Annotated in this window: 55 protein-coding genes and 1 pseudogene (2 of these 56 only partly in view); 33 read left to right on the forward strand and 23 right to left on the reverse strand. The window is 58.1% G+C overall.

Annotated features, from left to right (window positions below):
• The 3 genes from AB4N82_RS03825 to AB4N82_RS03835 all read right to left on the reverse strand — a co-directional run.
• Positions 1-300: the 5' portion of a chemotaxis protein CheW gene (locus tag AB4N82_RS03825; protein ID WP_122755680.1), read on the reverse strand. 213 nt of this gene lie to the left of the window's left edge; the window shows 300 of its 513 coding nt (coding positions 1-300); the start codon lies at positions 298-300; its stop codon lies beyond the left edge, outside the window.
• Positions 300-1922: a methyl-accepting chemotaxis protein gene (locus AB4N82_RS03830; RefSeq protein ID WP_032891725.1), complete on the reverse strand. Its 1623-nt coding sequence runs from the start codon at positions 1920-1922 to the stop codon at positions 300-302. The genes AB4N82_RS03825 and AB4N82_RS03830 overlap by 1 nt, the downstream gene beginning before the upstream one ends.
• 149 nt (positions 1923-2071) lie before the next feature.
• On the reverse strand, positions 2072-2782 hold the full coding sequence (locus AB4N82_RS03835; protein WP_122752562.1) for a tellurite resistance TerB family protein: 711 nt from the start codon (positions 2780-2782) through the stop codon (positions 2072-2074).
• 168 nt (positions 2783-2950) lie between these two features.
• On the opposite strand from AB4N82_RS03835, the gene AB4N82_RS03840 reads away from it, so the two are divergent.
• The 9 genes from AB4N82_RS03840 to AB4N82_RS03880 all read left to right on the forward strand — a co-directional run bounded on the left by AB4N82_RS03840 (position 2951) and on the right by AB4N82_RS03880 (position 15165).
• Positions 2951-3862 (forward strand): LysR family transcriptional regulator, encoded by a 912-nt coding sequence (locus tag AB4N82_RS03840; RefSeq protein WP_032891728.1) that lies wholly within the window; start codon positions 2951-2953, stop codon positions 3860-3862.
• 132 nt (positions 3863-3994) lie between these two features.
• Positions 3995-5452, forward strand: a complete 1458-nt coding sequence (locus AB4N82_RS03845) for a gamma-aminobutyraldehyde dehydrogenase (RefSeq protein ID WP_032891730.1) — start codon at positions 3995-3997, stop codon at positions 5450-5452.
• Between the two features lie 73 nt (positions 5453-5525).
• Entirely contained in the window at positions 5526-6677 is a 1152-nt protein-coding gene (gene ydcS, locus AB4N82_RS03850; protein ID WP_095183982.1) for a putative ABC transporter substrate-binding protein YdcS, read from the forward strand.
• 199 nt (positions 6678-6876) lie between these two features.
• Entirely contained in the window at positions 6877-7911 is a 1035-nt protein-coding gene (locus AB4N82_RS03855) for an ABC transporter ATP-binding protein (RefSeq protein ID WP_095183981.1), read from the forward strand.
• Between the two features lies 1 nt (position 7912).
• On the forward strand, positions 7913-8842 hold the full coding sequence (locus AB4N82_RS03860; protein ID WP_032891733.1) for an ABC transporter permease: 930 nt from the start codon (positions 7913-7915) through the stop codon (positions 8840-8842).
• Entirely contained in the window at positions 8832-9641 is an 810-nt protein-coding gene (locus tag AB4N82_RS03865; protein ID WP_032891735.1) for an ABC transporter permease, read from the forward strand. Before AB4N82_RS03860 ends, AB4N82_RS03865 begins: the two co-directional genes overlap by 11 nt.
• A gap of 169 nt (positions 9642-9810) precedes the next feature.
• On the forward strand, positions 9811-11235 hold the full coding sequence (locus tag AB4N82_RS03870) for a gamma-aminobutyraldehyde dehydrogenase (protein ID WP_122752561.1): 1425 nt from the start codon (positions 9811-9813) through the stop codon (positions 11233-11235).
• A gap of 68 nt (positions 11236-11303) precedes the next feature.
• The gene (locus tag AB4N82_RS03875; protein WP_460104445.1) at positions 11304-13166 is read left to right on the forward strand and encodes a flavin monoamine oxidase family protein; all 1863 of its coding nucleotides are present in this window, start codon (positions 11304-11306) and stop codon (positions 13164-13166) included.
• A gap of 373 nt (positions 13167-13539) precedes the next feature.
• Complete coding sequence (locus AB4N82_RS03880) at positions 13540-15165, forward strand: glucan biosynthesis protein D (protein WP_032891741.1); 1626 nt, start codon at positions 13540-13542, stop codon at positions 15163-15165.
• A gap of 51 nt (positions 15166-15216) precedes the next feature.
• Here the strand turns inward: AB4N82_RS03880 and AB4N82_RS03885 are convergent, their stop codons facing one another.
• From AB4N82_RS03885 to AB4N82_RS03895, 3 genes are all read right to left on the reverse strand, one after another.
• Entirely contained in the window at positions 15217-15402 is a 186-nt protein-coding gene (locus AB4N82_RS03885) for a hypothetical protein (RefSeq protein WP_032891743.1), read from the reverse strand.
• A 271-nt stretch (positions 15403-15673) separates the two neighbouring features.
• Positions 15674-16780 (reverse strand): NADH:flavin oxidoreductase/NADH oxidase, encoded by a 1107-nt coding sequence (locus tag AB4N82_RS03890; RefSeq protein WP_032891746.1) that lies wholly within the window; start codon positions 16778-16780, stop codon positions 15674-15676.
• 125 nt (positions 16781-16905) lie between these two features.
• Positions 16906-18807 carry a potassium transporter Kup gene (locus tag AB4N82_RS03895; protein ID WP_032891749.1) on the reverse strand — a complete coding sequence of 634 codons (1902 nt, stop codon included), beginning with the start codon at positions 18805-18807 and terminating at the stop codon, positions 16906-16908.
• Positions 18808-19163: 356 nt separating this feature from the next.
• On the opposite strand from AB4N82_RS03895, the gene AB4N82_RS03900 reads away from it, so the two are divergent.
• The 6 genes from AB4N82_RS03900 (at position 19164) to tsaA (ending at position 23664) form a co-directional block, all read left to right on the forward strand.
• Complete coding sequence (locus AB4N82_RS03900) at positions 19164-19541, forward strand: c-type cytochrome (RefSeq protein ID WP_095183977.1); 378 nt, start codon at positions 19164-19166, stop codon at positions 19539-19541.
• 195 nt (positions 19542-19736) lie between these two features.
• Complete coding sequence (gene rimO / locus AB4N82_RS03905) at positions 19737-21077, forward strand: 30S ribosomal protein S12 methylthiotransferase RimO (protein WP_122764865.1); 1341 nt, start codon at positions 19737-19739, stop codon at positions 21075-21077.
• A gap of 103 nt (positions 21078-21180) precedes the next feature.
• Complete coding sequence (locus AB4N82_RS03910; RefSeq protein WP_032891753.1) at positions 21181-21654, forward strand: GNAT family N-acetyltransferase; 474 nt, start codon at positions 21181-21183, stop codon at positions 21652-21654.
• A 71-nt stretch (positions 21655-21725) separates the two neighbouring features.
• Positions 21726-22436, forward strand: coding sequence for an rRNA pseudouridine synthase (locus tag AB4N82_RS03915; RefSeq protein WP_032891755.1), 711 nt, complete (start codon positions 21726-21728; stop codon positions 22434-22436).
• Positions 22437-22503: 67 nt separating this feature from the next.
• Positions 22504-22965 (forward strand): YehS family protein, encoded by a 462-nt coding sequence (locus tag AB4N82_RS03920; protein WP_032891756.1) that lies wholly within the window; start codon positions 22504-22506, stop codon positions 22963-22965.
• A 3-nt stretch (positions 22966-22968) separates the two neighbouring features.
• Complete coding sequence (tsaA, locus tag AB4N82_RS03925; RefSeq protein ID WP_032891757.1) at positions 22969-23664, forward strand: tRNA (N6-threonylcarbamoyladenosine(37)-N6)-methyltransferase TrmO; 696 nt, start codon at positions 22969-22971, stop codon at positions 23662-23664.
• Positions 23665-23814: 150 nt separating this feature from the next.
• Here the strand turns inward: tsaA and fpr are convergent, their stop codons facing one another.
• Positions 23815-24594 (reverse strand): ferredoxin-NADP reductase, encoded by a 780-nt coding sequence (fpr, locus tag AB4N82_RS03930; RefSeq protein ID WP_003189055.1) that lies wholly within the window; start codon positions 24592-24594, stop codon positions 23815-23817.
• Between the two features lie 123 nt (positions 24595-24717).
• Here fpr and AB4N82_RS03935 point away from each other — a divergent pair, with 123 nt between their 5' ends.
• A complete protein-coding gene (locus tag AB4N82_RS03935; protein WP_026013711.1) occupies positions 24718-25644 on the forward strand; it encodes a LysR family transcriptional regulator in 927 nt (308 codons plus the stop codon).
• 3 nt (positions 25645-25647) lie between these two features.
• Here the strand turns inward: AB4N82_RS03935 and AB4N82_RS03940 are convergent, their stop codons facing one another.
• From AB4N82_RS03940 to AB4N82_RS03950, 3 genes are all read right to left on the reverse strand, one after another.
• The gene (locus AB4N82_RS03940; protein ID WP_032891758.1) at positions 25648-26010 is read right to left on the reverse strand and encodes a diacylglycerol kinase; all 363 of its coding nucleotides are present in this window, start codon (positions 26008-26010) and stop codon (positions 25648-25650) included.
• A 75-nt stretch (positions 26011-26085) separates the two neighbouring features.
• A complete protein-coding gene (gene erdR / locus AB4N82_RS03945; RefSeq protein WP_032891760.1) occupies positions 26086-26736 on the reverse strand; it encodes a response regulator transcription factor ErdR in 651 nt (216 codons plus the stop codon).
• Between the two features lie 252 nt (positions 26737-26988).
• The gene (locus AB4N82_RS03950) at positions 26989-27708 is read right to left on the reverse strand and encodes a tRNA-uridine aminocarboxypropyltransferase (protein WP_122764864.1); all 720 of its coding nucleotides are present in this window, start codon (positions 27706-27708) and stop codon (positions 26989-26991) included.
• 179 nt (positions 27709-27887) lie between these two features.
• Between AB4N82_RS03950 and AB4N82_RS03955 the strand changes: the two genes are divergently transcribed.
• Both AB4N82_RS03955 and AB4N82_RS03960 read left to right on the forward strand, forming a co-directional pair.
• Entirely contained in the window at positions 27888-28322 is a 435-nt protein-coding gene (locus AB4N82_RS03955; protein WP_122764863.1) for a PA3611 family quorum-sensing-regulated virulence factor, read from the forward strand.
• A gap of 291 nt (positions 28323-28613) precedes the next feature.
• Complete coding sequence (locus tag AB4N82_RS03960) at positions 28614-29726, forward strand: LOG family protein (RefSeq protein ID WP_095183974.1); 1113 nt, start codon at positions 28614-28616, stop codon at positions 29724-29726.
• A 210-nt stretch (positions 29727-29936) separates the two neighbouring features.
• Here AB4N82_RS03960 and recX read toward each other — a convergent pair whose 3' ends face one another.
• From recX to AB4N82_RS03990, 6 genes are all read right to left on the reverse strand, one after another.
• On the reverse strand, positions 29937-30404 hold the full coding sequence (gene recX / locus AB4N82_RS03965; protein WP_032891766.1) for a recombination regulator RecX: 468 nt from the start codon (positions 30402-30404) through the stop codon (positions 29937-29939).
• Between the two features lie 8 nt (positions 30405-30412).
• Positions 30413-31471 (reverse strand): recombinase RecA, encoded by a 1059-nt coding sequence (gene recA / locus AB4N82_RS03970; RefSeq protein WP_032891767.1) that lies wholly within the window; start codon positions 31469-31471, stop codon positions 30413-30415.
• 84 nt (positions 31472-31555) lie between these two features.
• Entirely contained in the window at positions 31556-32056 is a 501-nt protein-coding gene (locus tag AB4N82_RS03975) for a CinA family protein (RefSeq protein ID WP_032891768.1), read from the reverse strand.
• 188 nt (positions 32057-32244) lie between these two features.
• Positions 32245-32691, reverse strand: coding sequence for a hypothetical protein (locus tag AB4N82_RS03980; protein ID WP_241089523.1), 447 nt, complete (start codon positions 32689-32691; stop codon positions 32245-32247).
• Positions 32692-32712: 21 nt separating this feature from the next.
• Entirely contained in the window at positions 32713-33057 is a 345-nt protein-coding gene (locus AB4N82_RS03985) for a phage holin family protein (RefSeq protein WP_032891769.1), read from the reverse strand.
• A gap of 594 nt (positions 33058-33651) precedes the next feature.
• Positions 33652-34386, reverse strand: coding sequence for a LexA family transcriptional regulator (locus tag AB4N82_RS03990; RefSeq protein ID WP_095184318.1), 735 nt, complete (start codon positions 34384-34386; stop codon positions 33652-33654).
• 240 nt (positions 34387-34626) lie between these two features.
• On the opposite strand from AB4N82_RS03990, the gene AB4N82_RS03995 reads away from it, so the two are divergent.
• The 4 genes from AB4N82_RS03995 (at position 34627) to fdxA (ending at position 39598) form a co-directional block, all read left to right on the forward strand.
• On the forward strand, positions 34627-35541 hold the full coding sequence (locus AB4N82_RS03995) for an FkbM family methyltransferase (protein WP_122764862.1): 915 nt from the start codon (positions 34627-34629) through the stop codon (positions 35539-35541).
• 466 nt (positions 35542-36007) lie between these two features.
• On the forward strand, positions 36008-36334 hold the full coding sequence (locus AB4N82_RS04000) for a DUF2388 domain-containing protein (protein WP_032891774.1): 327 nt from the start codon (positions 36008-36010) through the stop codon (positions 36332-36334).
• A gap of 206 nt (positions 36335-36540) precedes the next feature.
• Positions 36541-39132 (forward strand): DNA mismatch repair protein MutS, encoded by a 2592-nt coding sequence (mutS, locus tag AB4N82_RS04005; RefSeq protein ID WP_122752547.1) that lies wholly within the window; start codon positions 36541-36543, stop codon positions 39130-39132.
• A 142-nt stretch (positions 39133-39274) separates the two neighbouring features.
• Complete coding sequence (gene fdxA, locus AB4N82_RS04010) at positions 39275-39598, forward strand: ferredoxin FdxA (protein WP_095183956.1); 324 nt, start codon at positions 39275-39277, stop codon at positions 39596-39598.
• A gap of 497 nt (positions 39599-40095) precedes the next feature.
• On the opposite strand, the gene apbC is transcribed toward fdxA, so the two are convergent.
• Entirely contained in the window at positions 40096-41190 is a 1095-nt protein-coding gene (apbC, locus tag AB4N82_RS04015) for an iron-sulfur cluster carrier protein ApbC (RefSeq protein WP_122764809.1), read from the reverse strand.
• Between the two features lie 172 nt (positions 41191-41362).
• Between apbC and metG the strand changes: the two genes are divergently transcribed.
• The 5 genes from metG to AB4N82_RS04040 all read left to right on the forward strand — a co-directional run bounded on the left by metG (position 41363) and on the right by AB4N82_RS04040 (position 45734).
• On the forward strand, positions 41363-43414 hold the full coding sequence (gene metG, locus AB4N82_RS04020; RefSeq protein ID WP_122680286.1) for a methionine--tRNA ligase: 2052 nt from the start codon (positions 41363-41365) through the stop codon (positions 43412-43414).
• Between the two features lie 117 nt (positions 43415-43531).
• Positions 43532-43702 carry a hypothetical protein gene (locus AB4N82_RS04025; protein WP_206073123.1) on the forward strand — a complete coding sequence of 57 codons (171 nt, stop codon included), beginning with the start codon at positions 43532-43534 and terminating at the stop codon, positions 43700-43702.
• Positions 43699-44655, forward strand: coding sequence for an electron transport complex subunit RsxB (gene rsxB / locus AB4N82_RS04030; RefSeq protein ID WP_122764808.1), 957 nt, complete (start codon positions 43699-43701; stop codon positions 44653-44655). The genes AB4N82_RS04025 and rsxB overlap by 4 nt, the downstream gene beginning before the upstream one ends.
• A gap of 150 nt (positions 44656-44805) precedes the next feature.
• Positions 44806-45444, forward strand: coding sequence for an endonuclease III (gene nth / locus AB4N82_RS04035; RefSeq protein WP_032891781.1), 639 nt, complete (start codon positions 44806-44808; stop codon positions 45442-45444).
• A gap of 107 nt (positions 45445-45551) precedes the next feature.
• Positions 45552-45734, forward strand: coding sequence for a PA3496 family putative envelope integrity protein (locus tag AB4N82_RS04040; protein ID WP_032891782.1), 183 nt, complete (start codon positions 45552-45554; stop codon positions 45732-45734).
• Between the two features lie 83 nt (positions 45735-45817).
• Here AB4N82_RS04040 and AB4N82_RS04045 read toward each other — a convergent pair whose 3' ends face one another.
• The 3 genes and pseudogenes from AB4N82_RS04045 to AB4N82_RS04055 form a co-directional block, all read right to left on the reverse strand.
• Positions 45818-46450, reverse strand: a complete 633-nt coding sequence (locus AB4N82_RS04045) for a response regulator transcription factor (protein WP_032891784.1) — start codon at positions 46448-46450, stop codon at positions 45818-45820.
• Between the two features lie 625 nt (positions 46451-47075).
• Entirely contained in the window at positions 47076-48293 is a 1218-nt protein-coding gene (locus AB4N82_RS04050; protein WP_012722490.1) for an argininosuccinate synthase, read from the reverse strand.
• A gap of 129 nt (positions 48294-48422) precedes the next feature.
• A pseudogene (locus tag AB4N82_RS04055) lies at positions 48423-49330 on the reverse strand (flagellar protein MotY).
• Between the two features lie 156 nt (positions 49331-49486).
• Here AB4N82_RS04055 and pyrC point away from each other — a divergent pair.
• A complete protein-coding gene (pyrC, locus tag AB4N82_RS04060; protein WP_032891786.1) occupies positions 49487-50533 on the forward strand; it encodes a dihydroorotase in 1047 nt (348 codons plus the stop codon).
• Positions 50530-51201 carry a ribonuclease T gene (rnt, locus tag AB4N82_RS04065; RefSeq protein ID WP_032891788.1) on the forward strand — a complete coding sequence of 224 codons (672 nt, stop codon included), beginning with the start codon at positions 50530-50532 and terminating at the stop codon, positions 51199-51201. The genes pyrC and rnt overlap by 4 nt, the downstream gene beginning before the upstream one ends.
• Positions 51202-51267: 66 nt before the next feature.
• On the opposite strand, the gene AB4N82_RS04070 is transcribed toward rnt, so the two are convergent.
• Entirely contained in the window at positions 51268-51870 is a 603-nt protein-coding gene (locus tag AB4N82_RS04070) for a peroxiredoxin (protein WP_003172097.1), read from the reverse strand.
• Positions 51871-52113: 243 nt separating this feature from the next.
• On the opposite strand from AB4N82_RS04070, the gene AB4N82_RS04075 reads away from it, so the two are divergent.
• Positions 52114-52332: a bacterioferritin-associated ferredoxin gene (locus tag AB4N82_RS04075; protein WP_010564137.1), complete on the forward strand. Its 219-nt coding sequence runs from the start codon at positions 52114-52116 to the stop codon at positions 52330-52332.
• Between the two features lie 201 nt (positions 52333-52533).
• Complete coding sequence (bfr, locus tag AB4N82_RS04080; protein WP_017526353.1) at positions 52534-53004, forward strand: bacterioferritin; 471 nt, start codon at positions 52534-52536, stop codon at positions 53002-53004.
• A 79-nt stretch (positions 53005-53083) separates the two neighbouring features.
• On the opposite strand, the gene grxD is transcribed toward bfr, so the two are convergent.
• Both grxD and AB4N82_RS04090 read right to left on the reverse strand, forming a co-directional pair.
• On the reverse strand, positions 53084-53422 hold the full coding sequence (gene grxD / locus AB4N82_RS04085; RefSeq protein WP_032891789.1) for a Grx4 family monothiol glutaredoxin: 339 nt from the start codon (positions 53420-53422) through the stop codon (positions 53084-53086).
• Between the two features lie 77 nt (positions 53423-53499).
• Entirely contained in the window at positions 53500-55608 is a 2109-nt protein-coding gene (locus AB4N82_RS04090; protein WP_122764805.1) for a molybdopterin oxidoreductase family protein, read from the reverse strand.
• Positions 55609-56041: 433 nt separating this feature from the next.
• Between AB4N82_RS04090 and argF the strand changes: the two genes are divergently transcribed.
• Positions 56042-56962, forward strand: coding sequence for an ornithine carbamoyltransferase (gene argF / locus AB4N82_RS04095; RefSeq protein WP_032891794.1), 921 nt, complete (start codon positions 56042-56044; stop codon positions 56960-56962).
• Positions 56959-57080, forward strand: partial view of an ABC transporter ATP-binding protein gene (locus AB4N82_RS04100; protein ID WP_095183949.1) — the 5' end (the start) only. It continues 988 nt past the right edge of the window; 122 of the gene's 1110 nt are visible here — the first part of the coding sequence; it begins with the start codon at positions 56959-56961; its stop codon lies off the right edge, out of view. The genes argF and AB4N82_RS04100 overlap by 4 nt, the downstream gene beginning before the upstream one ends.

Raw genomic sequence — 57080 nt, forward strand, 5'->3', positions numbered from 1 at the left:
CTCAACCCAGGGTTGCGGCTGGTAATTGACCAACACCAACCGCGTGCTGGTACGCGCCTGGGCCGCCGTACCGAAGGTCAGCGCACTCAGGTCGATGACCGGCACCAACGCTCCGCGATGCGCAAAGATACCCGCCACCCAAGAGGGTGCATGGGCGATGGGCTTGAGCGGCAGGCGCGGCAGCACCTCGGCCACTTCGGTGGCCTTAAGGGCATAACGTTCACTGCCGATGTGAAACACCAGGAACAACGCCTTTTTCGGTGCCGGGACGGCGCCGCGTTTAGCCGCGAGGTCGCTCATCAGACTTTGAAACGCGACACGCCGCTGCGCAGACCCACCGCAACCTGGCTCAGTTCATCAATGGCAAAGCTGGCTTGGCGCAGGGATTCGACGGTCTGACTGCTGGCATCACCCAGCTGCACCAGCGCGTGGTTGATCTGCTCGGCGCCGGTGGCCTGGGCCTGCATGCCCTCGTTGACCATCAACACCCGCGGCGCCAGGGCCTGTACCTGATGGATGATCTGAGACAGTTGCTCGCCCACTTGCTGCACTTCGAACATGCCGCGGCGCACTTCTTCGGAGAACTTGTCCATGCCCATCACGCCAGCAGACACCGCCGACTGAATCTCACGCACCATCTGCTCGATGTCGTAAGTGGCCACGGCGGTCTGATCGGCCAGACGACGCACTTCGGTGGCGACCACGGCAAACCCGCGGCCGTATTCACCGGCTTTTTCCGCTTCGATGGCGGCGTTCAGGGACAACAGGTTGGTCTGGTCGGCGACTTTGACGATGGTCACCACCACTTGGTTGATGTTGCCGGCCTTCTCATTGAGGATCGCCAGTTTGGCGTTCACCAGGTCGGCGGCCCCCATCACCGAGTGCATGGTCTCTTCCATACGCGCCAGGCCCTGCTGGCCGGAACCGGCGGCCACCGAAGCCTGGTCGGCAGCGGTGGAGACTTCGGTCATGGTGCGCACCAGATCCTTGGAAGTTGCGGCGATTTCCCGCGAAGTGGCGCCGATCTCGGTGGTGGTCGCGGCAGTTTCGGTAGCGGTGGCCTGCTGCTGCTTGGAGGTCGCCGCAATCTCCGTCACTGAGGTGGTGACCTGAACCGAAGAGCGTTGCGCCTGGGAAACCAGAGCGGTGAGCTCGGTCATCATGTCGTTGAAGCCGGTTTCTACCGCGTTGAATTCGTCCTTGCGCTCCAGGTTCAGGCGCTTGCTCAGGTCGCCAGTGCGCATGGTGTCGAGGATTTCGACGATGCGCTGCATCGGCGCCATGATCGCGCGCATCAGCAGCAGGCCGCACAGGCCGGCGGCGAGGATGGCGATGATCAGCGACACGCCCATGCTGATCTTGGCCGACAGAACGGCGTCGTCAATCGCCGCGGTGGCGCGATCAGAGACGTTTTTGTTCTCCGTAATAATGTCATTGAGCTTCATGCGACCTTCGATCCAGATCGGCGTCAGTTGCTCTTCAAGCAACTCGCGTGCAGCGGGCAGGTCGTTGTTCTGGACGCGGTCCAGCAACTGCTCAAGGACCTTGTTGTAATTGATGTGTGCGGCTTTGAAGTTATCGAACTCCATGCGATCAGCCTGGCTGCGCACGGTTTTTTCGTAATTGGCCATCTGTTGCTCAATACGCGCTTCGAAGGCCTTGTAGTCGGCCTTGTCGGTATTGGTGAAGGTTTTATCCTCACGCAGACCAATGATGTCGATGGTCTGAAGGTAACTGTCGACCCACGCGCTGCGGATCATAGAACTGAGATAAACCCCCGGTACCGCATCGTCCCGGACGGCTTCCTGACTGGTTTCGATCTTCAGCAACCGTGAGTAGGAGACCACAACCATTAACAGCATGATGGCGATAATGACCGCAAAACTTGCCAGGATGCGTTGGCGCAAGGTCCAGTTCTTCACAGTAATTCCTCGAAGGGCCATTCAAATGGAGGGGAGTATAGCTGAGCAGAAGGCCTCATTAATCAATGGGTTTTGATGCAGCGCTCATGGAATGCAAAAACACCCTGGGGCATTCAGCCAGCCAGGGTGCTTTATCTATACAGAGATGCTCAGAGGGTAGCTTGACGCACCTGCTTTTCCAGCTCCAGCTTCAAGCCAGGCTCCAGTTTCAGTTGGCGGGCCAATTCGTCCAGATAGGCCTTTTCCATGAAGTTTTCTTCGTCGACCAGCATCACGCTGGCGATATACATTTCGGCAGCCATTTCCGGGGTGCTTGCCGCGCGGGCGACATCGGCCGGGTCCAGAGGTTTGTTCAGCTCGGCGTGCAGCCAGCTTTGCAGCTCGCGGTCGTTATCCAGCTTGGTGAACTCCCCCTCGATCAGCTCTCGCTCGCGCTCATCCACATGGCCGTCGGCCTTGGCTGCTGCAACCAGCGCCTTGAGAATGCCTTGGCTGTGCTGCTCGACTTGGGCCGGTGGCAGGCGGTCGATGGTCTGCGGCTCGCCCTTGGGCGCATTGGCTTGATTGGCCTGCCAGTTGCCGTAGGCCTTGTACGCAATGACGCCCAATGCGGCCAGCCCACCGTAGGTCAGGGCTTTGCCGCCGAATTTGCGCGCCTTCTTGTTGCCCATCAACAAGCCCATGGCACCGGCTGCCAGGGCGCCGCCACCGGCACCGCCAAGCAGGCTGCCCAACCCTCCGCCGCCAAGCAGTCCACCCAAGGCGCCTTTGTCGTCCTGCTTGCGTTGGCCGCCAGCCTTGTTTTGCAGCATGTCCTGGCCGGACTTGAGCAACTGATCGAGCAATCCACGGGTATTCATTCGTAGCCTCCAGACACTTGGGTTCATAGGACCAATAGGCCCCCAGCGTAAAACTAAGTGCCAAAAAGCCCCGATCTAGAGTGCTTCCAGATGTAACGCCACTGCCGTTCGCTAAAACCGATATACACTCGGATAAATCTATAAAAACACCCCACTGGTAATTCCAGCATGATGACCTTGCGTCAAATCCGGCACTTTATCGCCGTGGCCGAGACCGGCTCGATCTCCGCCGCCGCGCAGACCGCGTTTATTTCCCAGTCGACCCTGACCCTGGCGATCCAGCAATTGGAGCAGGAAATCGGGGTAAACCTGTTCAACCGCCACGCCAAAGGCATGACCCTCACCCACCAGGGCCACCAGTTCCTGCGCCAGGCGCACTTGATCCTCGCCACCGTCGACAACGCCAAGCGCAGCCTGCAACAAAGCACCGACCAAGTGGCCGGGCAATTGATCATCGGCGTGACCAGCCTGGTGGCCGGCTACTACCTCGCCGACCTGCTCACCCGCTTCCAGCGCGCCTACCCCAATGTGGAAATCCGCGTGATGGAGGACGAACGCCCCTATATCGAGCATTTGCTGGTGAGCGGCGAAATCGACGTCGGCGTGCTGATCCTCTCCAACCTCGAAGACCGCCACGCCCTTCAGACAGAAGTCCTGACCCACTCGCCCCATCGCCTGTGGCTGCCGGCGCAGCACCCGCTGCTGGAGCACGACAGCATCAACCTGGCCGATGTCGCGCGCGAGCCGTTGATTCAGCTGAATGTTGATGAAATGGGCCAAAACGCCCAGCGCCTTTGGACCAGCGCAGGCCTGCAACCCCGCGTCACGCTGCGTACAGCATCGACGGAGGCAGTGCGTAGCCTGGTGGCGGCAGGACTGGGCGTGTCGATTCAGCCAGACATGACCTACCGCCCATGGTCCCTGGAGGGCGACATCATCGAGGCACGGCCGATCGCCGACCTCAGCCAGACCCTCGATGTGGGCCTGGCGTGGCGCCGAGGCACCGCGCGTCCCGCGCTGGTAGACCCGTTCCTCACCGTGGCCCGGGAACAGCCGCACCCACGCAAGCCATCTATTTAATCGAATGCTGCATTCAGTATTTAGTATTTGTTGACCTCGCGCCTGACCTCTACTCTCAGTTCATCCATAAGAGAAGGTCCGGCGCCTTGTAAGAGAACGCCCATGACCACACAAGAAAAGAGATCGCGAAAAATGTCCGGCGCGCCCACCCCGCTGCTTACTGCGTTGCTGATCGACGGCGAACTGGTCCAGGGCCAGGGATTCGCCGAGCCGATCCTCAACCCGGCCACCGGTGAAGTGCTTACCCAAATTGCTGAAGCCAGCACCGAGCAGGTCGAATCAGCCATCCTCGCGGCCCACCGCGCATTTGCCAGCTGGTCGCGGACCACGCCGCAACAGCGTTCAAACATTCTTCTGGGCATCGCTGATGCCATCGAAAAACAAGCCGATTACCTGGCCCGCCTGGAATCCCTGAACTGCGGCAAGCCGTTGCACCTGGCGCGTCAGGATGACTTGAGCGCCACCGTCGACGTGTTCCGCTTCTTCGCCGGGGCCGTGCGCTGCCAGACAGGGCAACTGAGCGGCGAATACCTGCCGGGCTACACCAGCATGGTGCGGCGCGATCCAATTGGCGTCGTCGCCTCCATCGCACCGTGGAACTACCCGTTGATGATGGCCGCCTGGAAGATCGCCCCGGCGCTGGCTGCCGGTAATACCTTGGTGTTCAAGCCGTCGGAACATACGCCGCTGTCGATCCTCGCACTCGCCCCTGTGCTGAAGGACTTGTTACCACGCGGGGTCATCAACATTCTCTGTGGCGGCGGTGAAGGTGTGGGCAGTCATCTGGTTAGCCACCCGAAAGTGCGCATGGTTTCCCTGACCGGCGATATCGTCACCGGGCAGAAAATCCTGCAAGCCGCGTCCAAGACGCTCAAACGCACGCACTTGGAACTGGGCGGCAAAGCGCCGGTAATCGTGTGTAACGATGCCGACCTGCAGGCCGTGGTCGAGGGTGTGCGCGCCTACGGTTATTACAACGCCGGTCAGGACTGCACCGCCGCATGCCGCATCTACGCCCAGGCGGGGATTCACGACAAATTGGTCGCCGACCTCGGTGCGGCGGTCAGCAGCCTGCGCTTTGCCGGCAAGCGTGATGCCGACAACGAACTCGGCCCGCTGATCAGTACGCGCCAGCGCGACCGCGTGGCCAGTTTTGTCGAGCGTGCCCTCGGCCAGCCGCATATCGAGCGGGTCACGGGCGCCGCCGTGCATTCCGGCGCGGGCTTCTATTACCAGCCAACCTTGCTCGCCGGCTGTAAACAGAGCGATGAAATTGTGCAGCGCGAAGTGTTTGGTCCAGTGGTCACCGTGACCCGCTTCGATGAGCTGGAACAGGCGGTGGACTGGGCCAATGACTCCGAATACGGCCTGGCCTCCTCTGTGTGGACCCAGAATCTGGACAAGGCCATGCAGGTAGCCGCACGCCTGCAATACGGCTGCACTTGGATCAACAGCCATTTCATGCTGGTCAGCGAAATGCCCCACGGCGGCTTGAAGCGCTCGGGGTATGGGAAAGATCTGTCCAGTGATTCGCTACAGGACTACAGCGTGGTGCGCCACATCATGGCCCGCCACGGCCAACATCTTTAAAACAACAACTAAGCTTTTGCGTCACCGGTTGCACACAACTGCCCCGACCATAATTAAAGAAGAGGGAACCCCCATGTCCGCGCACAAGACCGCACTGCTCAGTGCCTTGACCACCGCGCTGCTGGCCAGCGTCAGCATTCAGGCCGCCGAACCGCTCAAGGCGATTGGCGCTGGCGAAGGCCAGCTGGATATCGTCGCCTGGCCCGGCTATATCGAACGTGGCGAAAGCGACAAGGCCTACGACTGGGTCACTGGTTTCGAGAAGGAAACCGGCTGCAAGGTCAATGTGAAAACCGCCGCCACTTCTGACGAAATGGTCAGCCTGATGGCCAAGGGCGGGTATGACCTGGTCACCGCGTCGGGCGATGCGTCGCTGCGGTTGATCGTCGGCAAGCGTGTGCAGCCGATCAACACCTCGCTGATCCCAAACTGGAAAAACATCGACCCACGCCTTAAAGACGCGCCGTGGTACGTGGTCGGCCAGCAGACCTACGGCACCCCGTACCAATGGGGCCCGAATGTGCTGATGTACAACACCAACGTGTTCAAGACCGCGCCCACCAGCTGGGATGTGCTGTTCAACGCCCAGAACCTGCCGGACGGCAAGCCGAACAAAGGCCGCGTGCAGGCCTATGACGGCCCGATCTACATCGCCGATGCAGCGCTGTATCTCAAATCGACTCAGCCGGAACTGGGCATCCAGAGCCCATACGAACTGACCGAAACCCAGTACAAAGCCGTGCTCGATCTGTTGCGCGCCCAGCAACCGTTGATCCACCGCTACTGGCACGACACCACCGTGCAAATGAGTGACTTCAAGAACGAAGGCGTGGTGGCCTCCAGCGCCTGGCCGTATCAGGTCAACGGGCTGGTCAATGAAAAGCAGCCAATTGCCTCGACCATTCCGAAAGAAGGCGCCACCGGCTGGGCCGACACCACCATGTTGCACAGCGAGGCCAAGCACCCGAACTGCGCCTACAAGTGGATGGACTGGTCGCTGCAGCCGAAGGTCCAGGGCGATGTCGCCGCCTGGTTCGGTTCGCTGCCAGCGGTGCCTGCGGCTTGTAAGGAAAGCGAACTGCTCGGCGCCGAGGGTTGCAAGACCAACGGGTTCGACCAGTTCGACAAGATCGCCTTCTGGAAAACCCCACAGGCTGAGGGCGGCAAGTTCGTACCGTACAGCCGCTGGACCCAGGATTACATCGCGATCATGGGCGGCAGGTAAGGCCTTCCAAACGACCTAGGTCCCCTGTGGGAGGGGGCTTACTCACGATAGCGGTACATCAGACAAACCTGTGTTGCCTGACACACCGTCATCGGGAGCAAGCCTCCTCCCACATTGACCGCACTCATAGATGTTTTGTTTTTTCAGAAGTCCAGGCCGGGCCGCTGCGACGACCCGCGCCTTTTTGGAGCACCGCACCATGACGCTTGCAGTCCAATTCACCCACGTTTCCCGTCAGTTCGGCGAAGTGAAAGCCGTCGACCGGGTTTCCATCGATATCCAGGACGGCGAGTTCTTTTCCATGCTCGGCCCTTCCGGCTCGGGCAAGACCACTTGCCTGCGCCTGATCGCCGGGTTCGAGCAACCGAGCGCTGGCTCGATCCGCATTCATGGCGAGGAAGCCGCTGGCTTGCCGCCGTATCAGCGTGACGTAAACACCGTGTTCCAGGATTACGCACTGTTCCCCCATATGAATGTGCGCGACAACGTGGCCTACGGCCTCAAGGTCAAAGGCGTGGGCAAGGCCGAACGCCTGAACCGCGCCGAAGAAGCCTTGGGCATGGTCGCCCTCGGTGGTTACGGCGACCGTAAGCCGGTGCAACTTTCAGGTGGTCAGCGCCAGCGTGTGGCACTGGCACGCGCACTGGTCAATCGCCCCCGCGTGTTGCTGCTCGATGAACCCTTGGGCGCCCTTGACCTCAAGCTGCGCGAACAGATGCAAAGCGAGCTGAAGAAGCTGCAACGCCAGTTGGGCATCACCTTTATTTTCGTGACCCACGATCAAACCGAGGCGTTGTCGATGTCCGACCGCGTGGCAGTGTTCAACAAAGGCCGCATCGAACAAGTCGACACCCCGCGCAACCTGTACATGAAACCGGCTACCTCATTCGTCGCCGAATTCGTCGGCACCTCCAACGTGATTCGCGGCGAGCTGGCCCAGCGCCTCAGCGGCAGCGCGCAGCCATTTTCGATCCGCCCGGAACACGTGCGGTTTGCCGACGGCCCACTGGGTGCTGGCGAAGTGGAAGTCAGCGGCCTGCTGCATGACATCCAGTACCAGGGCAGCGCCACCCGCTATGAGCTGAAACTGGAAAACGGCCAGGCGTTGAACATCAGCCAGGCTAACAACCAGTGGCTGGATATCAGCAGCGGCCATCAGGTCGGCCAGTCCATTACCGCGCGCTGGGCGCGGGAAGCCATGACACCGCTGACCGACATTGCAGGCGAGGTGTGACATGAGCCTGGCCCTCTCCCAACCACCGATGCGCAGGTTTTCCAACCTGCTGTACCGCAAGCCCAACCTGTATCTGGCGATGCTGTTGATACCGCCGCTGATCTGGTTCGGCGCGATTTACCTCGGCTCGTTGCTGACCTTGCTGTGGCAAGGCTTCTACACCTTCGACGACTTCACCATGGCGGTCACGCCGGACCTGACCCTGGCCAACTTCGCCGCACTGTTCCAGCCGTCGAACTTCGACATCATCCTTCGCACCTTGAGCATGGCGATTGTGGTGTCGATTGCCAGCGCCATCGTGGCCTTCCCGATTGCCTACTACATGGCGCGCTACACCACGGGCAAGACCAAGGCATTCTTTTACATCGCAGTGATGATGCCGATGTGGGCCAGCTACATCGTCAAGGCCTACGCCTGGACCCTGCTGCTGGCCAAGGGCGGCGTAGCGCAGTGGTTCGTGCAGCACCTGGGCCTGGAGCCGGTGTTGCAGTTCGTGCTGGGTATTCCCGGTGTGGGCGGCAGCACCTTGAGCACCTCACACCTGGGGCGGTTCATGGTGTTCGTCTATATCTGGCTGCCGTTCATGATCCTGCCGATCCAGGCATCGCTGGAGCGTTTGCCGCCGTCGTTGCTGCAAGCCTCGGCGGATCTGGGCGCCAAGCCGCGACAGACTTTTATGCAAGTGATTCTGCCACTGTCGATTCCGGGGATTGCCGCCGGGTCGATCTTCACCTTCTCGCTGACCCTGGGCGATTTCATCGTGCCGCAACTGGTGGGCCCGCCGGGCTACTTCGTCGGTGGCATGGTCTACGCGCAGCAAGGCGCCATCGGCAACATGCCCATGGCAGCGGCGTTCACCCTGGTGCCCATCGTGCTGATTGCGGTTTACCTGTCCATCGTCAAACGCCTGGGGGCCTTCGATGCACTCTGAGAAATCTTCGCTGGGACTAAAGATCGCAGCCTGGGGCGGCCTGGTGTTTTTACACTTCCCGATCCTGATCATCTTTCTCTACGCCTTCAATACCGAAGAGGCAGCGTTCAGCTTTCCGCCACAGGGCTTCACGTTGAAGTGGTTCAGCGTGGCGTTCGCCCGGCCGGACGTGCTGGAGTCGATCAAGTTGTCGCTGCAGATCGCAGCCATCGCCACCCTGATCGCCATGGTGCTCGGCACATTGGCCTCGGCGGCGCTGTATCGCCGTGAGTTCTTTGGCAAGCAAGGCGTGTCGCTGATGCTGATCCTGCCGATTGCGCTGCCGGGGATCATCACCGGTATCGCGTTACTGGCGACGTTCAAGACGTTGGGCATTGAGCCCGGGATGTTCACCATCATCGTCGGCCACGCGACCTTCTGCGTGGTGATCGTCTACAACAACGTCATCGCCCGTTTGCGCCGCACGTCCCACAGCCTGATCGAAGCCTCGATGGACCTGGGCGCCGACGGCTGGCAGACCTTCCGCTACATCATCATGCCCAACCTGGGCTCGGCGCTGCTGGCCGGCGGCATGCTCGCCTTTGCGCTGTCGTTCGACGAAATCATCGTCACCACCTTCACCGCCGGCCACGAGCGCACCTTGCCGCTGTGGTTGCTCAACCAATTGAGTCGCCCGCGGGATGTGCCGGTGACCAACGTGGTGGCGATGCTGGTGATGCTGGTGACGATGTTCCCGATTCTCGGTGCCTATTACCTGACCCGCGGTGGTGAAAGCGTGGCCGGGAGTGGCGGTAAATAACTTTTTTATTGAAGGCACCGAGCTCAAATGTGGGAGGGGGCTTGCTCCCGATAGCGGTGGGTCAGTTGTAGATGATGTGACTGAAAGACTGTCATCGGGGGCAAGCCCCCTCCCACATTTAGAGTCGGTTGCTTCAAGGACATAACAATAGTTTGTGGAGAGCTGAACCATGCAAACCAAATTACTGATCAACGGCCAACTGATCGAAGGCGAAGGCCCTGCCCAAGCCGTATTCAACCCAGCCCTCGGCCGCGTACTGGTAGAAATCAAGGAAGCCAGCGAAGCCCAGGTCGACGCCGCTGTGCGCGCAGCCGATGCGGCGTTCGAAAGTTGGTCGCAAACCGCACCGAAGGACCGCTCGCTGCTGCTGCTGAAACTGGCCGACGCGATCGAAGCCCACGGCGAAGAGCTGGCCAAGCTGGAATCGGACAACTGCGGCAAGCCCTACAGCGCCGCGCTGAACGACGAGATCCCGGCGATTGCCGATGTGTTCCGCTTCTTCGCCGGCGCCAGCCGTTGCATGAGCGGCTCGGCCGGCGGTGAATACCTGCCGGGCCACACCTCGATGATCCGCCGCGACCCGGTGGGCGTGATCGCCTCCATCGCGCCGTGGAACTACCCGCTGATGATGGTCGCCTGGAAAATCGCCCCGGCCCTGGCCGCCGGTAATACCGTGGTGCTCAAGCCGTCGGAGCAAACCCCGCTGACCGCGTTGCGCATGGTTGAACTGGCGTCGGAGATTTTCCCGGCCGGCGTACTCAACCTGGTGTTCGGTCGTGGGCCGACCGTGGGCAGCCCACTGGTGAACCACCCGAAAGTGCGCATGGTGTCGCTGACCGGCTCCATCGCCACCGGCGCGAATATCATTTCCAGCACCGCTGACAGCGTGAAACGCATGCACATGGAGTTGGGCGGCAAAGCGCCGGTGATCATCTTCAACGACGCGGACATCGATGCCGCCGTGGAAGGCATTCGCACCTTTGGCTTCTATAACGCCGGCCAGGACTGCACGGCCGCGTGCCGCATTTACGCCCAAGCGGATATCTACGACGCATTTGTCGAGAAGCTCGGCGCGGCGGTCGCCAGCATCAAATACGGCTTGCAGGATGACCCGGCCACCGAACTGGGCCCGCTGATCACCGCACAGCACCGCGACCGCGTCGCGGGGTTTGTCGAGCGTGCGGTGGCGCAGCCGCATATCCGCCTGGTCACCGGTGGCAAGGCGGTGGACGGCAATGGGTTCTTCTTTGAGCCGACGGTATTGGCCGATGCACAGCAGGACGATGAAATCGTGCGCCGCGAGGTGTTCGGGCCAGTGGTGTCGGTGACTAAGTTCACCGACGAAGCACAGGTGTTGGGCTGGGCCAATGATTCGGACTACGGCTTGGCGTCGTCCGTATGGACCGCCGATGTAGGCCGCGCCCACCGTTTGGCCGCGCGGTTGCAGTATGGCTGCACATGGGTGAATACCCACTTCATGCTGGTCAGCGAAATGCCCCATGGCGGTCAGAAACTATCGGGTTATGGCAAGGACATGTCCATGTATGGGCTGGAGGACTACACCACCGTTCGCCATGTGATGTTCAAGCACTGATTAAGCGCCTCCCCGGCACCTACCTTGGGTGCCGGGTCCTACAACAATAAAATCTCAGGTTCCCACCAATGGACATCACCCGCCGCGACTTCCTCAACGGCGTCGCCATTACCGTTGCCGCAGGCATGACCCCACTGCAACTGCTCCAGGCCGCACCCGATGGCCGCTACTACCCCCCTGCCCTTACCGGCCTGCGCGGCAGCCATGTCGGCTCGTTCGAAGTGGCTCACCAGATGGGCTGGGAAAAGAAAGTGTTCGACACCGAGAAATTGCCGATCACCGAGGATTACGACCTGGTGGTGGTCGGGGGTGGCTTGAGCGGTTTGTCGGCGGCATGGTTCTACCGGGAAAAGCACCCCAAGGCGAAGATCCTGATCCTGGAAAACCACGACGACTTCGGCGGCCACGCCAAGCGCAATGAATTCCAGGCCGGTGGCCGCATGATCATCGGTTACGGCGGCAGCGAGGCGTTGCAGTCGCCGAACCATCTGTACAGCAAGGAAGTGAACGGGCTGTTGAAGAAGCTTGGGGTTGATATCAAGCGCTTCGAAACCGCCTTCGACCGCCAGTTCTACCCCAACCTGGGCCTGTCGCGCGGTGTGTTTTTCGACAAGGAAAACTTCGGCGAAGACAAACTGGTGACCGGCGACCCGACGCCCATGGTGGCCGACGATATTGCGCCGGACCAACTGCATGCGCGGTCCATCAGCGACTTCATCAATGACTTCCCCCTGCCTGCAGAGGATCGCCAGGCGCTGATAGACCTGCACATGACGCCAAAGGACTACTTGCCAGGTAAGACTGCCGAAGAAAAGGCCGACCATCTGGCGGCGACCAGCTACCGCAATTTCCTGCTCAAGGACGTAGGGTTATCGGAAGGCGCGGTGAAGTACTTCCAAAGCCGTACCAATGACTTCATGGCGCTGAGCATTGATGCCGTGGCAGCGGCCGATGCCTATAGCGTAGGTTTCCCGGGGTTTGCGGGCATGAACCTGGCACCGATCAGCGAAGAAGCCGCAGCGGAAATGGAAGAGCCCTACATCTACCACTTCCCGGATGGCAACGCCTCGGTGGCGCGGTTGCTGGTGCGCAGTCTGATCCCAGGCGTAGCACCGGGGCACACCATGGACGACATCGTGCTGGCTACCTTTGACTACGCCAGGCTCGACCAACCCAAGGCGGCGGTACGGCTGCGCTTGAACAGCACCGCCGTCAGCGTGCGTAACGTCGATGGCGGTGTGCATATCGGCTACAGCCGCGGCGGCCAGCTCGCACAGGTGCGCGGCAAGCGCTGCATCCTGGCGTGCTACAACATGATGATTCCGTACCTGCTCAAAGACCTGCCAGCGCCCCAGGCCCATGCCTTGAGCCAGAACGTGAAATACCCGCTGTTGTACACCAAGGTGGTGATCCGCAATTGGCAGTCCTTCCAAAAACTGGGGGTGCATGAGATTTACGCGGCGACCCAACCGTACAGTCGCATCAAGCTGGACTACCCGGTGAGCATGGGCGGCTACGATCACCCACGGGACCCGACGCAGCCGATTGGCCTGCACATGGTCTACGTGCCCACCAGCCCCAACAGCGGTATGAACGCCCGCGACCAGGCACGCGCCGGGCGGGGCAAGCTGTATGGGCAGACGTTCGAGCAACTGGAGGCGCAACTGCGTGACCAACTGCAACGCATGCTCGGGCCGGGTGGGTTCAAGCACGAGACGGATATTCTGGCGATCACGGTCAACCGCTGGTCACACGGGTATGCGAGCTTCTCCAACAGCTTGTTTGATGACGCAGATGAGAGCGAAGCGTTGATGAATCTGGCGCGCAAACCTGTAGGCCATGTGAGCATCGCCAACTCGGATGCGGCGTGGAGTGCGTACGCCCATGCGGCGATTGATGAGGCTTTTCGGGCAGTGAGAGAGGTGGGCTAAGTCGAAATAGTCTGGCTAAACGAAGTCTTGTGGTGAGCGGGCTTGCCCCGCGCTGGGCTGCAAAGCGGCCCTGAAGCCAAACGCCGCACGTTTTCAGACGGCCTGTGTGGTTTTCATGGGGGCCGCTTCGCGCCCCGGCGCGGGGCAAGCCCGCTCACTACAACAGTACGCAACTCACCTGACGACACAACTTGTTTCATATGCAACGCCATCACACAGCCATCAATCATTTTTCCTACACCATCGAACCGCTTAAGCTATCCGGCGTCTGTTTAATGTCCGTTGCGTTTGGCCGAAGGCATGTCCGAACCGTTATTTCTGATCCAGCACGTGCCAGGAACGGCGCGGGATTTGCTCACGACAGGTTGTCTCTATGCACCGCAGGAATTTGCTCAAAGCGTCCATGGCCATTGCGGCTTACACCGGTTTGTCGGCCAGCGGCCTACTGGCCGCGCAGGCCTGGGCCGGGAACCGTGCCGCCGACGGCAAGGCCGTGGCGTTCGATTTCGACGCACTGAAAGCCCAGGCCAAGCAACTCGCCGGAACCGCGTATAAAGACACCAAACAGGTGCTGCCGCCGACTCTGGCGACCATGACCCCACAGAATTTCAACGCCATTGGCTACGACGGCAAGCATTCGCTGTGGAAAGAGTTGAACGGCCAGTTGGACGTGCAGTTTTTCCACGTCGGCATGGGTTTCAAGACACCGGTGCGCATGCACAGCGTTGATCCGAAAACCCGTGAAGCCCGTGAAGTGCACTTCCGCCCTTCGCTGTTCAACTATGAAAAAACCACCGTCGACACCAAACAGCTGACCGGCGACCTGGGTTTCTCCGGCTTCAAGCTGTTCAAGGCACCGGAGCTGGACCGCCATGACGTGCTGTCGTTTCTCGGCGCCAGCTACTTCCGCGCGGTGGATTCCACCGGCCAATACGGCCTGTCGGCCCGAGGCCTGGCCATCGACACCTACGCCAAAAAACGCGAAGAATTCCCTGATTTCACCCAGTTCTGGTTCGAAACTCCAGACAAGGACGCCACGCGTTTTGTGGTCTACGCCCTGCTTGACTCGCCAAGCGCCACCGGCGCCTACCGCTTCGATATCGACTGCCAGGCCAACCAAGTGGTGATGGCGATCGACGCCCATATCAATGCGCGGACTGCCATCGAACAACTGGGCATTGCCCCTATGACCAGCATGTTCAGCTGCGGCACCCACGAGCGCCGGATGTGCGACACCATCCACCCGCAAATCCACGACTCGGACCGCCTGGCGATGTGGCGCGGCAACGGCGAGTGGATCTGCCGCCCGCTGAACAACCCCGCCAAGTTGCAATTCAATGCATTCGCCGACAAAGACCCGAAAGGCTTTGGCCTGGTGCAGACCGACCATGAGTTCGCCAGCTATCAGGACACTGTGGACTGGTACAGCAAGCGCCCAAGCCTGTGGGTCGAACCGACCACCGCCTGGGGCGAAGGCTCAATCGACCTGTTGGAGATCCCCACCACCGGCGAGACCCTGGACAACATCGTGGCCTTCTGGACCCCGAAGAAGCCGGTGGCGGCGGGTGAATCGCTGAACTATGGCTACAAACTGTACTGGAGCGCCTTGCCACCGGTGAGCACACCATTGGCCCAGGTCGACGCGACCCGTTCCGGCATGGGCGGTTTTACCGAAGGTTGGGCGCCGGGTGAACATTACCCGGACGTGTGGGCGCGCCGTTTTGCCGTGGACTTCAAGGGCGGTGGCTTGGACCGTTTACCGCCAGGCACAGGGATTGAGCCCGTGGTGACTTGCTCCCATGGTGAAGTGAAAGACTTCAGCGTGCTGGTGCTCGATAACATCAAGGGCTACCGCATCCTGTTCGACTGGTACCCGACCAGCGACAGCGTGGAACCGGTGGAGCTGCGCCTGTTTATCCGAACCCAGGACCGCACCTTGAGTGAAACCTGGCTGTATCAGTACTTCCCGCCGGCACCGGACCAGCGCAAGTACACCTGATTCAACTGTGGGAGGGGGCTTGCTCCCTCCCACATGCGTTCCACGTCGACTCTAAAACCGCGACACGCTCTTCATCGCCCCAATCAGATAACGCATCGCCACCTGATCGCTCTCGTTCAGAGCGCGATACTGCGCCAGCAACTCGACCTCATCCAAACTCAACCGGCGGCTACGCAAGGACACCCTGCGGGTCAAAAAAGACGCCACCAAACCTGCTACTCCATAGGACTTGGCCATGGACTGTTTCTCCTGATATCAATCAAATACTCCCGGCGCCCATCAACCATCTCCCGTGAAGCGCAATGCCTCCGTGGACAAACAGACTGACTCCCTGGGCCAGAAATCGGTCTTACCCTAAGCGTAGAAACAATCTCGTTACGTGTGGGATTTTTTTAGAGTATTCACTTAAAAAATTACTTCGGTAACAAATACCTACAGCGCCATCCCACAGCAACAGGCAAAAAAAACCCACCGGCTCAGGGTGGGTTTAGATGGAGTCAGCGAAGGATCAATCCCTCAAGTCAGACTCATGAATCGGTTGATCCCGATGGGTCGCGCGTTGGTACTGAGCCGGCCAGATTGCTTTGCGTCCGCCCAAGTCATCGTCGGCGTGCAACGGCCAGTACGGATCGCGCAGCAGTTCACGAGCCAGGAAGATGATATCGGCCTGGCAAGTGCGCAGGATGTGCTCGGCCTGAGCCGGTTCGGTGATCATGCCCACGGTCCCCGTGGCGATGCCCGACTCCTTGCGCACGCGCTCGGCGAAGCGCGTCTGGTAGCCCGGCCCGGTGGGGATCTCGGCATTGGCGGCGGTGCCACCGGAGGATACGTCGATCAGGTCCACGCCCAGGTCTTTGAGGCGGCGTGCCAGTTCCACGGTTTCATCAGGGTTCCAGCCGTCCTCCACCCAGTCGGTGGCCGACACCCGTACGAACAGCGGCAACTCCTGGGGCCAGACTTCACGCACGGCCTTGGTCACCTGAAGCACCAGCCGGATACGGTTTTCAAAGGAGCCGCCGTATTGGTCCTGCCGCTGATTGCTGATGGGTGACAGGAATTGGTGCAACAGATAACCGTGAGCCGCGTGAATTTCCACCACCTCGAAACCCGCGGTGAGCGCACGTTTGGCAGCGGCGACGAAGTCAGCGATCACTTGCTGGATCTGCGCTTCGTCCAGTTGCCGCGGTTGGGTGTGTTGAGGGTCAAAGGCAATCGGCGATGGACCTACCGGTACCCAACCACCGTCCTCCGGCTTGACGCTGCCATGCTTGCCGATCCACGGCCGATGGGTGCTGGCCTTGCGCCCAGCGTGGGCCAGTTGGATGCCAGCCACCGCGCCCTGGGCGGCGATAAAACGGGTGATGCGTTGCAGCGGTTCGATCTGTTGGTCGTTCCACAAGCCCAAGTCCTGTGCCGTGATGCGGCCATCGGCAGTCACGGCGGTGGCCTCGGTGAAAATCAGCCCGGCGCCGCCGACGGCACGACTGCCGAGGTGCACCAGATGCCAGTCATTGGCCAGTCCATCGTCACTGGAGTATTGGCACATCGGCGAGACGGCAATGCGGTTCAGGAGGGTCAATTGGCGCAGGGTATAGGGTTCGAGCAGCTGACTCATGGCGCACCTCTTCTGGGTTCTATGGGCACTGTTCAACAGTGCTTAGAGCCTAGTCGACAACGATCGATTGCACAGGGTTCAGACGGAAAGCGGGAGCCGATTGCCGGCTCCCTTGCTGCAGATACTTACATCTCGACCTGGGTGCCCAGCTCGATCACCCGGTTTACCGGAAGTTTGAAGAAGCGCAGGTTGCCGTTGGCATTCTTCAACATGAATGCAAACAAGGCTTCGCGCCAGCGCGCCATGCCTTCGATTTTCGAGGCAATCACCGTCTCGCGACTGAGGAAGTAGGTGGTGCGCATTGGGCTGAAATCCAGATCATCCAAGTGGCACAACTTCAGCGCTTCGGGCACATCCGGCTCGTCGGTGAAGCCGAAGTGCAGGATCACGCGGAAGAACCCTTCCCCGTAGGAATCCACCTCGAAACGACGCGACGCCGGGACGCGCGGGATGTCTTCATAGACCACCGTCAGCAGCACCACTTGCTCGTGCAATACCTGGTTATGCAGCAGGTTGTGCAACAGCGCATGGGGCACGGCATCGGGCCGCGCGGTGAGGAACACCGCCGTGCCCTGAACCCGATGGGGCGGCTGCACGCGAATACTGCTGATAAAGATCGGCAGCGGCAGGCCGCCTTCGTCGAGACGTTCCACCAGTAATTGCTTGCCGCGCTTCCAGGTGGTCATCAACACGAACAGCACGATCCCCGCGATCACCGGGAAGGCGCCGCCCTGGATGATTTTCGGTACGTTGGCCGCGAAATACAGCCCATCCACCAACAGGCAGCAGAGCAGTACCGGCACGGCCAGCACTGGGGGCCATTTCCACAGCAGCAACATCACCGCCGAGACGAGGATGGTGGTCATCAACATGGTGCCCGTCACCGCCACGCCGTAGGCCGAGGCCAGTGCGTTTGAGGACTCGAAGCCCAGCACCAGCAGGATCACGCCGACCATCAGCGACCAGTTCACCGCGCCGATATAGATCTGGCCCTGTTCGGCACTGGAGGTGTGTTGAATGTGCATGCGCGGGATGTAACCCAGTTGGATCGCCTGGCGAGTCAAGGAGAACGCGCCGGAAATCACCGCCTGGGAAGCAATCACCGTCGCCAGGGTCGACAGAACCACCAGCGGGATCAGCGCCCAGCTCGGCGCCAGCAGATAGAACGGGTTGCGCGCGGCTTCAGGATCGCCCAGCAGCATGGCGCCCTGGCCGAAATAGTTGAGCACCAGCGCCGGCAACACCAGGATGAACCAGGCGCGGGCAATGGGCTTGCGGCCGAAATGGCCCATGTCGGCGTACAGCGCTTCGGCGCCAGTCAGTGCCAGCACCACGGCACCCAGGATGGCAACGCCAATGCCTGGATGAGCCTCGAAGAAACGCACGGCCCACATCGGGTTCAATGCCTTGAGCACTTCGGGATGCTGGCTGATGCCATAGATACCCAGCCCGCCCAGCACCAGGAACCAGGTCACCATCACCGGCCCGAACAGCTTACCGATGCGATCAGTACCGTGTTTCTGGATCAGAAACAGCGCCACCAGCACCACCAACGCAATCGGCACAACCCATTTTTCCAGGCCGTCGAACGCCAGCTCCAGGCCTTCTACTGCTGACAACACCGAAATCGCCGGGGTGATCATGCTGTCACCGTAGAACAGCGCCGCCCCGCACAGGCCACACACGACCAGGAAACTGCGCAGCTTTTTTCGTTCCCCCGCTGCCCGACGTGCCAGTGCGGTCAGGGCCATGATGCCGCCTTCGCCCTGGTTGTCGGCGCGCAGCACGAACAGCATGTATTTGATCGAAACGACCCAGATCAGCGACCAGAAGATCAGCGCCAGGATCCCCAAGACACCGTCATGGTTAACCTGAACCCCATACCCTCCGGTGAACACCTCTTTGAGGGTGTAGAGCGGACTGGTCCCGATATCGCCGTAAACCACCCCGACCGCCGCCACCAGCATGCCGATCGGCTTGGTGTTTGAATGCTCGGCACTTGCTGCCTGACTACTCGCGTGACCCATCAACCACTCCTGCCCTTTGACCTGAGGTCTCTTATAAACAACGCGCCTAAGCTGACCCTAGCATGCGCTGTTTTACTTCTCGTAACAGACGTTTTATTGACCCAAGGTTTTTACCCGTGCGCAACGGCGCGAAGCATAGCGCAGCACTCGTCACATTTCCCTGCATAAAGCTGGTCAAGTGAATTGCCCGTGGCTAGCATCGCGCTCTTTTCGATCACAGAGGCCTACAGCACTGGTTCGCTGCCTGGCCGTGCGCGACCGGCCACATACAGAGGTCGGACGTGCCCTGCCCGTCACCAACGCCAGGCCCTGAACTTGCCCTCGATTCAGATCCAGCTGATACAACAAGGACGTCTATGAGAAGAGTATTTATTGCTTCGCTGGCAGTGTTATCGCTGGCTCAAACATCACTGTCCTTCGCGGATAACCTCAACGGAAAAAATATCTACCTACAGCGATGCGCCATGTGCCACGGAGCGGACATCAAAGGCACGGGACCCTTGGCCAGTAAGAGCAACCCTCCGACACCAAACCTCACCACACCCGCGTTCAAGAAACGACTTAAGGATTATCCGGGCGTAATTGTGTCGTCGATAATACTTCGACCCAATGGAGACCTGATTCCAAAAACCTTGCGAGAGAACGGTGTGAAGCTGCCACCGTTCGCTTGGCGGATTAATGATCTGCGCGATTTGAATCAGTACATGACGGGTGTGATTTCAATGAGTCGGTGAGCTTGAGGTAAGCGTTGGGCACTTATAGAACACGCCGGCCAGCAAAAGAGCACTCGTCGCATTTCCCCGCATAAAGCTGGTCAAGTGCGCTGCCCATCGCTAGAATTGCGCACTTTTTGATCAGAGGCACACCAAGTGCCCGTCCACCGCCTTGTCGTGCCCGACTGGCGGCGTCATTCAATACCGAGGTTAGACATGTCCACCACCATCGCAAAAGCCAACCCTAAGGTTGGCTTTGTTTCCCTGGGTTGCCCGAAGGCTCTGGTCGACTCCGAGCGCATCCTCACGCAACTGCGTATGGAAGGCTATGACGTTGTGTCCACTTACCAGGACGCCGACGTGGTGGTGGTCAACACCTGCGGCTTTATCGACTCGGCCAAGGCAGAGTCCCTGGAAGTGATCGGCGAAGCCATCAAGGAAAACGGCAAGGTCATCGTGACCGGCTGCATGGGTGTGGAAGAAGGCAATATCCGCAACGTGCACCCGAGCGTGCTCGCCGTGACCGGTCCGCAGCAGTACGAGCAGGTGGTCAATGCCGTGCACCAAGTAGTGCCGCCGCGCCAGGATCACAACCCGCTGATCGACCTGGTGCCGCCGCAAGGCATCAAGTTGACCCCGCGCCACTATGCGTACCTGAAGATTTCCGAAGGCTGCAACCACAGCTGCAGCTTCTGCATCATCCCGTCGATGCGGGGCAAGCTGGTCAGCCGCCCGGTCGGTGACGTGCTCGACGAAGCCCAACGCCTGGTCAAATCCGGCGTGAAAGAGCTGTTGGTGATCTCTCAGGACACCAGCGCCTACGGCGTCGACGTGAAATACCGTACCGGTTTCTGGAACGGCGCGCCGGTGAAAACCCGTATGACCGAACTCTGCGAAGCCCTCAGCAGCCTGGGCGTGTGGGTGCGCCTGCATTACGTTTACCCGTACCCGCACGTAGACGAACTGATCCCGTTGATGGCTGCCGGCAAGATCCTGCCGTACCTGGACATCCCGTTCCAGCACGCCAGCCCGAAAGTCCTGAAGGCGATGAAACGCCCAGCTTTCGAAGACAAGACCCTGGCGCGCATCAAGAACTGGCGCGAGATCTGCCCGGAGCTGATCATCCGTTCCACCTTCATCGTCGGCTTCCCCGGCGAAACCGAAGAAGACTTCCAGTACCTGTTGAACTGGCTGACCGAAGCCCAACTGGATCGCGTCGGCTGCTTCCAGTACTCCCCGGTGGAAGGTGCTCCAGCCAACCTGCTGGACCTGGCCGTGGTGCCGGACGACGTCAAGCAAGACCGTTGGGAGCGTTTCATGGCGCACCAACAGGCGATCAGCTCGGCGCGCCTGCAATTGCGTATCGGCAAGGAAATCGAAGTGCTGATCGACGAAGTCGACGAGCAAGGCGCGGTTGGCCGCTGCTTCTTCGACGCGCCGGAAATCGACGGTAACGTGTTTATCGACGATGCCAGCGGTTTAAAGCCGGGCGACAAGGTCTGGTGCACCGTGACCGACGCCGACGAATACGACCTGTGGGCCGAAAAGCGCGACTAACGCTGTAAAAATTTAAAAAAGCCCTGCTTCTGGACAAGATGCGGGGCTTTTTTACGTCTATCGTTTTGCCCATCAGCACCGATCACAGCAAGGGGCAGCGGGCATGCGTCAGCATTCGATTATCCATACACCTAAAATCAGCGACTACGCGGAGTTGGCGCGGATCTGGGAGGATTCGGTGCGGGCCACTCATGACTTTTTACCCGAGAGTTACATCGTACTGCTCAAGGGTCTGGTGCTGACCCGCTACCTGGACTCGGTGATGCTGATCTGCACCAAAGACTCACGCCAGCGCATCACCGGGTTTGCCGGGGTTGCGGCGGGCAAGGTGGAGATGCTGTTTATCGACCCGCAGCACCGTGGTCAGGGTCTTGGCCGACAGCTGCTGTGGTATGCGATCGAGCACATGAATGCCCAAGCGCTGGACGTCAACGAACAGAACCCACAGGCCCTGGGGTTTTACTTGAAACTCGGGTTCGAGGTGATCGGACGCACGGAGCATGATGGCTTGGGCCAACCTTATCCGTTGCTCCATATGCGTTTGCACCAGCTACAACAGCAGGAGCGTCAGGGCTAAATGAAATGGGGCCGGGATTAACCGCGCCCACACAGGTACAATAGCCGCCCCCTTTTGTTACGGCCCTTGTCATGACTGACCCCATACGCCTCTCCAAACGCCTTATCGAACTGGTCGGTTGCTCCCGTCGGGAGGCTGAGCTGTTTATCGAAGGCGGCTGGGTCTCGGTGGACGGTGAAGTGATCGACGAGCCGCAGTTCAAGGTCACGACCCAGAAAGTCGAACTCGACCCCGACGCTAAGGCGACAGTGCCTGAACCGGTGACCATCCTGCTGCACGCCCCTGCTGGCGTGGATGCCGAGACAGCCATGGCCTCGATCAGCGCCGAAACGCTCTCCGAAGAACACCGTTTCAGCAAGCGCCCGCTCAAAGGTCACTTCCTGCGCCTGACCGCCAGCGCCGACCTGCAAGCCAAGGCCAGCGGCCTGTTGGTGTTTACCCAGGACTGGAAGATTCTGCGCAAGTTGACCGCCGATGCCACCAAGATCGAGCAGGAATACGTGGTAGAGGTCGAGGGCGACATGGTTGCTCACGGCCTCAACCGCCTCAATCACGGCCTGACCTACAAGGGCAAGGAGCTGCCAGCAGTTAAAGCCAGCTGGCAGAACGAAAACCGCCTGCGTTTCGCGATGAAAAACCCGCAGCCAGGCGTGATCGCGCTGTTCTGTGAAGCCGTTGGCCTGAAGGTCGTGGCGATCCGCCGCATCCGTATCGGCGGCGTGTCCATCGGCAAGGTGCCGGTCGGTCAATGGCGTTACTTGTCCGGCAAAGAGAAGTTCTAAGCCGCTCCCCTTTTCTCGACACCGCCTGATGGGCGGTGTCCTCAGTTGAATACCAGGACTGCCCACCATGATTCACAACGACGTACTGCGCAGCGTGCGCTACATGCTCGACATCAGCGACAACAAGATGGTCGAGATCATCAAGCTCGGCGGCATGGACGTAACCAAGGAAGACCTGCTGACCTACCTCAAGAAAGATGAGGAAGAAGGCTTCGTGTTCTGCCCGGATGAAGTAATGGCGTACTTCCTCGATGGTCTGGTGATCTTCAAGCGTGGCAAGGACGAAAGCCGTCCGCCGCAGCCGATCGAAACCCCGGTGACCAACAACATCATCCTGAAAAAGCTGCGTGTAGCCTTCGAACTGAAGGAAGACGATATGCACGCCATCCTCAAGGCTGCCGAGTTTCCGGTGTCCAAGCCGGAGCTGAGCGCGCTGTTCCGCAAGTTCGGCCACACCAACTACCGTACCTGTGGCGACCAGTTGCTGCGCAACTTCCTCAAGGGCCTGACCCTGCGGGTTCGTGCGTAAGCCATGAGCTATCAGGTCTCACCCGTCGGTTTCGTACGCTCCTGCTTCAAGGAGAAGTTCGCCATTCCGCGCCAACCACAACTGGCGCCAGCGGCCCGAGGCGTGCTGGAACTGGTGGCGCCGTTTGACCAGGGTGAAGCAGTGCAGGGCCTGGAGCAGGTCAGCCACGTGTGGCTGTTGTTCCTGTTTCACCAGGCCCTGGAAGACAAACCACGCCTCAAAGTGCGCCCGCCACGCCTGGGCGGCAACACGTCCATGGGCGTGTTTGCCACCCGTGCGACCCATCGGCCCAACGGCATCGGCCAGTCGGTGGTGAAGCTGGACAAAGTGGAACCGGGCCGACTGTGGATTTCCGGGATTGATTTGCTCGATGGCACGCCGGTGTTGGATATCAAGCCGTATGTGCCATATGCCGATAGTGTCGCGGACGCCACCAATGGCATCGCCAGTGATGCGCCGAACCTGATTGGCGTGCAATGGCTGAAAACCGCCCTGCTGCAAGCACAAGACCACGCTCAACGCCTGGGAGAGCCTCTGGTGGAGTTGATTGATCAGTGCTTGGCGCAGGATCCACGGCCGGCGTACCAAAAGCCTGGGCCTGAGCGTGAATATGGCGCGCAGTTCTGGGACGTGGATGTGCGCTGGCACTATCCCGAGGCGGGGATGATTTGTGTGCTGGAAGTACTCCCAGCCAACTGAATAAACCGGAAGCAAAATGTGAGAGAGGGCTTGCCCCCGATAGCGGTGTGTCAGTCAGAGATGTATCAACTGACACTCGCTCATCGGGGGCAAGCCCCCTCTCACATTTGGATCTTCTTTGTTGCTTGGTCAGCACATGGGCTGACGGGATTACTTCTCGACGAACGCACGTTCGATCAAGTAATCACCCGGCTCACGCATGCGCGGCGAAACTTTCAGGCCGAAGCTGTTCAACACTTCGCTGGTTTCATCCAACATGCTCGGGCTGCCGCACAGCATGGCGCGGTCGTCCTCGGGGTTGATCGGCGGCAGACCGATGTCGCTGAACAGCTTGCCGCTGCGCATCAGATCGGTCAGGCGACCTTCGTTTTCGAATGGCTCGCGGGTCACGGTAGGGTAGTAAATCAACTTGTCACGCAGTGCCTCGCCGAAGAATTCGTTCTGCGGCAGGTGCTCGGTGATGAACTCGCGGTAGGCGACTTCGTTGACGTAACGCACGCCGTGGCACAGGATCACTTTTTCGAAACGCTCGTAGGTTTCCGGGTCCTGGATCACGCTCATGAACGGAGCAAGGCCAGTACCGGTGCTGAGCAGGTACAGGTGTTTGCCTGGCTTCAAATCGTCAAGCACCAAGGTACCTGTCGGTTTTTTGCTGATGATGATCTCGTCGCCTTCCTTCAAGTGCTGCAATTGGGAAGTCAGCGGGCCATCCGGCACCTTGATGCTGAAGAACTCCAGATGCTCTTCCCAGTTCGGGCTGGCGATGGAGTAAGCGCGCATGAGCGGGCGGCCGTTGGGCTGTTGCAGGCCGATCATCACGAACTGACCGTTCTCAAAGCGCAGGCCCGGATCGCGGGTGCACTTGAAGCTGAACAGAGTGTCGTTCCAGTGATGAACACTGAGGACACGCTCGTGGTTCATGTTGCTCATGTACGGGTAACTCCTGGAAATGGGTCTGCGCCAAATGTAGCTGCGCAATTGCACAGCATTCTAATGGCGGCGACAATATCTGTTAACTGGATTATTAAGATAAGGGTTATCGGTTATATAGATATGCGATTTACTCTCCGTCAACTGCAAGTCTTCGTCGCCGTCGCCCAGCAGGAAAGCGTCTCGCGCGCTGCTGGCCTTCTGGCCTTATCTCAATCGGCAGCCAGCACCTCGATTACGGAGCTGGAGCGTCAATCCAGCTGCCAATTATTCGACCGCGCCGGTAAACGCCTGAGCCTCAACGCCCTGGGCCATCAGCTTCTGCCCCAGGCAGTAGCGCTGCTGGACCAAGCCAAGGAGATCGAAGACCTGCTCAACGGCAAGTCCGGCTTCGGCTCTCTAGCCGTCGGCGCGACCCTGACCATCGGTAATTACCTGGCCACCCTGCTGATCGGCAGCTTCATGCAGCAGCACCCCGAGAGCCAGGTAAAGCTGCATGTGCAGAACACTGCCAATATCGTGCATCAGGTTGCGCACTACGAAATTGACCTGGGTCTAATCGAAGGCGACTGCAGCCACCCCGATATCGAGGTGCAAACCTGGGTGGAGGATGAGCTGGTGGTGTTTTGCGCGCCTCAGCATCACCTGGCCAAGCGAGGAGTGGCCACCATGGAGGAGCTGACCCACGAGGCGTGGATTCTGCGCGAACAAGGCTCAGGCACACGCCTGACCTTCGACCAGGCCATGCGTCATCACCGCAGCGCGCTGAACATCCGCTTGGAGCTTGAGCACACCGAGGCAATCAAGCGCGCCGTGGAGTCGGGATTGGGAATTGGCTGCATCTCGCGCTTGGCACTGCGCGACGCGTTCCGCCGTGGCAGCCTGGTGCCGGTTGAAACCCCTGACCTGGACCTTGCGCGGCAGTTTTACTTCATCTGGCATAAACAAAAATACCAGACCTCGGCGATGCGCGAGTTTCTGGAGCTGTGCCGCGCATTCACCGCTGGGGTTCAGCGCAGCGACGAGATCGTGCTGCCGAACATCGCTTGATCGTTAGATCAGGATCACGGCCCACACCAGGGTAATCATCGTCAGTGCCACAAACTGCGCGGCGCTGCCCATGTCCTTGGCGTTTTTCGACAGTGGATGGCGGTCCAGGGAAATGCGGTCGATGGCTGCTTCTACGGCCGAGTTGAGCAATTCGACGATCAAGGCCAGCAGGCACACTGCAATCAGCAGCGCCCGTTCGACACGACTGACGTTCAGGAAAAAGCTTAGCGGGACAAGGATGACATTCAGCAACACCAACTGCCGGAACGCGGCCTCGCCAGTGAACGCTGCGCGCAGGCCATCCAGGGAATATCCCCCAGCATTGAAGATACGTTTGATACCGGTTTGACCCTTGAAAGGCGACATAGACGTAGGCAACTGAACCAAAGAAGTGGGGAAACTAGATCACGCAAAGTCAAAAAAGCGTGAATCGATAACAGCTCAATGCTGCGAAATTGACTCAAGTTGTTGCAAGAGCAGCGCCGCCTGGGTCCGCGTGCGCACCCCTAGCTTCCGGAAGATCGCGGTCACATGGGCCTTGATGGTCGCTTCCGACACGCTCAGCTCATAGGCAATCTGCTTGTTCAACAGGCCTTCACAGACCATGGTCAACACTCGGAACTGCTGGGGCGTAAGACTCGCCAAGCCATCACGGGCGGCCTTGGCTTCGTCAGACACGTTAATTTCTTCAAACGCTTGCGGCGGCCAGGACACATCACCGTCCAGCACCTTACGTACGGCGCTCTGGATATCTTCCATGGCGCTGGACTTGGGGATAAAGCCACTGGCGCCAAACTCCTTGGAGCGAACCACCACGTCAGCGTCTTCCTGCGCCGAGACCATCACCACGGGAATTTGCGGGTATTGCCCACGCAGCAGCACCAGCCCCGAGAAACCGTAGGCGCCAGGCATGTTCAGGTCGAGCAGCACCAAGTCCCAGTCGGATTTTTCGGTGAGGCGGACTTCCAGTTCGGCAATGCTGGCCACTTCAACCAGACGCACATCCGGGCCAAGGCCCAGCGTTACGGCCTGATGCAGCGCACTGCGAAACAGCGGGTGGTCATCGGCTATCAGGATTTCGTATGTGGCCATTGATTAAATGATCCTGTTTTTTATGGCTGCCTTGATGGGTTCAAGGTTCGCCAGTACACAAGGCAACGGCCAGGCAGCCATCGCCACAGGGCACGTTCAACGTCAAAAGCACGTGATACGACGTCGAAAATTCACGGTTGCGCCCCAATCGGCGCCCAGCATGCCCAGCGTAGCCTAGGGGGTCAAGCACTACGCCCGAGGGCATTTTAGCGGGGTGCAGGCTTACAGTGCCATCATGCCAACGTCGCCTGGCTATACCGCGGGTATATAGGGCGCAAGACGGGTATGGACGGCATCGGTCTCATCCAAAGGCATCTGGAACTTGGCGGCCAAGTAATGGGTGCTGAACACATCGAGGTAGGCATCCAGCACTTCGCTGGCAACCCCATCGCCAGCCAACTCCAGGCAGAGCGCTGCGACTTCGGCGGTACAGAAATGATCATCACGTTTGGAGCGGCGCAGTTTGTAGCGTGAGAGTTGCTCAGGCGCCAGGCTCAGGACCGGTAAGTGCTCCAGATACGGGCTTTTGCGGAACATCTTGCGCGCCTCACTCCAGGTGCCATCGAGCAGGATGAACAATGGGCGCTTGCCCTGCGTAACGATAACTTCGTTGACCACCCGTTCCGGCGCCACAAATTCGCCGGGAAATACGATATACGGCTGCCATTGCGGGTCAGCGAGCAGGGTGAGCAAATCCGGCTCGACTTCGGTGCGAGCCCAAGCGAAGGCAGTGGTGTCGTCAATGACGTCGGCGATCAGCCAGCCGGTGTTACTGGGTTTCATCGGTTCAACATCGTGCATCAGCAGGCACATCGCGGACCGGGCCTCGACTTTCGGGCGCCAGGCACAGAGACAGTACTCGGGAATCACCCGGCAGCCGGGGCAGCGTTCGGCACGGGAGCCTCGGTTGACGAAGGGCTTAATGGCGCGCGCCAGACGCTGGGTACGCAGACGGGAAACGGCATGGCTCATCGGATGCGCCGCAGGAACGGGTAAATCGACACGGATAGAACTCGTGAAAGGCTGAGATGGCCGCAGTTTACCAGCGATACGCCTGGCTGTAGTGGCAAGGGGTCACCTATAATTGCGCGCCACTGAACGCACAGCGCAGTGGCTGGTCTATGCACCAGTAACCGAATCAGGAGAGTTTCATGCTGCGTTCCATGCTGCGCCTTGTCGTCCCATCCATCGCACTTGCGCTGGTATTGCCTTTGGGCGCACATGCGGCCTCGCTGCTGGAGGCCCAGATGAACAGGAAACTGCAAAGCGTCGCGGCAGAAAGCAACAAGGATCTGCCCCGGGAAATCGATGAAAAAACCCTGGAAGTGGCCTACACCGTTGAAGGCATGCAGTTGATCGATCACCTGAGCGTCATGTCCGACCGTGCCGAGCAAATGCGCGCCAACCCCAAGGCTGTGTATTTCCAACTGGGGCAAAGCGTGTGCCTGAACAAAGGCTACCGCGAGCTGATGGCCAAAGGCGCCGTGATGCGCTATGAAATCACCGAGAACAAAACCAACCGCCCTGTGGCTTCGGTAAAGTTCGTGGAAACGGATTGCCCGGCTCCGGCGAAGAAAAAGAAGTAATTCAACCTGACCTTCGCGCGCTGCTATTCAGTGGCGCGCACTCCCCCGCTGCAACGCCCCTCAGACGGCTAGACTCACTCTTGAGCAACCAATAAGCGGTTGCCAGCCAAGGGTTTTTCGGCCCATGATCAAGCCATCCCGACCGCTCGCTCACAGCATTTCTGATGCTGTTCTGTAACATTTTCAGGGCAAAAGAAGGTTGCCCCCTGCGGCAAGCAGCGACACATGCAGTGTCGTAGCCTCCGGCGAACATCTCGTCGGTTACCCGGCCCTGCAAGAAGGAGAAGTTGAATGCCTTACGAACCGAATGACAGCCTGCTCCAGCATTTTGAAAAAAATGGGGCCGACCTCACGCAGCAGGTCGAAGCCCAACTCCAACTGATCGCCCCCGACAGCCCGAATATCCCTCTTTATCGCGACATGATCCTCACCGTGCTGCGCATGGCACAGGACGACCGCAATCGCTGGAATGCCAAGATCACCTTGCAAGCCATACGTGAACTGGACAACGCCTTCCGTGTGCTCGAACAGTTCAAGGGCCGACGCAAGGTCACCGTATTCGGCTCGGCACGTACCCCTGTGGAAAGTCCGCTGTATGCATTAGCCCGGGAAGTAGGCGCAGCACTGGCGCGCTCGGACTTGATGGTGATTACCGGCGGAGGTGGCGGCATCATGGCCGCGGCACACGAAGGCGCCGGCCTGGAGCACAGCCTGGGGTTCAATATCACCTTACCGTTCGAACAGCACGCCAACCCGACCATTGATGGGACCGAGAACCTGCTGTCCTTTCACTTCTTTTTTACCCGCAAACTGTTCTTCGTCAAGGAAGCCGATGGACTGGTGCTATGCCCAGGCGGCTTCGGCACCCTCGATGAAGCACTGGAAGTGCTGACACTGATCCAGACCGGCAAGAGCCCACTGGTACCGGTGGTGTTACTGGATGCACCCGGTGGAGGATTTTGGCAAGGCGCCCTGGATTTTATCCGCAGCCAGTTGGAAGCCAATCGCTATATCTTGCCTACCGACCTCAAGCTGGTGCGGCTGGTGTACAGCGCTGAAGAAGCAGTGGAGGAGATCAATCAGTTTTATGCCAATTTCCATTCCACGCGCTGGTTAAAGCGCGAGTTTGTGGTGCGTATGAATCACCCGCTCAGTGATCGGGCGCTGGCCCACTTGCAAAGTGAGTTTGCCAGCCTGCGGTTAAGCGGCGAGTTTCAGCAACTCGCGTATACGGGTGAGGAGCATGATGAAGCGAGGTTCAGCCATTTGACGCGACTGGTGTTCAACTTTAATGGACGAGACCAAGGCAGACTGCGGGAGTTGGTGGATTACATCAATTTGCCGGAGAACTGGGCGCAGGCTCAGGGGAAGGCGCAGCAGCGAGTGGCGCCAGAGCCGGCTTGATTTTTTAGAGCAAAAAAAGGCCCACTATTTTCATAGTGAGCCTTTTTTGGTGGTGTTTCAGTGGAAATAGGAGGCGAGCGATTGCGGTGATTGGGGCTGATGCGCAGCCCAGCGCTGGGCAAGCCCGCTCACCACAACATGCTTGCTCTACACAAAAAACCTGCTCACCAATACAAACCCGCAAAAATGACAAGCACGCTCAACACAGTTTCAGTCGTCCATATCTCGGCCGCTGAACAAACGATTGATCATTTCCATCGAAAACCCGCGGTAACTCAAGAAGCGGCCTTGCTTCGCACGCTCCCGGGCATCAATAGGCAGATGGCCGGAGAACTTGCGACGCCAAGTATCTTCCAACTGCGACTGCCAACTAATCCCGCACTCACGCAACGCAAGGTCGATATCGGCACGCTGCAGGCCACGCTGGCTCAGCTCTTCGCGAATACGCGCAGGGCCATAGCCGGAACGGGCTCGGTAGGAGACAAAACTTTCGAGGTAACGGGATTCCGACAGCAGCCCTTCTTCAGTTAACCGGTCAAGGGCCGTATCAATCATCTCAGGATCTGCGCCGCGCTGACGCAGTTTGCGCGTCAGCTCGACTCGACCATGCTCGCGTCGAGCGAGCAGGTCCATAGCAGTGCGCCGAACGGCGACGAGTGTATCCAGCACAACAGTCATCGTTTGCTTCAGACGTCAGTGTCGGCTTCTTCCACTTCTGCAACCGGCTCGCGGTTGGCAGCAGCTTTCACGTCGGGAGCTGCAGTCAGCAACTTGTCGCGGATCTGCTTCTCAAGTGTGGCGGCGATATCCGGGTTATCTGCCAGGAACTTGGCCGAGTTAGCCTTGCCTTGACCAATCTTGCTGCCGTTGTAGGCATACCATGCACCGGACTTCTCGACGAAACCGTGCAGCACGCCCAGGTCGATCATTTCGCCGTTCAGGTAAATACCCTTACCGTACAAAATCTGGAATTCAGCCTGACGGAACGGCGGGGCCACTTTGTTCTTAACGACTTTAACGCGGGTTTCGCTACCGACAACCTCGTCGCCTTCCTTCACCGCACCAGTACGGCGGATGTCCAGACGGACCGAAGCGTAGAACTTCAACGCGTTACCACCGGTGGTGGTTTCCGGGCTACCGAACATCACGCCGATCTTCATACGGATCTGGTTGATGAAGATCACCAGGCAGTTGGCATTCTTGATGTTACCGGTGATTTTACGCAGCGCCTGAGACATCAGACGGGCTTGCAGGCCCACGTGCATATCACCCATTTCGCCTTCGATTTCAGCCTTGGGAACCAAAGCAGCCACGGAGTCGACCACGATCACGTCGATGGCGTTGGAGCGCACCAGCATGTCGGTGATTTCCAGGGCTTGCTCACCGGTGTCCGGCTGGGATACCAGCAGGTCATCAACATTGACACCCAACTTGCCGGCGTATTCAGGGTCCAGGGCGTGCTCGGCGTCGACGAACGCGCAGGTGGCGCCCATTTTTTGCGCTTGAGCAATCACCGACAGGGTCAGGGTAGTTTTACCGGAAGATTCAGGACCGTAGATTTCTACGATACGGCCTTTTGGCAGGCCGCCAATGCCGAGTGCGATGTCCAGACCCAGAGAGCCAGTGGAGATAGCCGGGATCGCCTGACGGTCGTGATCGCCCATACGCATTACGGCACCCTTGCCGAATTGACGTTCGATCTGACCCAAGGCCGCAGCCAAGGCTTTCTTCTTGTTGTCGTCCATTAAAGTCCTCACGTAATCAATAAGGCCGGGGCGGCCAACACCTGTATAAGTAGACAGTATTGTTCCACAAAGATTGGAGATCGCCTACCCCTGATTTTCTATTTCTGCTGCAGCTCGTCGCAACAAGCCCTCAAGCGCGGCCTTTACCGTTTGTCGGCGGACCTCATCGCGGTTGCCCGGGAAGTGCGCGAGCTCGGCCGTGACCTCATCACCCACACCAAAGGCCAGCCAGACAGTGCCTACCGGTTTGTCCGGCGAACCGCCGTCAGGCCCCGCCACGCCGCTGACTGCAACAGCGAATCGCGACAGGCTTTTTTCCTGCGCACCGCGCACCATGGCCTCCACCACTTCCTGGCTGACGGCGCCCACTTTCGGAAACAATGTTTCCGGCACATTCAACTGCCGGGTCTTCTGACGATTAGAGTAAGTGACGTATCCGGCCTCGAACCATGCCGAACTCCCGGGGATCCGCGTAATAGCTTCCGCAATCCCTCCACCGGTGCAGGACTCCGCCGTGGTGACGTGAGCATTGAGCACCTGTAAACGGCGACCCAGTTCGGCGGCCAATTGAGTGATTTCCTTCACGGTCGTCTCCAGAAGTTAGCGGGCATTGGCCTACCCTACAGGAGCAAATACCCCGTGCAAGCGACAGACAGAATGGAGAGACTAGCGGGCGACGGCGCGCATACTTAAAACGGGCAAAGAAATGCCTGCTCCAAGGCGGGCTCCCGGCAAGATTTGAGCGGGTTGGGGCAGCGTGATCACCATCAGTTTCATCCTGAAAAAGACGCGATGTCGACACCAGGGCCGAGGTAGAGGGTTTGAGTGAAGGATACGGTCCAACTGATGTAGTCCGTTTCGGCACCACTGAGTGGGGACGGCGCGGCGACGATCGACGTAGGCAAGTCGCACTGATCAGGCGCAAAGCCCCAGCGGTTATCCAAGGCCAGATCCATCAGTTGGCTGGCCAAATCACAGGCGTCAAAGGGCGACGACACGCTCGCAACCGTGGCCCTGAGTGAGACCGACAAGGCCTGTGCCTTGCGCCCTTCAAGGGAACGTTCACCGGGGCCATTACGTTCCACGCTGATCAACACGCGCGTCCTATTCTCGGCATCGGTCAAGGTATGGCGATTGCCTACACGCAACCGTGGAAAGGCGCCCTTCAGCGCGTCCCCGATCGCCAAAGGCAGTTGAGGCGTATTTTTGAGAAGTGTCATTACATTGCGTCCTTGCAACAGTTAATGCTGATCAGGCCCAGAGGGCGGCACTTCGTTGACCCCGATGCGCTTTGCCGCCCAACGTTCATAAAGCCCGATGGCCACGTCAGCCCCCGCCATGGCGGTAAGGCAACCAATGGCGCCGGCGGTCCAGATCGACATGCCGGCGGCGTAGCACAGCATCAGTGCCGAAACCCCGCAGACCATGCACGCGCCGGACCGCAGCGCCAGGCGCCGCATCAGGGACCAACCGCGGGCGCCCTCCTTATCGGCACGCCACATTTCGCCGGATACACCTCCGATCAGGGCCAGTACGATCACCAGCCAGATAGGCATTTCCGCCAACACTTGCAGCTCGTTTGTCATTTCACGCCTCCTGGCTGATCAATGCCGGCAACGTGCCGGCGTTCGGGTAACTCCATGTGTCGGTAGGCATTCCAAAAAGCCCGATTGCCCAGGCTTTTCAGTAATAACCTCCTCAACCCTTCGGCGCTGCTTGCGCGGTACGGATTTTTCCTCGATGTTTTTCCGACCATGATCCATGTCTGCGGGAGAACTGCTTCGGGCTTTACGCTGCACACCCGGACCAGTTGCCAACTCTCTGAACCGTTAAGGCCGGCCTATCTCTGCTTGTCTTGTTGAAGCGATGTCACTAAAAAGCGTCGGCGTCCTTGCCGGTGTTGCCTGGCATCCCTGCCATCGCTTTTGTGGCGTCCTTGCCAATATTGCATGCCTTCCTTGTCTTCCTCAGCAGCATCCTTGCCGCCTCCACCAGACCTCGTTGGCTGGCTTGAGATGAAGAGTATGACTGGATGGATATCCAGTCAATGCATTAATGCATTTATTTTCAAAGTATGAATGCGCTAATGCATTTATAGCCCCATGGGCAAAGGGCTTGACGACTTTTGGCAAGCGGAAAAAAAACCCGCACATCGGCGGGTTTTGTCTTACTTAAGGGAGTTAACGAGCGTACATGCCCCACCAGAACACGTGGCCAAGGATTCTGATCTGCTCATCCTGGATATCCTGGAAACTGTAGTCCTCATCAGGATGCTCATCACGATTAAAGCTGCGCAGACGAATCCCGGAAGGCAAGCGGTAGAGCTGTTTAACCCGCAGTTGCCCGTTGTGATTGATGGCATACAGGTCGCCATCCACGATATCGCCGATGCCACTCTTACCGGCATTCACCCCGACCGTCGCGCCATCGCGCAATACCGGCAACATACTGTTGCCACGCACCGTTACGCATTTGGCCTGGTCGAACTGCACGCCGTTATGCCGCAAGCTGCGCTTTCCAAAACGCAGGCTGGCTTTCTCGCTTTCCTCGATGACGAATCTTCCTGATCCAGCGGCCAATTCAACCTCGCGCAGAAAGGGGATCGACACCTCGTCCTCATTAACGGGGGTGTCGTCGTCCCAAAGGCTAATGTCCTTGAGTTCCGAATGCATTGGATCTCGCTCGTCATCTCGCGAAACGCCCACCGCCACGCGCCCGCGCAACTGGTCGGTGCTGATGCGGAAGTATTCGGCAATACGGGAAATGTGCTTGTCCGACGGGTCAGCGATCTTCCCGCTGAGGATCCGGGACAACGTGGATTGAGGCACACCGGTACGCCGGTGAAGCTCCGTGGGAGAGATCCGGTCGCGGTCCAGCAGCTCTCTTAAAACGATAGAAACATTGCGTTTTTGCATGACGCGGATAGTGACGGGAGACTTGGAGAATGGCAAATGCTTAATCGCATAAATGATGCATTTTTATGCATTTGACACCCTTTTTACCGCCTAAACGGACTCATCCCAGTGGCGAGACTCCCGTCATCATCGTTCCGCCCTCGAAAGCGGATTCCCTTAGGCTATTTCTAAACGTAAGATCCTTGATACCAAGTCGTGCATAACAGATACAAAAGGAAGAATCTGTCAATGGATACCTAAATGCACGCTAGGAAAATAAAAACTACTCAAGGAAATTTAAGTTTGATCTCAAAATTAACATCAAGAATCATCAGAAAACTTCGAAAATACTCAAAGTTACCTATAAGCTATAAATACAGAAGCTTTTCAATAAACTTGCCAGCGCACCACCTGTTACCTGATTTTCAAAAACAACACCCAAAATATGATAGGTTCTTGCCACACCTAACACGCTACATCAATGACTCAGAAACCATCATAGATATAGGTGCCAATATCGGAGATTCATTAGCGGGCATGGCTGAACAGAATACCACTGCTAATTATATCTGCATTGAAGCTGATGATTCTTTTTACAGACACTTAGAAGATAATGTCAAAAAAATAAAAACCTCAATAAACCACTTAAAAGTCACTACAATAAAAGCCCTGGTAGGAAAAAACATCTCCAACGTCTCACTTGACGGACAAAACGGGACAAAACACGCGATATTACAAAATGAGGGCGGCCTAAAATCGTCGCCACTGGATGAGCTGATCCCCAATGAATCCAGCATACGCATCTTGAAAAGTGACGTTGACGGGTTCGATTACGATGTACTTGATTCTTCCATGGTAGTTATAAAAAAACACAAACCAATCCTTTTCTTTGAATGCCAATACGATCACGAATACCAAAAATCAGGCTATTTAAAAACGCTCAGCGCGCTTCAGCAGGCAGGCTATTGTGATTGGGTGATTTTTGACAACTTTGGCGAAATCGTCATTCGCACAGGCGAGATGAGCATTATCGTCCAGCTCATAAACTACATCTGGCAGCAAAACACTGGACGCTCTACACGAACAATTTACTACTACGACATTTTGGCAGTCCACAAAGAGGACTCTTCGCTCATAAACAAGGTTCTTGAAGAATACGCTTCCCCTTTAATCTGACCATTTGTAGATATCCCCAAGCATGAGCGCCTACAATCCAACTCCGGCTGTCTGCGACCATAGATGCCAACCTTATAAATCTGCGATTACCTGCTTGGCGAACAGACCTCCAGCCTTCAGCTCAGCGCGCAGTAGTAAAGCGAAGATTGGCTAGGCAATGTGCTATATGGAATAACACGGATGACTTCATGGCGAGATCAGAGCTTCTGGAGCAAGGTGCAGACATGCACCCTACTGGCGCTCATTGGGATGTTCACAAGCTACACCGACGCGCACTGGATAGAAGGAGCCTCATCCAATAGTAAGCGGGTCTTCAGCCGAGGCTTCGTTGTGCTCTGCGCAATAGTGGCTGGGATTGAGCTGGCAGTGCTCAACCACTTCTATGCTTCGCCCGGATGAGGTGACCGCGGGGAATGGCCGGCCCTGATATCGTCCCGCCCTTAAATCAAAATGGAAACATCGACGAATGGACTCATGGAAAACGCTGACAATCGCTGTCATGGTGCTGATGGGCAATCAGGCAGTGGCGGCAGAAAATGCCAACCCCTTCGATAAAGCGCTGATGTACTCCACGTTCGTGCCAACCATCTTGGTTGCAGGCACTACTTCTCTCACGACCGAAGCGCCAAAGCTTTTTACATCATCGAAAACCGACGCCCTTGCGTTTATCGGTTCGGACGGCGAAATCCGCGGGGCCGAGTTTGAACGGGCATCTCGGTACTATCATTCGACCTACCCCGCGCCGCTTATGTCCGACATGCAACTGGCCAAGGCTATCGCCGTTTCGTACTGAGAGAGGCGTCCATATTCAGCACAGGCCGAAAGGCAAAAGGGGCGGTGCATTTAAATAAATGCGCCGCCCCTTTTTTACGTTTTACCTGGCCGTTTGCGACCTGCGAAGGGCCGACCTCGCGTGTTAACCTTGCGGCCATTGCAAAATCAGCAGGGCCGAGCGCCCACCTTTGCCCCACTCCTTTCAACGAATTTGCTAACTATCTGATGAGTAAACACACTTCCGATCTGTCCTCCCATACGCCAATGATGCAGCAATACTGGCGCCTGAAAAACCAGCACCCTGATCAGTTGATGTTCTATCGCATGGGCGACTTCTACGAGATCTTCTACGAAGACGCGAAGAAGGCCGCCAAGTTGCTGGACATTACCTTGACCGCGCGCGGGCAGTCGGCGGGACAGTCAATTCCAATGTGTGGGATTCCTTACCATTCGTTGGAAGGCTATCTGGTCAAGCTGGTGAAGCTGGGCGAGTCGGTGGTGATCTGTGAGCAGATCGGCGACCCGGCGACCAGCAAGGGGCCGGTAGAGCGTCAGGTGGTGCGCATCATTACACCGGGCACGGTGAGTGATGAGGCGCTGCTGGATGAGCGTCGCGATAACCTGATCGCTGCGGTGTTGGGCGATGAACGGCTGTTCGGCCTTTCCGTGCTGGACATCACCAGCGGCAATTTCAGCGTGCTGGAGATCAAGGGCTGGGAGAACTTGCTGGCGGAACTGGAGCGCATCAATCCTGTGGAACTGCTGATCCCGGATGATTGGCCGAAGGACCTGCCGGCGGAAAAACGTCGTGGGACCAAGCGCCGTGCGCCGTGGGATTTCGAGCGTGATTCGGCGCTCAAAAGCCTGTGCCAGCAGTTCTCGGTACAAGACCTGAAAGGCTTCGGTTGCGAAACCCTGACCCTGGCCATCGGCGCCGCCGGTTGCCTGCTCAGCTACGCCAAGGAAACCCAGCGCACTGCCCTGCCGCATTTGCGCAGCCTGCGCCATGAGCGCCTGGACGATACCGTGGTGCTCGATGGTGCCAGCCGTCGCAATCTGGAACTGGACACCAACCTGTCCGGCGGGCGTGACAACACGCTGCAATCGGTGGTCGACCGTTGCCAGACTGCCATGGGCAGCCGCCTTCTGACACGCTGGCTGAATCGTCCGCTGCGGGATCTGAGCGTACTGCAAGCGCGTCAAACCTCTATTACATGCCTGCTGGATGGCTATCGCTTTGAAAAGCTCCAGCCACAGCTGAAAGAAATCGGTGACATTGAGCGGATCCTGGCACGGATTGGACTGCGAAATGCGCGCCCTCGTGACTTGGCACGCCTGCGCGACGCCCTTGGCGCCCTGCCGCAGTTGCAAGTAGCGATGACCGAGTTGGACACGCCGCACCTGCAACAGCTCGCAATCACGGCGGGCACCTACCCGGAACTGGCCGCGCTGCTGGAAAAAGCCATCATCGATAACCCGCCGGCGATCATCCGTGACGGCGGTGTATTGAAGACCGGTTACGACAGTGAGCTGGATGAACTGCAAGCCCTGAGCGAAAACGCCGGGCAGTTCCTGATTGACCTGGAAGCCCGCGAAAAAGCCCGCACCGGTCTCGCCAACCTGAAGGTCGGCTACAACCGCGTGCACGGCTACTTTATTGAGTTACCAAGCAAGCAGGCCGAGTCGGCACCGATCGATTATCAACGTCGCCAGACCCTCAAAGGCGCCGAGCGCTTTATCACACCGGAACTCAAAGAGTTCGAAGACAAGGCGCTGTCAGCCAAGAGCCGTGCCCTGGCCCGCGAGAAAATGCTCTATGAGACCTTGCTCGAAGACTTGATCAGCCAATTGGCGCCGCTGCAGGACACTGCCGCCGCCCTGGCGGAGCTGGATGTATTGAGCAACCTTGCCGAACGTGCGTTGAACCTTGATCTCAACTGCCCACGCTTTGTCAGCGAACCGTGCATGCGCATCGTGCAGGGCCGCCATCCGGTGGTGGAACAGGTCTTGACCACGCCGTTCGTCGCCAACGACCTGTCCCTGGACGACGATACACGCATGCTGGTGATCACCGGTCCTAACATGGGTGGTAAATCGACCTACATGCGCCAGACCGCTTTAATCGTGTTGCTGGCGCATATCGGCAGCTTTGTGCCGGCGGCCAGTTGCGAACTGTCCCTGGTGGACCGGATTTTCACCCGGATCGGCTCCAGCGATGACCTGGCCGGTGGCCGCTCGACCTTTATGGTGGAAATGAGCGAAACCGCCAACATCCTGCACAACGCCACCGAGCGCAGCCTGGTGCTGATGGACGAAGTGGGTCGCGGCACCAGCACCTTCGACGGTCTGTCCCTGGCATGGGCAGCCGCCGAGCGATTGGCGCATCTGCGGGCTTACACACTGTTTGCCACACACTACTTCGAACTGACGGTGCTGCCGGAAAGCGAGCCACTGGTGGCCAACGTTCACCTCAATGCCACTGAGCACAACGAACGCATCGTGTTCCTGCATCATGTGTTGCCTGGGCCCGCCAGCCAAAGTTACGGACTGGCGGTGGCGCAATTGGCCGGAGTGCCGAACGACGTGATCGTGCGTGCCCGTGAACACCTCAGTCGCCTGGAAACCACGGCTCTGCCCCATGAAACCGTGGTTACCAGCCCAGCCAAGACCGCCAACAAACCTGCCGCGCCTCACCAGAGCGATATGTTCGCCAGCCTGCCACACCCTGTGCTGGATGAGCTAGCCAAGCTTGACCTGGACGGCTTAACACCGCGTAAAGCGCTCGAAATGTTATATGCACTGCAAGTTCGGATATAACGCAGACGCTTGCAAGCTGGTAGACTCTCGCGCGGTTTGGGATGCTGCGGGCTCTTAGCCTGGCCTGCAGACTATCGCTCCCGAACCTCGCGAGCCCTGCCACACAGGGTTTCGCTGCCGCCGCCTGAGGAGAAAATTAGAAATGACCTTCGTCGTTACCGACAACTGCATCAAGTGCAAGTACACCGACTGCGTCGAAGTGTGTCCGGTGGACTGCTTCTACGAAGGCCCGAATTTCCTGGTCATCCACCCGGATGAGTGCATTGATTGCGCCCTGTGTGAACCAGAATGCCCGGCCGTCGCTATCTTCTCCGAGGATGAAGTCCCGGCGGATATGCAGGAATTTATTCAGTTGAACGTCGAGCTGGCGGAGATCTGGCCGAACATCACTGAGAAGAAAGACTCGCTGCCTGACGCAGAAGATTGGGATGGTAAAAAAGGCAAGATCAAACACCTGGAGCGCTAATAGCGCCGCCGCCCAACTGAAAAAGCCCCTTTCCGGGGCTTTTTTGCATTCTGGAGCAGGCATTTACTTTTTTGCAGGCAAAAAAAAGGGGCGGTATGACCCGCCCACATTTTTTCCCTAGTCCCTTTATTCCTTTTCATCATCCTGATGAATCGCATCCTGCGACGTTCCCTGAGCCATCGTTCCTTAATGGCTGTGTCAATCCGTGGACACAGGACTGATGTTAGAGAGTTCCAAGGGAAGTTCAATGGGATCCAAATCGCCGACCGACACGTGATCGCTCTCTGGCGACGATAAATAATCTTTATATTTCATAGAGATAGAAAATGCCTTCATCGATTTTAGCCGCACACGCCAGGTAAAAAACCCAAACACTTACGCAAAAGTAGGCGATTGCTTACACGCCTGATTGCGTAAATGCGCAACTAATATTCGTGGGCGGTTTTGCGAGCAAGAAAAAGCCCCGACAACGCGAGGCTTTTTTCGCCGCAACCTTTTCAGTCTTCGCTCACCGTAAACGTCGGCATTGCCGGTGCTGATGCTTCCTGCAGTACGATCCGCGCACCCACGTGACGGGCCAGCTCCTGATACACCATGGCGATCTGACCATCAGGCTCGGCCGCAACAGTAGGTTTACCGCCGTCGGCCTGTTCTCGAATCGCCATCGACAACGGCAACGAAGCCAGCAATTCAACCCCGTACTGGGTCGCCAGCTTTTCACCGCCGCCTTCACCAAACAGATGCTCAGCGTGGCCGCAGTTGGAGCAAATGTGCACGGCCATGTTCTCCACGACACCCAGCACCGGGATGTTGACCTTACGGAACATCTCCACACCTTTTTTGGCATCGAGCAGCGCCAAGTCCTGGGGCGTGGTCACGATCACCGAGCCGGCCACAGGGACTTTCTGCGCGAGGGTCAGTTGGATATCGCCAGTGCCTGGCGGCATGTCGATGACCAGGTAATCCAAATCGCCCCAGGCGGTCTGCGTAACCAATTGCAGTAAGGCGCCGGAGACCATCGGGCCACGCCATACCATCGGCGTGTTGTCATCGGTCAGGAACGCCATGGACATGACTTCCACGCCAAGAGATTCGATAGGCACGAACCACTTCTGATCCTTGACCTTCGGCCGCGTGCCTTCTGCAATTCCGAACATCACGCCTTGGCTTGGACCATAGATATCAGCGTCTAGAATGCCCACTCGCGCGCCTTCACGTGCCAGCGCCAGGGCAAGGTTGGCAGCCGTGGTGGATTTCCCCACGCCGCCCTTGCCGGACGCCACGGCAATTACATTCTTGACGTTAGCCAGGCCCGGGATCTGCGCCTGAGCCTTGTGCGGCGCGATTACGCACTGGATGTCGACCTTGGCAGATGCCACACCATCCAGACCTTCAATGGCGATTTGCAGCATCTGCGCCCAGCCACTCTTGAACAGACCGGCGGCATAGCCCAGCTCCAGGTGGACCGACACCTGATCGCCCTGGACCTCAATGGCGCGCACACAACCGGCACTGACCGGGTCCTGATTCAAATAGGGGTCGGTGTACTGGCGAAGAACGGCTTCCACCGCTGCGCGATTCACGGCGCTCATGGGCTACTCCCGAAAAAAGACTGACTGAAACAGGCGGCTATCCTAACCGTTCCGGCCGCTTAACGGCATGCTTTCGAAGATGGGGAAGATGCTGAAACAGCGCCACGGGGTGAAATAAATTTCCTGGCGCTTTATAGTGGCCGACCTCCGTTTCATCAAGTAGCCGAGCCCCATGTCCGAGCCACGCAAGATCCTCGTCACCAGCGCCCTGCCCTATGCCAATGGTTCTATCCATCTTGGCCATATGCTTGAGTACATCCAGACCGATATGTGGGTGCGCTTCCAGAAGCATCGCGGCAACCAATGCATTTATGTCTGCGCGGACGACGCCCACGGTTCGGCCATCATGCTGCGCGCCGAAAAGGAAGGCATCACCCCGGAACAACTGATCGCCAATGTGCAGGCTGAACACAGCGCCGACTTTGCCGAGTTCCTGGTGGATTTCGATAACTTCCACTCGACTCACGCTGAAGAAAACCGCGAACTGTCGAACCAGATCTACCTGCGGCTGCGCGACGCCGGGCACATTGCCCAGCGTTCGATCACACAGTATTTCGACCCGGAAAAGAAAATGTTCCTGGCCGATCGCTTCATCAAGGGCACCTGCCCGAAATGCGGCACCGAAGACCAGTACGGCGACAACTGCGAAAAATGCGGTGCGACCTATGCGCCCACCGATCTGAAGGATCCGAAGTCGGCCATCTCCGGCGCCACACCGGTGCTCAAGGATTCCCAACACTTCTTCTTCAAGCTCCCGGATTTTCAGCAGATGCTGCAAACCTGGACCCGCAGCGGCACCCTTCAGGATGCCGTGGCCAACAAGATCGCCGAATGGCTGGATGCGGGCCTGCAACAGTGGGACATCTCGCGCGACGCGCCGTACTTCGGCTTCGAGATCCCAGACGAGCCAGGCAAGTACTTCTATGTGTGGCTGGACGCACCGATCGGCTACATGGCCAGTTTCAAGAACCTCTGCGACCGTACGCCGGAGCTGGACTTCGACGCGTTCTGGGGCAAGGACTCCACCGCCGAGCTGTACCACTTCATCGGCAAGGACATCGTCAATTTCCACGCACTGTTCTGGCCAGCGATGCTCGAAGGTTCGGGCTACCGCAAGCCTACTGGCATTGCCGTGCACGGCTACCTGACGGTCAACGGGCAGAAGATGTCCAAGTCCCGTGGCACATTCATCAAGGCGCGCACCTACCTGGACCACCTGTCCCCGGAATACCTGCGCTACTACTACGCATCCAAATTGGGCCGTGGCGTCGACGACCTCGACCTGAACCTGGAAGACTTCGTACAGAAGGTCAACTCGGACCTTGTGGGCAAAGTCGTGAACATCGCCAGCCGTTGCGCCGGATTTATCCACAAGGGCAACGCCGGCTTACTGGTGGCAGAAAATGCCGCACCGGAACTGACCGATGCGTTCCGGGCCGCCGCGCCAAGCATCGCCGACGCCTATGAAGCCCGCGACTTTGCCCGCGCGATGCGCGAGATCATGGGCCTGGCCGACCGCGCCAACGCCTGGATCGCCGATAAGGCCCCGTGGTCGTTGAACAAGCAGGAAGGCAAGCAGGCGGAAGTGCAGGCGATCTGCGCCACAGGTGTCAATCTGTTCCGCCAGTTGGTGATCTTCCTCAAACCGGTTCTGCCGTTGCTGGCAGCCGACGCGGAGGCGTTCCTCAATGTTGCGCCACTGACCTGGAACGACCACACCACCTTGCTCAGCAACCACCAGTTGAACGAGTTCAAGCCGCTGATGACCCGCATCGATCCGGTAAAAGTCCAAGCCATGACCGACGCTTCGAAAGAAGACCTCGTTGCTAGCCAGACCGACACCGGTTCGACTGCACCAACAGGCAATGGTGAATTGGCCAAAGACCCACTTTCTCCGGAAATCGAGTTTGACGCCTTTGCCGCCGTTGACCTCCGTGTTGCGCTTATCATCAAGGCGGAAGCCGTAGAAGGTGCCGACAAACTGCTGCGCCTGACGCTGGATATCGGTGACGAGCAACGCAATGTGTTTTCCGGGATCAAGAGCGCTTATCCGGATCCGTCCAAACTCGATGGTCGCCTGACCATGATGATCGCCAACCTCAAGCCTCGAAAAATGAAGTTCGGTATCTCCGAAGGCATGGTGATGGCGGCCGGCCCTGGGGGTGAAGAGATCTACCTGCTGAGCCCTGATAGCGGCGCCAAGCCGGGTCAGCGCATCAAGTAACGCTGCAATACAGCCCTGTCGTCTCGGCGACAGGGCTATAGGTAGCTTATGGCTGGATAACGCGGGCGTGTTGGGCCTGGTATTGCTGTGGACTCACACGCAAAGGTCCTACCTCACATGTTCGCGATGAGCCTGGACGTCGGTCTCGGTTTTTGGCCGTTGCTGAGACTGTTCAGCGACTTACGCCAGCAGATCGCGGGCAATGACATTTTCCTACCTTTTCGCGGCCTACCGGTCGAGCTGATGGCGCTGGTATTCCGGGGCTTCAATGCAATGATCAAAACATGAGCCTGATTCAACGTATCGACGCACTGCTGCCGCAGACCCAATGCGGCAAGTGCGGACACCCAGGGTGCAAGCCTTACGCCGAGGGCATCGCCCAGGGCGAGGCCATCAATAAGTGCCCGCCGGGTGGGTATGAAACGATTGCGGGCCTGGCGCAGTTGCTGAGCCTGCCGCTGCTGGAACTGGACACCACCCGTGGCGAGGCGCCTGCGCAGGTTGCGTATATCCGCGAGGCCGAGTGCATCGGGTGCACCAAGTGCATCCAGGCCTGCCCGGTGGATGCCATCGTCGGCGCTGCCAAGTTTATGCACACAGTGATTATCGACGAGTGCACGGGCTGTGACCTCTGCGTCGCGCCCTGCCCGGTAGACTGCATCGAGATGCGTCCTCCGATCACCGTACTGCCTATCGTAGGCGGCTTGGCGGCCAACGACGAAGAACGGCATGAGCGCGATATCAAGCGCAATCGCGCACGTTGGCGCTTCGAGCAACGTAACGCGCGCCTGCAACGGGAAGAGGACCACAAGCTCGCCGAACGTCTGGCGCGGGCCAAACGTCCAGCGCAGGTGACGCCTGTGCCGCTGGATGGAGCACAGGCCGCACAGGACGCGGCGGTGAAAAAAGCCAAAGTCAATGTCGCGATGAGCCGCGCTCAGTTGCATAAATCATTGAAAGCCTTCGGGCATCCGCCGACGTTTGAGCAGCAATCCCAGTTGATCGTCCTACAACAACAGTTTGAGGCAGCTGAGCAGGCACTGGCCAAGCTTGAACCCGCTAACACTCCCGCAGCACCTGTGAGCAACACCGCTGGCCTCAAGCGCGCCAAAATCCAACTGGCGATGCGCCGCGCCGAATTGAAGAAAGCCCAGGATCAACAGGCCGATGCACAACAATTGGCCGATGCGCAAAACAAGCTCGAAGAAGCCCAGCGTCAGGTAGATGCCCATGGTGCTTGACGTGTGGCTGGGCACGCCGCCAAGTATGGTTGTACTCACGCTATCGATGGGCGCTCGGAATTCAGACTTCACGGTGACTGGTAGCAGGGTTCCAGGCTTGGGCCCACTATTCGAAACCACGTTGCTCGCCAACAAGGAATCTTCTGCCTCATGAACGCCGCAAAACGCCTGGAAATTTTCCGCAGACTTCACGAAGACAATCCGGAACCCAAGACCGAACTGGCATACTCCTCGCCGTTCGAGTTGCTGATTGCGGTGATCCTGTCGGCCCAATCCACGGACGTTGGCGTCAACAAGGCCACGGCCAAGCTGTATCCCGTGGCAAACACGCCAGAGGCGATTTATGCGTTAGGCGTGGATGGGTTGTCGGAATACATCAAGACCATTGGCCTCTACAACAGTAAGGCCAAAAACGTCATTGAGACCTGCCGCCTGCTGGTAGAGCTGCATGGAAGCGAAGTGCCGCAAACCCGTGAAGCATTGGAAGCCTTGCCGGGTGTGGGCCGCAAAACCGCCAACGTTGTGCTCAACACTGCATTCCGGCAACTGACCATGGCCGTGGACACTCATATCTTCCGGGTCAGCAACCGAACGGGCATTGCACGTGGCAAGAACGTGGTTGAGGTAGAAAAGCAGTTGATGAAGTTCGTGCCAAAGCCCTACTTGCTCGACTCCCACCATTGGCTGATCCTGCACGGGCGCTACGTTTGCCAGGCACGCAAGCCACGCTGCGGCAGCTGCCGTATCGAAGACCTGTGCGAATACAAGGACAAAACGTCGGACGATTGAGGGGGCATTAGTTTTCTCGATCAGTCGATTGAAAAAATCTTTTTTACCCGTTCATGGATTATCGTTATAAGGAGCGCCAACGGCAGTCTTACTCCGGAGTTAACGTTATGAGCACTGACAAAGAACAGTTGGATGTGGAAGACGACCTCGTTGAGTCGGATGATGATGGTGCAGAGGCTCCCGTGATAGAGGTCGCCAAGACCAATCTGAGCAAACGCCGTACTATCGACAATCTTCTGGAAGAACGACGCTTGCAAAAACAACTGGCCGACTACGACTTCGATCTCTAAGCCAGCGGTCGAGGGCCGGAAGCCTCCCTTACGGAGGCTTTTTTCTGCGGACTATGCTGGGCTAGGTGCAGCCTGCAAGCCTTCTATACCAAGCCGTTGCGCTGGGCCAGTTCGATCAAATCCACCAGGGAACGAGCATTGAGCTTAAGCAACAAGCGAGTCTTGTAGGTGCTGACAGTCTTGTTGCTGAGGAACATACCGTCGGCGATTTCCTTGTTCGTCCGGCCCCGAGCCAGTTGCTGCAACACCATCATTTCCCTGCCTGACAACCGCTCGACCATATCAGCCTCACTGGCGTTGCCCATGGTGGAGCGTACCGAGTTGAGTGCCTGGTTTGGAAAGTAGCTGTAACCCGACAAAACCGCTTTGATCGCACTCAGCAATTCAGTCAAGTCCTGCTGTTTGCACACATAACCCGCAGCGCCCGCCTGCATACAACGCATGGAAAAGTGACCTGGGGCCTGGGATGTGAGCACCAGCACCTTAAAGGGTATAGGTTGTTTGGCAGACGACAACCTGCAAATAACTTCCAGGCCATCGAGTTTAGGAATCCCAATATCCAATATGACAATGTCCGGCATATGCTCCCGCGCAAGTTGCAACGCATCGACACCGTTATTGGTCTCGGCAACGACCTCATAACCATGACGCTCCATTAGCATACGCACAGCAAGACGAATGACGGGATGATCATCCACGATCAGCACTTTATTCATGAGAAAGTCCAATTTCGCTGTTCGAATTATTTAGAGCAAGCACAATAGCCTAGTCGTTTCATAGTTGGCATAGCGTCCCCCCCCGAGCAACAGCAAGCAGAGACCCAACCCACAGCGATAAAGGAAACGCCCTACAAAAAAACACCGATTCGAATGTTTCCGGTTTTATGGAGCCTTTCAGACCTTTCCGTCCCATCACACATTTTGAGTAAAATTTCCAGGTTACCAAGGGCAGAACGTGAACGAGCCCCACACAACTATCAGGAAATGCCCCTTGTCTTTCGACTACGGATACTGGAGCTGGTGGAGAAAAGTCGGTAGTTTCAGTTCCATTTAACATATTTTTTTACATCCCTATTTACTACAGAGTCTTAGGTCTCTCACATGTTCTCCCGCACCCACATGAGTGAATTATCTGTAAGACTAGTTCCTATGCAGATGTAAAAAATTCATTCCTCCCTACAAAAAATCGCAGACAGCACACAGCAATCGAGAAAAAACACCTTATTCGAATAAGTTTGAACACTGATTAAACAACGTTAAACGATACCGATCTATTTAGAATACTCAGGCAAAAAAAATGGCCCCTTGAACAAGGGGCCATTCTTCAAAACAAGCTAAACACTCAGAATAACGAGCGGCCTTTATTAGCGGCAATGCGCATGCGCAATGCGTTCAACTTGATAAAGCCTGCTGCGTCAGCCTGGTTGTAAGCGCCGCCATCTTCTTCGAAGGTGGCGATGTTGGCGTCGAACAACGAATCATCAGACTTGCGGCCGGTAACGATCACATTACCCTTGTACAGTTTCAGGCGCACAACGCCGTTCACGTGAGCCTGGGAGGCGTCGATCATCTGTTGCAGCATCAGACGCTCTGGGCTCCACCAGTAGCCGGTGTAGATCAGGCTGGCGTACTTGGGCATCAGCTCGTCTTTGAGGTGAGCCACTTCGCGGTCCAGGGTAATGGACTCGATGGCGCGGTGAGCGCGCAGCATGATGGTGCCGCCTGGGGTTTCGTAGCAGCCACGGGACTTCATGCCCACATAGCGGTTCTCTACGATGTCGAGACGGCCGATACCGTGTTCGCCACCGATACGGTTCAGGGTCGCCAGCACAGTGGCCGGGGTCATTTCGACGCCGTCCAGTGCGACGATGTCGCCGTTGCGGTAGGTGAGCTCCAGGTACTGCGGCTTGTCTGGAGCGTTCTCCGGGGAGACGGTCCATTTCCACATGTCTTCTTCGTGCTCGGTCCAGGTGTCTTCCAGCACGCCGCCTTCATAGGAGATGTGCAGCAGGTTGGCGTCCATCGAGTACGGGGATTTCTTCTTGCCATGACGCTCGATCGGGATTGCATGTTTTTCAGCGTAATCCATCAGCTTTTCACGGGACAGCAGGTCCCATTCACGCCAAGGGGCAATCACTTTCACGCCGGGCTTGAGCGCGTAGGCACCCAGCTCGAAACGTACCTGGTCGTTGCCCTTGCCGGTAGCGCCATGGGAAATGGCGTCAGCGCCGGTTTCGTTGGCGATTTCGATCAGGCGCTTGGCGATCAGCGGACGTGCGATGGAGGTACCCAGCAGGTACTCGCCTTCATAGACGGTGTTGGCGCGAAACATCGGGAAGACGAAATCGCGGACGAATTCTTCGCGCAGGTCGTCAATGTAGATCTCTTTCACGCCCATGGCTTGCGCCTTGGCACGTGCAGGTTCGACCTCTTCGCCCTGACCCAGGTCAGCGGTGAAGGTCACCACTTCACAGTTATAAGTATCCTGCAGCCACTTGAGGATCACCGAAGTGTCCAGGCCGCCGGAATACGCGAGAACGACCTTGTTTACGTCGGCCATGCCATCACTCCACGGGGTTGTACGGAAAGGCGTCGATTCTACCGATCAAAACCGTGGATTTACAGGGGCGCGACAGCAAATGAAGATAAAGCGACAGATTATGTCGAGCGAGCGACCGATGGTCGCACGTCAGGAGGCGTGTGCTGGGTTGCTCGGCCCCGCCGCCTGGGGCGCCGGTTTCTCGGGGACAGCCACACGTTCGAGCTGAATATTCACACGGCGGTTGCGGGCCCGGTTGGCGGCATTGGTATTGGGCGCCAAGGGGTAACTTTCGCCATGGAAACGCAGGGTAATCTGGGACTCCTGGATACCATTGGCCTTGAAGTAGTCCATCACCGCCAGCGCGCGGCGGCGTGAAACATCGCGATTGCTCAGGCGATTGCCACTGTTGTCCGAATGGCCATTCAATTCGACATGGTTGACGGTAGGATCCGCTTTCATGAATTCGAGAATCACTGCCAGCTTCTGCTTGGCCGCGGCGTCGAGCTCGATGCCCCCCCAGGGAAGCCGACTTCAGTCTGCTTGACCTGATCGTAATTCATCGGCAACAACTTGGCCGTGCACAGCTGATAGTCGCTGTAGGCCTTGTTGAATTTCACCGGCAGCAGGCGAATTTCTGAATAGCCGCCCTCACGCCCATAGTGCCGCACGGTGGGCGAGCGGCCATCGAGCAAACCGTTGAACAGACGCCCAGCCTGGGCTTGAGAGCTGTTGAACAGCACATCACCGCTGCCAGCACGTACGGCACCGAGGTTGATGTCACCCCGACCGGGCTGCCAAGGGGCAGCGGCAGCCAACAAGGTGGCCGATCCTGCGCCCAGCGATCCGTTATAGGCTTTCAGACGGAACGTCGCCTGCTCACCCGCCCGGCGCACGAACTCACCCGAACCGAAATCGGTGATCGGTTGGGTCAGGCGGCACTCGAACTTGTCGCCCTCTACTTTCCACTCAATATTCTCCAGACGTGTCTGGAACGTGAGGGCCATCGCAGGCAGGCTGGCGAACACACTGAGCAGGGCTAGATAATGCTGGCGCACGGGAGGCTCCACTGGTTTCTACAACACTTCAAAGCGTCATACATCGATAAGGCATACGAAAGGCTATCGGATGCATCCTGCAAAACTTGATAGCGAGTGCCTGCAAGAGTCTTTTCCGGTAGCATTCCCACCAGATTGACCCGCCTGGAATCCCCAATGTCCGACCGCCTGACCCTGCTGCGTCCCGACGACTGGCATATTCATCTTCGCGATGGTGCTGCGTTGCCCCAAACCGTGGCCGATGTAGCGCGTACGTTTGGCCGCGCCATCATCATGCCTAACCTGGTACCACCGGTGCGTAACGCCGCTGAAGCCGATGCCTATCGCCAGCGTATCCTCGCTGCACGACCGGCCGGCAGCCGCTTCGAACCGTTGATGGTGCTCTACCTCACCGACCGCACCCAGCCCGAAGAAATTCGCGAGGCCAAAGCCAGCGGTTATGTGCACGCCGCCAAGCTGTACCCTGCTGGCGCGACCACCAACTCCGACTCCGGCGTGACCAGTATCGACAAGATCCTGCCCGCTATCGAAGCCATGGCCGAAGTGGGCATGCCGCTGCTGATCCACGGTGAAGTTACCCGTGGCGACGTGGACGTGTTCGATCGCGAGAAGATCTTCATCGACGAGCACATGCGCCGCGTGGTCGAGCTATTCCCGACCCTCAAGGTGGTGTTCGAGCACATCACCACGGCCGATGCCGTGCAGTTCGTCACCGAGGCCTCGGCCAACGTAGGCGCAACCATCACCGCCCATCACCTGCTGTACAACCGCAACCACATGCTGGTGGGCGGGATTCGGCCGCACTTCTATTGCCTGCCAATCCTCAAGCGCAATACCCACCAGGTGGCCTTGCTGGATGCCGCGACCAGCGGTAATCCGAAGTTTTTCCTCGGCACCGACTCCGCGCCTCACGCCCAGCACGCCAAGGAAGCCGCGTGCGGCTGTGCCGGTTGCTACACCGCTTATGCCGCCATCGAGCTGTACGCAGAAGCGTTCGAACAACGCAACGCCTTGGACAAACTCGAGGGTTTCGCCAGCCTCAACGGCCCACGTTTCTATGGCCTGCCGGCGAATACCGACCGCATTACCCTGGTCCGTGAAGACTGGACCGCCCCTGCCAGCCTGCCATTTGGCGAGCTGACCGTTATCCCGCTGCGCGCCGGTGAAACACTGCGCTGGCGCCTGCTGGAGGAAAGCAAGTGAGTGAAGACCATTACGATGACGACCAGGAACACGGCGGTGGTGGTTCGCGCCACCCGATGGCCGAACGTTTCCGTGGCTACCTGCCTGTCGTTATCGACGTAGAAACCGGCGGTTTCAATTGCGCCACCGACGCGCTGCTGGAAATTGCCGCGACGACCATCGGCATGGACGAACAGGGCTTTGTGTATCCAGAACACACCCACTTCTTCCGCGTCGAGCCGTTTGAAGGTGCCAACATTGAAGCGGCAGCCCTGGAGTTCACAGGGATCAAGCTTGATCACCCACTGCGCATGGCGGTGAGTGAAGAAGCAGCGCTGACCGATATCTTCCGTGGAGTGCGCAAGGCGTTGAAGGCCAATGGCTGCAAACGCGCGATCCTGGTCGGGCATAACAGCAGCTTCGACCTGGGTTTCCTGAACGCAGCCGTGGCGCGGTTGGACATGAAGCGCAACCCGTTTCACCCGTTCTCCAGCTTCGACACCGCAACCCTTGCCGGCCTCGCCTACGGTCAGACCGTATTGGCCAAAGCCTGCCAGGCCGCCGGTATCGATTTCGACGGTCGCGAAGCCCACTCGGCCCGATACGACACAGAAAAGACAGCTGATCTGTTCTGCGGCATCGTCAACCGCTGGAAGCAGATGGGCGGCTGGGAAGACTTCGGCGACTGAGTTCAAATCCCGCCTATAAAAAAACCGGCCTGTCACAGGCCGGTTTTTTTGTACCTCGATTCTGGCTTACAGCTTGCCAGCGTTCTCGGTCAGGTAAGCCGCAACGCCTTCTGGCGAAGCGTTCATGCCTTTGTCGCCCTTCTTCCAGTTGGCAGGGCACACTTCGCCGTGCTCTTCGTGGAATTGCAGAGCGTCGACCAGGCGAATCAGCTCTTCCATGTTACGGCCCAGCGGCAGGTCGTTGATGATCTGCGAGCGGACAACGCCTTTGTCATCGATCAGGAACGCGCCACGGAAAGCCACGCCGCCTTCGGACTCAACGTCGTAAGCCTTGGCAATGTCGTGCTTCATGTCGGCAGCCATGGTGTATTTGACTTTGCCGATGCCGCCATCGTTGATGGCAGTGTTGCGCCAGGCGTTGTGGGTGAAATGGGAGTCGATGGAAACGGCGACCACTTCAACGTTACGCGCCTTGAAATCGTCCATGCGGTGGTCCAGAGCGATCAGCTCCGAAGGGCAGACGAAAGTGAAGTCCAGCGGGTAGAAGAACACCAGGCCGTATTTGCCTTTAATGGCTTCAGACAGTTTGAAGCTGTCAACGATTTCGCCATTGCCGAGCACGGCAGGTACGTCGAAATCCGGGGCTTGTTTGCCGACGAGTACGCTCATTAGGTATCTCCTGATGTAAGGGTGACGATTGAAGTAAAAGGACCGGCCCTGAGTCTGCCGCATTCAAGCGACAGCCCTGTGACGCAGTCACGCTTCGTGAAGACCGACCATCATACACTGAAAAAACCGTTCGTCAGCGTGAGGGCGGTGCGGGCAAATACCCTACGAATCTACTTTGACAATCATTCTCGTTAACATTAAGATCCATCGCACTTAAGCCTTAACCCCGCGACGGTTCTCCCTATGTATGTGTGCCTCTGTACTGGCGTCACCGACGGACAAATCCGCGAAGCAATCTATGAAGGTTGCTGCAGCTATAAGGAAGTACGTGAAACCACCGGCGTTGCCAGCCAATGTGGCAAATGTGCCTGCCTCGCCAAGCAAGTGGTACGGGAAACCCTGACGCAGCTGCAGACAGCCCAGGCAGCACTCCCCTACTCAGCAGAATTTACACACGCTTAAATAGGCGTGTTTTAAAGAGCCGGACTTAGTGTCCGGTTTTTTTATGCCTGTAATTCAATTAGTTAGCCCCAAGACGCGGAACACAAACATTCTTATTCCGATTAATTTTCATTTATTATTCAATAACTTAGGTTTGACACTGAGGTTTTCGCCGCTCAAACTCCGCCCTATACACAGCTATTACAGGGCAGGACCCCAGTCATGAAAGGCGACATCTCAGTCATCCAGCAACTCAACAAAATCCTTGCCAATGAACTGGTCGCGATCAATCAGTACTTTCTGCATGCACGCATGTACGACGATTGGGGCCTGGAAAAGCTTGGCAAGCGCGAATACAAAGAATCCATCAAAGCCATGAAGGATGCAGACGCGCTGATCAAGCGCATTTTGTTCCTGGAAGGCCTACCGAACGTCCAGGACCTGGGCAAGCTGAACATCGGCGAGCACACCCAGGAAATGATCGGCAGCGACCTGGGCTTTGAACGCAAGAGCCACAGCGACCTCAAGGCGGCCATCGCTCACTGCGAAGCCCAAGGCGATTTCGGCAGCCGTGAATTGCTGGAAGATATCCTGGAAGATCAGGAAGAACACATCGACTGGCTGGAAACCCAATTGGGCCTGATCGACAAGGTCACCCTGGAAAATTACCTGCAATCGCAGATGGGCGAATAAGCCTTATCGGCTTGCCGGTAAAACCCCACAAAAAAGCCCCGCTCTCTCACGAGAAGCGGGGCTTTTTATTGCAGGCGAATCAAGCGTCAGTCTTGGCCGCCGCATTTGCCGCTGCGTCTTTGATCAGCGTCTGCAACGAACCATCAGCTGCCATTTCAGTGATGATATCGCTACCGCCAACCAGCTCACCGGCTACCCACAGCTGTGGGAAAGTCGGCCAGTTGGCGTACTTCGGCAGGTTGGCGCGGATTTCCGGGTTTTGCAGGATATCCACGTAAGCGAACTTCTCGCCACACTGCATAACAGCCTGGGAAGCCTTCGCGGAGAAACCGCACTGAGGAGCGTTAGGGGCGCCCTTCATGTAAAGCAGAATGGTGTTATTGGCAATCTGCTCTTTGATCGTTTCGATGATATCCATGGAACACCTCGGCTGGAACTTTGCGACTCACAGGTCGGCACGGTGGCGCATTGTAACGCAAAATTCCAGCCGGGTGCTCAGGCCGCTGCTACCTGGACCGGAACGCCATTGAGCGCAGCGTTCCCCGATAGCTCATCCAACTGCCGCTCGTCGGTCAAGTCATTCGCGCTCGCCCCCGGTTGCCCGCTGGCGATGGTCATCTTGACGCCCGGGCGAGCGTGGCCCCAGCCATGGGGCAGGCTGACGACCCCGGGCATCATCTCCAGACTGGCCAGCACCTCTACCTCGATCATGCCAATGCGCGAACTCACGCGAACCCGCTGACCATCACTCAGTTGCCGACTGACAAGGTCATCGGGATGCATCAGCAATTGATGTCGGGGCTTGCCCTTCACCAAGCGATGATAATTATGCATCCAGGAATTATTGCTGCGCACATGCCGACGGCCAATCAGCAGCAGTTCGTCAGCCATGGGCAGCGGCTGCGCGGCGAAGCGCGCCAGGTCGGCAAGAATCACAGCAGGCGCGGCCTGAACCTTGCCGTCAGCCGTTTTCAAGCGCGCAGAAAGATTGGGCTGCAACGGCCCCAAATCCACGCCATGGGGGTGATCGTCCAGCATCGCAACCGACAGCTTATGACTCGACGCATCACCATACGCCCCGGCACGCAGTCCGAAGTCGATCATCTTGGCCGGCGGCATCGTCGGTTTAAGCACAACACCGGTCTGCGCCGCAAAGGCGGTGGCCAGACCGACGAAAATTTCCCAGTCATGCAAGGCCCCTTCAGGCTTGGGCAAGATCGCGCGGTTGAACCGGGTGACGTTACGTACCGCAAACATGTTGAAGGTGGTGTCGTAGTGATCGTTTTCCAGGGCCGAGGTGGACGGCAAAATCAGATCGGCGTACCGAGTGGTCTCGTTGATGTAAAGATCGATACTGACCATGAACTCCAACCCATCCAGCGCCTGCTCCAACTGGCGACCGTTAGGGGTCGACAGCACAGGATTGCCCGCTACCGTGACCAATGCGCGAATCTGCCCTTCGCCGTCAGTAAGCATTTCTTCAGCCAGGACCGACACCGGCAACTCGCCGCCGTACTCCGGACGCCCGGAAACCCGGCTTTGCCAGCGGTTGAAATGCCCCCCGCCGGTCGACGCCACCAGGTCCACCGCGGGGGTGGTGCACAAGGCGCCGCCAACCCGGTCCAGGTTGCCGGTGACCAGGTTGATCAACTGCACCAACCAATGGCAGAGCGTGCCAAACGCCTGGGTCGACACACCCATACGCCCATAACACACGGCCTTGTCCGCTGCGGCAAAGTCCCGCGCTAATTGGCGGATCTGTTCGGCAGGCACCGCACACTGGCGGCTCATGGCCTCGGCAGTAAAGCCTGCGATAGCACGGCGAACGTCCTCAAGACCGTCTACCGGTAAATGACTGGCGCGTGTCAGGTTTTCGGTAAACAAGGTGTTGAGCACACCGAACAACAGCGCCGCATCCCCACCGGGCCGCACGAATAGGTGTTGATCAGCAATCGCCGCCGTTTCACTGCGCCGAGGATCTACCACCACCACTTTGCCGCCCCGGGACTGAATGGCCTTAAGGCGCTTCTCCACATCTGGCACGGTCATAATGCTGCCGTTGGAAGCCAGCGGGTTGCCACCCAGGATCAGCATAAAGTCGGTGTGATCGATGTCCGGGATCGGCAGCAGCAGACCATGGCCGTACATCAAGTGGCTGGTGAGGTGATGAGGCAACTGATCCACAGAGGTCGCGGAATACCGATTGCGCGTCTTGAGCAGGCCGAGGAAGTAGTTGCTGTGAGTCATCAGCCCATAGTTGTGCACACTGGGGTTGCCCTGATACACCCCCACCGCATTCTGCCCGTGCCGGGCCTGGATACTCGACAGCCGCTCGGCGACCAAGGAAAACGCTTCGTCCCAAGGGATCGCTCGCCATTCGCTGCCCGTTCGCAACATCGGCTGGTGGAGGCGGTCCGGGTCATTCTGGATATCCTGCAACGCCACCGCCTTTGGGCAGATATGACCACGGCTGAAGGTGTCCAACGCGTCGCCCTTGATCGAGGTGATCGCCAGGCTGCCGTCTTCGGCTTGGGTGGTTTCCAGGGTCAAGCCACAGATGGCTTCACATAGATGGCACGCACGGTGATGGAGAGTCTTGGTCATGGCCAGTCTCTTTATAGGGGCTTTGGTCTGACTATGGGCCGCGACCATGACAGACGCCAGTATCGTTCGTCCTGTGAATCGGCAAGCATTAGGCCAGGCCATGACCAAGCATGAGCAAATGTTACAAAACCCTATATACAGCCCCGGAAACCGACGCGGCCTGATCCGAGCCCGCCCCCGCGCATTGCAAAAGGTTGCGACGCCAGTGTACAAATGGCCCGCTGCCGTCAGGAAATCGTCTTCAAAAGCGCTCTCGCGCCCTTCTTGAACACCCCTAAAAACGTAGCCCTATTGGTAAGACGCGACATTTAATGTCAATATCGCGCCTTCCCCTATTTCGTCGCCCCGTGCGGCTTTCGCCGCAGGTCTCGCCCGTTGTCACAATAAACAAGGCTTTGAGTATCTGCGGTCTGTTGCAAAAAGGTAGTTAATGATGAGCGCAAGGCACTTTCTCTCCCTGATGGATTGCACGCCCGAAGAGCTGGTCAGCGTGATCCGTCGAGGCATTGAGCTTAAAGACCTGCGTAACCGCGGCGTACTGTTCGAGCCTTTGAAAAACCGCGTCCTCGGCATGATTTTCGAGAAGTCGTCGACCCGCACCCGTGTGTCTTTTGAAGCCGGCATGATCCAACTAGGTGGCCAAGCCATCTTCCTGTCTTCGCGCGACACTCAACTGGGTCGTGGCGAGCCTGTCGCCGACAGCGCCCGCGTCATGTCGCGCATGCTGGATGCGGTGATGATCCGTACCTTTGCCCACAGCACCGTCACCGAATTTTCCGCCAACTCACGAGTTCCGGTGATCAACGGCCTGTCCGATGACCTGCACCCGTGCCAGTTGCTGGCTGACATGCAAACCTTCCTTGAGCACCGTGGCTCCATCCAAGGCAAGACCGTGGCCTGGATCGGTGACGGCAACAACATGTGCAACAGCTATATAGAAGCGGCGATCCAATTCGACTTCCAACTGCGCATTGCTTGCCCGCAAGGCTACGAGCCTGACGCGCGCTTCCTGGCACAGGCCGGCGATCGCGTCACCCTGGTGCGTGACCCACGTGACGCCGTGCTGGGCGCGCACCTCGTCAGCACCGACGTCTGGACCTCCATGGGCCAGGAAGACGAAACCGCCCAGCGCCTGGCCCTGTTCGCGCCGTACCAGGTAAATCGGGCCTTGCTCGACCTGGCTGCGCCGGATGTGCTGTTCATGCACTGCCTGCCCGCTCACCGCGGCGAAGAAATTAGCCTCGACCTGCTTGACGATGAGCGCTCGGTCGCCTGGGACCAGGCCGAAAACCGCCTGCACGCTCAGAAGGCTCTGCTCGAATTCCTCGTCCCGCCTTCGTACCACCACGCATGAGCCAGCCACTTCTGCTGAACCTGCGCAATCTGGCATGCGGCTATCAAGATCAACGGGTGGTACAGAACCTCAATCTGCACCTGAACGCGGGTGATATCGGTTGCCTGCTCGGCTCATC

This window comes from Pseudomonas sp. H1_D04 (assembly GCF_054683855.1).

Excerpts from the sequence above, each read along its gene's own strand:
- AB4N82_RS03835 (WP_122752562.1), bottom strand. The coding sequence starts at position 2,782 with ATGAATACCCGTGGATTGCTCGATCAGTTGCTCAAGTCCGGCCAGGAC.
- AB4N82_RS03840 (WP_032891728.1), top strand. The coding sequence starts at position 2,951 with ATGATGACCTTGCGTCAAATCCGGCACTTTATCGCCGTGGCCGAGACC.
- AB4N82_RS03845 (WP_032891730.1), top strand. The coding sequence starts at position 3,995 with ATGTCCGGCGCGCCCACCCCGCTGCTTACTGCGTTGCTGATCGACGGC.
- ydcS (WP_095183982.1), top strand. The coding sequence starts at position 5,526 with ATGTCCGCGCACAAGACCGCACTGCTCAGTGCCTTGACCACCGCGCTG.
- AB4N82_RS03855 (WP_095183981.1), top strand. The coding sequence starts at position 6,877 with ATGACGCTTGCAGTCCAATTCACCCACGTTTCCCGTCAGTTCGGCGAA.
- AB4N82_RS03860 (WP_032891733.1), top strand. The coding sequence starts at position 7,913 with ATGAGCCTGGCCCTCTCCCAACCACCGATGCGCAGGTTTTCCAACCTG.
- AB4N82_RS03865 (WP_032891735.1), top strand. The coding sequence starts at position 8,832 with ATGCACTCTGAGAAATCTTCGCTGGGACTAAAGATCGCAGCCTGGGGC.
- AB4N82_RS03870 (WP_122752561.1), top strand. The coding sequence starts at position 9,811 with ATGCAAACCAAATTACTGATCAACGGCCAACTGATCGAAGGCGAAGGC.
- AB4N82_RS03875 (WP_460104445.1), top strand. The coding sequence starts at position 11,304 with ATGGACATCACCCGCCGCGACTTCCTCAACGGCGTCGCCATTACCGTT.
- AB4N82_RS03880 (WP_032891741.1), top strand. The coding sequence starts at position 13,540 with ATGCACCGCAGGAATTTGCTCAAAGCGTCCATGGCCATTGCGGCTTAC.
- AB4N82_RS03885 (WP_032891743.1), bottom strand. The coding sequence starts at position 15,402 with ATGGCCAAGTCCTATGGAGTAGCAGGTTTGGTGGCGTCTTTTTTGACC.
- AB4N82_RS03890 (WP_032891746.1), bottom strand. The coding sequence starts at position 16,780 with ATGAGTCAGCTGCTCGAACCCTATACCCTGCGCCAATTGACCCTCCTG.
- AB4N82_RS03895 (WP_032891749.1), bottom strand. The coding sequence starts at position 18,807 with ATGGGTCACGCGAGTAGTCAGGCAGCAAGTGCCGAGCATTCAAACACC.
- AB4N82_RS03900 (WP_095183977.1), top strand. The coding sequence starts at position 19,164 with ATGAGAAGAGTATTTATTGCTTCGCTGGCAGTGTTATCGCTGGCTCAA.
- rimO (WP_122764865.1), top strand. The coding sequence starts at position 19,737 with ATGTCCACCACCATCGCAAAAGCCAACCCTAAGGTTGGCTTTGTTTCC.
- AB4N82_RS03910 (WP_032891753.1), top strand. The coding sequence starts at position 21,181 with ATGCGTCAGCATTCGATTATCCATACACCTAAAATCAGCGACTACGCG.
- AB4N82_RS03915 (WP_032891755.1), top strand. The coding sequence starts at position 21,726 with ATGACTGACCCCATACGCCTCTCCAAACGCCTTATCGAACTGGTCGGT.
- AB4N82_RS03920 (WP_032891756.1), top strand. The coding sequence starts at position 22,504 with ATGATTCACAACGACGTACTGCGCAGCGTGCGCTACATGCTCGACATC.
- tsaA (WP_032891757.1), top strand. The coding sequence starts at position 22,969 with ATGAGCTATCAGGTCTCACCCGTCGGTTTCGTACGCTCCTGCTTCAAG.
- fpr (WP_003189055.1), bottom strand. The coding sequence starts at position 24,594 with ATGAGCAACATGAACCACGAGCGTGTCCTCAGTGTTCATCACTGGAAC.
- AB4N82_RS03935 (WP_026013711.1), top strand. The coding sequence starts at position 24,718 with ATGCGATTTACTCTCCGTCAACTGCAAGTCTTCGTCGCCGTCGCCCAG.
- AB4N82_RS03940 (WP_032891758.1), bottom strand. The coding sequence starts at position 26,010 with ATGTCGCCTTTCAAGGGTCAAACCGGTATCAAACGTATCTTCAATGCT.
- erdR (WP_032891760.1), bottom strand. The coding sequence starts at position 26,736 with ATGGCCACATACGAAATCCTGATAGCCGATGACCACCCGCTGTTTCGC.
- AB4N82_RS03950 (WP_122764864.1), bottom strand. The coding sequence starts at position 27,708 with ATGAGCCATGCCGTTTCCCGTCTGCGTACCCAGCGTCTGGCGCGCGCC.
- AB4N82_RS03955 (WP_122764863.1), top strand. The coding sequence starts at position 27,888 with ATGCTGCGTTCCATGCTGCGCCTTGTCGTCCCATCCATCGCACTTGCG.
- AB4N82_RS03960 (WP_095183974.1), top strand. The coding sequence starts at position 28,614 with ATGCCTTACGAACCGAATGACAGCCTGCTCCAGCATTTTGAAAAAAAT.
- recX (WP_032891766.1), bottom strand. The coding sequence starts at position 30,404 with ATGACTGTTGTGCTGGATACACTCGTCGCCGTTCGGCGCACTGCTATG.
- recA (WP_032891767.1), bottom strand. The coding sequence starts at position 31,471 with ATGGACGACAACAAGAAGAAAGCCTTGGCTGCGGCCTTGGGTCAGATC.
- AB4N82_RS03980 (WP_241089523.1), bottom strand. The coding sequence starts at position 32,691 with ATGACACTTCTCAAAAATACGCCTCAACTGCCTTTGGCGATCGGGGAC.
- AB4N82_RS03985 (WP_032891769.1), bottom strand. The coding sequence starts at position 33,057 with ATGACAAACGAGCTGCAAGTGTTGGCGGAAATGCCTATCTGGCTGGTG.
- AB4N82_RS03990 (WP_095184318.1), bottom strand. The coding sequence starts at position 34,386 with ATGCAAAAACGCAATGTTTCTATCGTTTTAAGAGAGCTGCTGGACCGC.
- AB4N82_RS03995 (WP_122764862.1), top strand. The coding sequence starts at position 34,627 with ATGCACGCTAGGAAAATAAAAACTACTCAAGGAAATTTAAGTTTGATC.
- AB4N82_RS04000 (WP_032891774.1), top strand. The coding sequence starts at position 36,008 with ATGGACTCATGGAAAACGCTGACAATCGCTGTCATGGTGCTGATGGGC.
- mutS (WP_122752547.1), top strand. The coding sequence starts at position 36,541 with ATGAGTAAACACACTTCCGATCTGTCCTCCCATACGCCAATGATGCAG.
- fdxA (WP_095183956.1), top strand. The coding sequence starts at position 39,275 with ATGACCTTCGTCGTTACCGACAACTGCATCAAGTGCAAGTACACCGAC.
- apbC (WP_122764809.1), bottom strand. The coding sequence starts at position 41,190 with ATGAGCGCCGTGAATCGCGCAGCGGTGGAAGCCGTTCTTCGCCAGTAC.
- metG (WP_122680286.1), top strand. The coding sequence starts at position 41,363 with ATGTCCGAGCCACGCAAGATCCTCGTCACCAGCGCCCTGCCCTATGCC.
- AB4N82_RS04025 (WP_206073123.1), top strand. The coding sequence starts at position 43,532 with ATGTTCGCGATGAGCCTGGACGTCGGTCTCGGTTTTTGGCCGTTGCTG.
- rsxB (WP_122764808.1), top strand. The coding sequence starts at position 43,699 with ATGAGCCTGATTCAACGTATCGACGCACTGCTGCCGCAGACCCAATGC.
- nth (WP_032891781.1), top strand. The coding sequence starts at position 44,806 with ATGAACGCCGCAAAACGCCTGGAAATTTTCCGCAGACTTCACGAAGAC.
- AB4N82_RS04040 (WP_032891782.1), top strand. The coding sequence starts at position 45,552 with ATGAGCACTGACAAAGAACAGTTGGATGTGGAAGACGACCTCGTTGAG.
- AB4N82_RS04045 (WP_032891784.1), bottom strand. The coding sequence starts at position 46,450 with ATGAATAAAGTGCTGATCGTGGATGATCATCCCGTCATTCGTCTTGCT.
- AB4N82_RS04050 (WP_012722490.1), bottom strand. The coding sequence starts at position 48,293 with ATGGCCGACGTAAACAAGGTCGTTCTCGCGTATTCCGGCGGCCTGGAC.
- pyrC (WP_032891786.1), top strand. The coding sequence starts at position 49,487 with ATGTCCGACCGCCTGACCCTGCTGCGTCCCGACGACTGGCATATTCAT.
- AB4N82_RS04070 (WP_003172097.1), bottom strand. The coding sequence starts at position 51,870 with ATGAGCGTACTCGTCGGCAAACAAGCCCCGGATTTCGACGTACCTGCC.
- AB4N82_RS04075 (WP_010564137.1), top strand. The coding sequence starts at position 52,114 with ATGTATGTGTGCCTCTGTACTGGCGTCACCGACGGACAAATCCGCGAA.
- bfr (WP_017526353.1), top strand. The coding sequence starts at position 52,534 with ATGAAAGGCGACATCTCAGTCATCCAGCAACTCAACAAAATCCTTGCC.
- grxD (WP_032891789.1), bottom strand. The coding sequence starts at position 53,422 with ATGGATATCATCGAAACGATCAAAGAGCAGATTGCCAATAACACCATT.
- AB4N82_RS04090 (WP_122764805.1), bottom strand. The coding sequence starts at position 55,608 with ATGACCAAGACTCTCCATCACCGTGCGTGCCATCTATGTGAAGCCATC.
- argF (WP_032891794.1), top strand. The coding sequence starts at position 56,042 with ATGAGCGCAAGGCACTTTCTCTCCCTGATGGATTGCACGCCCGAAGAG.